Below are 57,671 nucleotides of genomic sequence, written 5' to 3' on the forward strand. Positions count from 1 at the left end.
GATCGGCCAACCCCCCGCCAGCCACACCGGCGCCGTGTATTCGGTGGCGTTCACGGCCGACGGACACATCCTCGCCACCGGCGGCGGGGACCGCACGGCGCTGCTCTGGCAGATGTACTGATCTGAAATCGAGCGCGCCGTCTCGCGAACATGTGACCTGGTCTAAACCCACGCCACCGCCAGCCACGACAAGACGGTACGGCCATGGCGGACGTACCGAGTAGTCATGGCATGCCTTCCTATATGCGAGACGTCCGGCGGTGTGCCGCTTCGCACTGCGCTGCCGCTCACCCATCGTGTCGGTCTCGACCTCGGCCAACAACGCCTTGATCCCAGAAAGCAGCTTCGCCCTGGCCGTTGCCGTGTTCAACTCCTTTGACGAATCCTGATGCGACACCAACATCACCCGCTGCGCCTGGCAATGCGCGATTCACTCGATAGACCGCGCCGTGATCCGGTTGGTTCGGTCCAGCCTCCAGAACCCGACCGCGGTGGCCTGGTCGGCGTCGATCGCCGTGTTCAGCGCGTGCCAGCCTTTGCGGTTGCGGGCGGCCGAGGCGCTGCCGGAGTCGTTGTCGACGTACTCACCGATGATCGTCCAACAGCCCGCGACGTCGAGCTTGCGCGTCAGGTCGATCCGCTGCCGCTCGATCGCATCCCGCCCATCACGGTGATACCGCGACAACCRCAGATACAGCCAGATAGGCCGAGTACCCGGCCGGTTCGGCGCCCGGCGATGAGCCACGGCGCCGTGGGCAGTCTGTTCTGTACGCCGGTCGAAGCATCGGGGCTTGAGAGGGGACTTCATGGTGATCGTCGCGGGACAGATCTTCGTCGACCCTGCCGAGCGAGAGCACTACCTCGCCGGCTGCGTCGACGCCATCGAGCAGGCACGACAGGCGCCGGGCTGTCTTGACTACGCCCTGAGCGCCGACCTGATCGACGCGACACGGATCAACATCTTCGAGCGTTGGGAGACTCTGGAAGCCGTCCAGGCCTTCCGCGGCAGCGGCCCGAGCGAGGAGYAGGGCGCCGCCATGCTCGCGGCATCTGTGGCCGAGTACGACGTTGCGAATGTTCGCTCACTGACCTGACAGGCGCACGCTACGACGTTCTGGTTGCGTAGGGGACGCAGGCCGCCGATGCCGAGGCTGTGGGCTTACCGAGAAGGTAGCCCTGGCCGTAGGGGATGCCGGCTGTGATCGCGGCTTTGCGTTCGGCGGTGGTTTCGATGCCTTSTGCGATGACCGTTCCGCCGATTTCCTCGGTCAGTCGGACCAGACCGACGGCGATCGTGCGGCGGGCCGGGTCGTGATCCATGCCGCGGATGATGACGTAGTCGACCTTGATGATGTCTGGCCGCAGTTGTAGGAGTTGATCCAGGCCGGAGTATCCGGCACCCGTGTCGTCGACGGCGATGCGCACTCCGTGATCACGTAGGCACCCGACCGCAGCTAGGAAGCCGGGGCAGGCGACGCAGTTCTCGTGTTCGGTGATTTCCACGACGAGGCGGCCGCGATCGGGCAGGGAGCAGACGACCCCAGGCAGCCCCTCGACAACCACGCTGGGAGAGGCGTTGACCGCGAGCGTCACCTCCGCGGGAAGCTCCGGCAGCACCCGTAGGGCTCGGTGGATCGCGGCCATCTCCAGGTTGGTGCCCAGGTCGACCACCTTGGCGGCGGCGAACCAGTCCTCGGTGTTGCAGGGCCGGTCATCGCACTGGACGGGAAAACGCGACAGCGCCTCTACCCCGACCACGGCGCCGGTCGCCAACCGGACGATCGGCTGGAATACGACCGTCGGACCGCCGGCATCGAGGACCGCGCAGACCGCCCGCGACACTCGGCTTCTCGCCTCCCACACGCGCTTCAGGTCGATGACCTCGTCGCGCAGGAACTCAACCGCGAGGACCATGAATGCGCGATCGCGTTCGTGTAGTCGAGGGCGCGGTTGGTGGGCGAGGCAGCTGAGCAGCCCATAAGGCTGACCATCGGCGTCAAGCGTGCGTATCGTGATGTAAGAGCCGATTCCAAGCTCCTCAGCGATCCGCGATATTGCGTCGCTGACATAACGGGTGTCTCCGGAAATGGTGTCCCCTGTTTGTGACTCGCTGCGAACCTCCTCGCCGAGATCGAGAGTCACGCCGGGTGCTAAGCCGAAACTGACACCATCTCCACTGACGACCTGGATCACGAGCAGATCGCCCTCCCACATGCCGAGCAGCACCACGTCCATGTGCATATGGCGGCGAACCACGTCAAGGAGGACTGACACACTTTTGTCCGGTTCCAGCACCGTCACAGGCGGCCCGAAGGCCGTTTTTGGCATCATTACCCCCAAAGGCGTACCTCGGAGCACGCCGCAGCTCTACCAAACGCGTGCCCCGAGCTGGCACCGCCAACCGAACGCGAGCCCATAAAAAAGGATGAAAGTCCCCTTCGGACGGGCATCGCCAGCCGAGCCGGTCCACCCGAACATCCACCCGACCCCGCCAGATCGGCCCACCTCGCGACCCGCGCGGATCTCGGCCCCGTGCAGACGCTTGGTCGTTCTCGCAGCTCACCTTGACCACGAACGGCCGGCGAGGCGGTGATCAGCCAGCCTCAGGCCCCGGGGCGTCCGTCAGCGGGGGCGAGGACGGAGGCGGGGGTGGCACCAGGGCCCACGCCTGGTGCTTCGCGTCCCGGCCGTCGCCGGAGGAGCGGCCGGTGAGGCGTCGCGCCACCCAGGGGCGGACGTGGCGCCAGTAGTAGCCGGCGTCGGCGAGACGGCCGGATCGGGTCAGTGCGCCGTCGGCCGGCAGCGACTCGGGCACCTCGACGCCGAGGGCGGCCAGGACGAGGCGCGCGGCCCGGTGGTGACCGAGCGAGTTGAGATGAAGCCGGTCCTCGGACCAGTAGCGCGCCTCGCGGATCTCCGTGTCGGCGAAGACGTTGACGAACAGCGCGCCGCGGGCGCGGGCGATCTCGGCGGCCGCGTCGGTCAGCTCGGCGGCGCGCCGGTGCAGCGTCCGGCCGAAGGGGAGCCGGTTGGACGGGTCGGCGCCGGCGAGCACGACCGGCGTGACGCCCGCCTCCAGGCACCGGTCGACGGCCTCGGCGGTCAGGGCGCTCAGGCGGGCGACGTCGGCGCCGGGGCGCATCATGTCGTTTCCGCCGCCGTTGAGCGTCAGGATCGTCGGAGCCGGGTCGAGGGCGAGGGCGGCGTCGAGCTGCCCGTGGACGATCGGTTCGAGCAGCCGGCCGCGGATGGCGAGGTTCGCGTACCAGACCTGCGCCGGGTGGTGGTGCGCGGCGAGCCCGGCCGCCACGAGATCGGCCCAGCCGCGAGGACCGCCGTCGTCCAGCTCGTCGCCGACGCCCTCGGTGAAGCTGTCCCCGATCGCGACGTAGCGCACAGTCGCCTCCTCCGTCCGGTGCGCCGACGGCGCGGCCGGACGCCCTCGGGGGACCGTCGCCCGACGGCTGTCTCCCGACACGCACCGTGGCCGATACGCCTGAATGCCCAGCTCATCCGTTCTCGTATGTCATGATGCCCCGGTGGCACTGACGGGCCGCAACGGGGGTAAAAAGAATATGATCTTTGGAAAATGCGTGGTCTGCGGGGAACGCCCGGAGCCCGCTCGCCGGCTGGCCGTCTCCTTGCCGGAGGGTCGGCCGGGAGTGGTGTGCGGTCATCACGACCCGGAGGCGTCGGGCTTCCGCGAGGACCTGTTCTACTGCTTGTTCCGCTTCCATGGCCTGGCGATCGGTGACGCGCAGAGCGCGGCGGCCGCGGAGACGATCGCCGGGCTGGTCGCCGAGGCACTCATCGAGGAGGGCCCCGCCACCGGGTCTCGATCCCGCTCGGGCCGCCTGCCTCGGGTGACGCCGCTGAAGGGCGCGGGCACGGCATCCTGCACAGCGCCGCCCCGCCGGCCCGGACGTCCACTTCACTCATTCTGTGGGCGCTCGTGAACGGCCGGGCAGCCAGCTCGGGTGAGCCGGGCGGCGGAGCTCGGGGCCGGGCGGCGGAGCTCGGCCCCGGACCGGTGGCTGTCACCCGAGAACGCGTCCGCGCAACCGCGGTCGACGGGTGGCCCATGAGATCGACATCGCCGGCCCAGACTTCGCGCGTCGTCCGCCTACTGGTGTAGCACTGGTTGGTGCAGCCTCTCTCGGTCGTCATCGTCCACCGCGACCAGCCGGAAAGACTCGTCGACACGATCGACGCGTTCCGCGCGCAGGACATTCCTGTCACGATCACGATCGTCGACAACGGGTCAGTCGTCGTCCCTCCGGTGGAGGCAGCCGACGTCGCGGTCGTGCTCGCCGGCGGCAACCTGGGGTTCGGCCCGGCGGCCAACGTGGGCTACCGCGCGTTCCTCGCCGACAAGGACGCGGGCGAGTGGGTGGTGCTCGCGCCGCACGACGCGCTTCCCGAGCCCACCTGCCTGAGCCACATGCTGGGCGTGCTCGCGCAGCGGCCACGAGCAGGGTTGGCGTGCGCCGACGTCGGCGACGGGATGACGCCGGTCATCGACCCCTACTTCGGCGGGATCCTCGTGCCCGCCAGCGTCGACGACGGCTGGGAGACGGTCGGCCACCCGCACGGCACGTTGATGCTCGCCCGGCGCGCCTGCCTCGACGAGGTCGGGATCTTCGACGAGCGCTACTTCGCCTACTGCGAGGAGGCCGACCTCGCGCTGCGGGCGAAGGCGGCCGGCTGGGAGTCCGGACTCGTGCGGGGCGCGATGGTCAAGAACCCGTACGTCGGCTCGGCCTCCGCGGCCATCGACTACCTGCAGCTTCGCAACACCCTGCTGCTCGTTCGGGAGCACTCCGGCCGCTACCACGCGTTCATTCGTTTCTGTGTCGCGTTGTGGCACCTCTCGTCGGGGGTGGTCGTGCCGGCCAGGCGCGGCCCGTACTGGAATCTCGAAGGACGCCTGCGCGGGCTTCTCGACTTTCTCCGTGGACGTCTCGGCCCGCCGCCGCCCCACCTGCTCGTCAAGCGCTGACGTCACCCCGTACCGACGTCGTCCTGCGCCGCCCTCCTCCGCGGGATATGCCACCGCCTCCTCGTGGAAATCCCGCGGATATGAGGAGACGTCAGAGGAATGGCCACTCCCCCAACGGTCCGTCTATCTCGACTGGACTCGCCCAACGGCGTGACTTGGCGGCGAAACCGGCGGCGGGCACGCCTGCCACCCGGACATGCTGGTCGTGGACCTTTGTCCTGATTTGACGGCGGGGAAGCGGGACCGGGATGGCGCGTTGGCGCAAGCGGCGGGGGCCCGGTGGGGACGGACCGACCCTGGGCGAGGAGTCGGCCGGCCGGGCCGGCAGGCATGCCGTCGCCAGCCGGCGGGCAGCCGAGCCACCGCCTGGCCGGGGGCGGCGGCGGGCCCGGATCCTGACCGGCGCCGGCGTGGCCGTCGTGCTGGTGGCCGCGGGAACGGTCACGCTCACCGCCACGCCGGCCGGCGACCGGGCACGCGGCTGGGCCTGCCACACCTTCCACCGGGGCTGCGCCACCCCGTACACCGTCACGATCCAGACCGACTCGGACCAGATGGTGCTGGGCGCGGCTCGCACCCCGCGCGTCGCGAGCTATGTGCTCGGCGACGACGCGGGTGTGCCGCCGGCGCCGCCGGGGGGCCGGGACGACTGCTACGGCCGGGCCGCCTGGGCCGCGTCGCTCGGCGCCGTGCCGGCCGACACCACGCCGGTCCAGCTGGGCCTCACGGCGGGCGCCGACGAGACCGTCCAGGTGGTCGGGTTCACCCCGCACATCGACGGCCTGTCCAAGGACCCCAGGCAGGGCCTCCTGCTCACCTGCTCCGGGCCGCCCGGCCTGGCGGGGCCGGTGACCAGCATCGACCTCGACCTGGTCCTGGCGGCCGCCGGAGCCCGCGTGGTCGTGCCCGCGCCCGCCGGGCCGGCGAGCGTGCTGGCCCCGGGCACGAGCGGCTCGTTCCTGCTCGCCGTGACGACCGCGACCTGCGACTGCCGCTGGCGCGTCGAGGTCGAGCTCCAGGTGGGCGACGAGCGGCGGGTGGTCACCGTCGGCCCGGACGGCGCCCGCGAGGGGACCGCCGCCGAGAACCCGAGCCAGCGCTCCTTCGAGACCAGTGCCTCGTCGCTGGCACGCCCCGCCCGCTACGTCCAGGGAAAATGGCAGTGAGCTGGTAAGGCAATGAGCGGACGACCGAGACCACCGGAGGCGGCGTGACGGCCAGGGACCACCGCGGCGAGGCAGGGACAGGCGGCGACCGGAACGATCCCGGGAGCCGGGACGCCGGCACCTTCGCCGGCGGGGTGGCCTCGGACGTGCGGCACGCCGGGGTCCGCGCCGGCGTGCGCCGCCTCGGCCAGCTGCTCGGCGAGTCGCTGACCCGGCACGAGGGCGCCGACCTGCTGGAGCTCGTCGAACGGGTCCGCGCGCTCGCCCGCGGCGACGACGACGATCGCGACGAGCTGCACCGGGTGCTCGCCGACGTCGACCACCCGACGGCGATCGTGCTGGCGCGGGCGTTCACCGCGTACTTCCAGCTCGCCAACATCACCGAGCAGCTGCACCGGGCCCGCGAGCTGGCCGACCGCCCTCGCGGCGCGCTCGAGGAGACGGGCGACCGGATCGCCGCCGCGGTGGCCGCGGGCCAGCTCGACCCGGAGCTGCCCGCCCAGGTGGTGGACCGGCTCGAGCTGCGCCCGGTGTTCACCGCGCACCCGACCGAGGCGAGCCGCCGGTCGGTGCTCGACGTGCTGCGCGGGATCGCCGAGCTGCTCGACGCCGCCGACGACCCCCGGGCGCACCCGTCCCGGCGCGCGGTGGTCGACCGCCGGCTCGCCGAGGCGGTCGACGTGCTCTGGCAGACCGACGAGATCCGGGTGGAGCGCCCGAAGCCCACCGATGAGGCCCGCTCCGCCGCCTACTACCTGACCTCGATCGCCACCGACGTGCTGCCCGACCTGCTGGAGGAGCTGGACGGGGCGCTGTCCCCCGTCGGGGCCGGGCTGCCCATCACCGCGCGGCCGCTGCGGTTCGGCTCGTGGGCCGGCGGCGACCGGGACGGCAACCCGAACGTCACCCCGGCCGTGACCCTCGACGTGCTCACGCTGCAGCACGAGTTCGGTATCCGGGTGCTGCTCGGCACGGTCGACGGTCTCATCAAGGATCTGACCGCCTCGACGCTGGTCGTCGGGGTCGGCGACGAGCTGCTGGCCAGCCTCGACGCCGACCGGGCCGCCCATCCCGAGGTGTACGACCGGTTCATCCGGCTCAACGCCGCGGAGCCGTACCGGTTGAAGTGCAGCTACATCCGCGCCCGGCTGACGGCGACCCGCGACCGGCTGGCCACCGGCGGGGCGCACACTCCCGGCCGCGACTACCTCAGCCCGCGCGAGCTGCTCGACGACCTGACCATGATGCACCGGTCGCTGGCGCAGAACCGGGGCGAGCTGGTCGCCGACGGGCCGCTGCGGCGCGCGATCCGGGTGGCGGCGGCGGTCGGGATGTCGCTCGCGACGCTCGACATCCGCGAGCACGCCGAGCGCCACCACGCCGCGCTGGGCGCGCTCTACGATCGGCTGGGCGAGCTGGAGCGCCCGTACGCCGAGCTCGACCGCGCCGAGCGGATCGCGCTGCTGTCGCGCGAGCTGGCGGGACGCCGGCCGCTGTCCGGCGCGGCGGCGTACGTCCTGGCGGCGCCCGTCCTGGCCGACCCGACGGGCGCGGGCGTGCTGGAGTTGTTCAGCACGATCCGCGTCGCGCTGGACCGGTTCGGCGGGGACGTCATCGAGAGCTACATCGTGTCGATGACCCGCGACGTCGACGACATCCTCGCCGTCGTCGTGCTCGCCCGGGAGGCCGGCCTCGTCGAGATCGGCCCGGGCACCGCCCCGGACGGCGTGAGCGCGCGGGCGCGGATCGGGTTCGTGCCGCTGTTCGAGACGGTCGCCGAGCTGCGCGCCGCCGGGCGCCTGCTCGACGGGATGCTCGCCGATCCGTCCTACCGGGCGGTGGTCGCCGCGCGCGGCAACCTCCAGGAGATCATGCTCGGCTACTCCGACTCGTCCAAGGACGCCGGCATCACCGCGTCCCAGTGGGAGATCCACCGGGCGCAGCGGGAGCTGCGCGACGTCGCCCGCCGGCACGGCGTCGTGCTGCGGCTGTTCCACGGCCGCGGCGGCTCCGTCGGCCGCGGCGGCGGGCCGACCGGCGAGGCGATCCTCGCCCAGCCGTTCGGCACCCTCGACGGCCCGATCAAGGTGACCGAGCAGGGCGAGGTGATCTCGGACAAGTACACGCTCCCCCAGCTGGCCCGGCACAATCTGGAGATCGCGCTGGCCGCCGTGCTGGAGGCGTCGATCCTGCACCGCGAGTCCCGGCAGCCCGCGAACGTGCTGGCCGAGTGGGACCGGACGATGGAGGCGGTCGCCGAGTCCGCGCGCGGCGCCTACCGGAGCCTGGTGGCCGACCCTTCCCTGGTGCCGTTCTTCCTGGCGGCGACGCCGGTCGACGAACTTGGCAACCTCAACATCGGCTCCCGGCCGTCGCGGCGGCCCGGCGGCGCCGGCGGCCTCGACGACCTGCGTGCGATCCCGTGGGTGTTCGGCTGGACCCAGTCGAGGATCATCCTGCCCGGCTGGTTCGGGGTCGGAACCGGGCTGGCCGCCGCCCGGGCGGCGGGCGCGGGCGAAACGCTCGCCGAGATGTACCGGTCGTGGCACTTCTTCCGCACGTTCCTGTCCAACGTCTCGATGACGCTCGCGAAGACCGACCTGCGCATCGCGGCCGACTACGTCGGCACGCTCGTCCCGCCCGAGCAGGCCGGCCTGTTCGAGGTGATCCGCGCCGAGCACGAGCGGACCGTCACCGAGGTGCTCGCCGTCACCGGCACGTCGACGCTGCTGGAGCACACGCCGGTGCTCCAGCAGACGCTGGAGGTGCGCGACCTGTACCTCGCCCCGCTGCACGCCCTGCAGGTATCCCTGCTCGCCCGCTCCCGCGCCGACGCGCAGGCCGATCCGGCCGGCGAGATCGACCCGCGCCTGCGCCGGGCACTGCTGCTGACCATCAACGGCATCGCCGCGGGCCTGCGCAACACGGGCTGACCCCGGACCTGGCCCACGCCGCCTTGGGAGTCAGCCCGCCAGGGCGGTGGCGAGGCGGTCGAGGGCGGCGGTGAAGTCCGGCGCGGCCAGGTGGCCGAAGCCGACGCGGAAGACCCGGTCCGGCTCACCGAACCACGAGCCGGGGGCGACCCGGGTGTCGAGCGCGGCGAGCCGGGCATGGAAGCCGGCGACCGCGTCGTCGGGGAACCGGTCGGCGGCCAGGCGAAGGCAGCACAGGGCGCCCCCGTCCGGCCGGACCAGCTCGACGGGCTGGTCCGCCGCCCAGGCGGCCAGCTCGGCAAGCGCCTGTTCCAGCCGCGCGGAGCGCGGCGCGAGGACCTCGGCGCGGTGCTGCAGCAGCTGGACGGCGAGGAGCTCGTCGACCGTCGGGCAGGCGATCGTGCTGACGAACCGCGCCGCCCGCAGCCGCGCGGCCAGCTCGACGTCGGTCGTCGTCAACCAGCCGATCCGCAGGCCGGGCGCGCCGTGCGCCTTCGACAGCGACGCGCAGGTGACGACCCGCGGCGAGCGGGCGGCGGCGGACGGCGGGACGGGCGCACCGCCGTAGGTGGACGCGTGGTAGGTCTCGTCGACGAGGACGACCGCGCCGGGCGCGCGGTCCCCGGTCAGGGCGAGCAGCGCCCGCAGCTCCTCGTCGGTGAGCCGGACGCCGGACGGGTTCTGCGGCGATGCCACCGACACCAGCCGGGTCGACGGGTCGAGCGCGGCGGCAAGCGCGTCGAGCGGGAGGCGGTAGCCGTCGTCGAAGGATGACTGGACGACGTCCACCCGGGCGCCCAGGCCTTCCGGCACGCTCCGCGCCGGCGGGAAGCAGGGGGTGACGACGACGGCCCGGTCGCCCGGCCCGCACACAGCCTGAGCGAGGAGGAACATCGCCTCGATCGCGCCGACGGTCACCAGCACCTCGTCGGCGTCGATCCCCGCGTCCTCGGCGATCAGCCGGCGCAGCTCGTCGTCGCCGCGGGAGGTGCCGTAGCCGAGGACCACGTCCTTCAACCCGGCCGGGTCGACGAGTTCGCCGACGGTCAGGGGCGGGCAGGTGCTCTCGCCGAGGTCGTACCGCACCGGGCGGTCGATCAGGGCGGCCATGGCGCTGGGCGCGAACGTCGTCATGGCATTCATCGTCCGAGCGGCGACGGCCGCCGGGCAGAGCCAATCCCGCTAGATTGGTTCGGCGATGGAGCCAATGGGGTGGGTGGACCGGCTCGGCCGGTGGTCGTCGGGTCGGGGTCCGCTGTACGTGCTGCTCGCGGCGCGGCTGCGGGTGCTGATCGACGACGGTGACCTTCCGCCAGGCTCGCCGCTCCCCGCGGACCGCGCGCTCGCGTCGGCGCTCGCCGTCGGCCGCGGCACGGTCGTCGCCGCCTACGACCAGCTCGTCGTCGAGGGCCGCATCACCCGCCGCCGGGGCAGCGGCACCCGCGTCGCCGGGGACCCGGGCGCCCTGCCCAGGGCGACCACGATGACACCGGGGTTCCTGCACCTGCTCGAACCGAAGGACGGCGTGCTGCTGCTGGCGTGCGCCGCGCCCGACGCACCGCCCGCCGAGCTGGTCGACGCGTACACCCGGGCCGTGCCGAGGCTCGCCGCCATCGCCGGCGACATCGGATACCACCCGATGGGCCACCCGGCGCTGCGCTACGCCGTCGCCGAGCGGTACCGACGGCGCGGCGTGCCGACCGCGACCGACCAGGTCCTCGTCACCACCGGCGGGCAGCAGGCGCTGTCGCTGCTGGCCCGGGCACTGCTACGGCCGGGCGACCGGGTCCTGGTCGAGACGCCGACCTACTACGGCGCGCTGGAGGCGTTCCGCGAGGAGGGCGCCGTGGCGCGCGGGCTGCCGGTCGGGCTGGACGGGTTCGCGGCGGCGGCCGCCGAGCACCGCCCCGCCGTCGCCTACGTGATCGCCTCCTTCCACAACCCCACCGGCGCCGTCCTGCCCGCGCTGCGGCGCGAGCGCCTCGTCCGGACCGCCACCGCGGCGGGTGTCGTCCTCATCGACGACGAGACCCTCGTCGACCTCGGCTTCCCCGCCGCGGGCGACCCGCCGCCGCCACTCGCCGCCCACGGCGACGCGGTGGTCACCGTCGGGTCGCTGAGCAAGGCCGTGTGGGGCGGTCTGCGGGTCGGCTGGGTGCGCGCCCCGGCGCCGCTCGTCGCCCGGCTCGGTCGGCTGCGCGCGGTGCACGACCTCGGTGGCAACGTCCTCGCCCAGCTCGCCGCCGCCGACCTGCTGGGCGGTCTCGACACCTTCGGACGCCGCGAGTCCGCCCGCCGCCAGGCCCGCCACGACCACCTGCGCGCCGAGCTGGCCCGCCACCTCCCCGACTGGCACGCGCCCGCGGTGCCCGGCGGGCAGACGCTGTGGGTCCGGCTCCCCCACGGCGACGGCACCTCGTTCGCCCAGACTGCGCTGCGGCACGGAGTCGCGGTGCTCCCCGGGACGGGCCTCGACGCGGGCGGAGGCAGCCACGACCACCTGCGCCTGCACTTCCTCGCGCCGCCGGACGACCTCGCCGAGGCCGTCCGGCGCCTGGCCGCCGCCTGGCGTGGCTACGGCCCGGCGCCGCACCGGACGGCCTCCACGCCGACGCTGGCGATCTGACGGCAAGGACCTCAGCCGGCTCATCCTGCCKGGCCCGACGGCGAGGCTTGACCACGCGAGGGCTCAAGCTCAATATCGACTTCGGAATCAATCTTGGGGCTGAACGCCGTGTCCAGGGTCCGGAGGGTACGCAGTGCCCGCCGTCTGAAGGAGATGGACGACGCATGCCGAAGGTAGAGATCCCGCCGAACCCAATGGCCYGCCGCCGACAGCCGTGGCGTGCGTCGGTCGGCGTCCGCTTAGGCACCGCGGCCCTGGCCGCGAGCCTGCTGGCCGTGCTGGCGGCGTGCGGGGACGACGGCGGTGGCTCGGGCGCGTCCTCGACGGGCTCGCCCGCCGCCGGGCTGCTGGGGCCGTCGAACCCCGCGAAGGGCGCCCCGGTCCGGATCKGGCTGGTCTCGGATGACAAGGGCCCCGTCTCGGACCTCGCCATCGAGACCGCCGTGGCGAAGGCCACCGTCGCCTACCTGAACGCCCACAAGGGCGGGATCTCCGGCCACCCGATCGAGCTGGTGACCTGCAAGGCCCTGGCCGACCCGGCGACGGGTACCGACTGCGGCAACCAGATGGTCGAGAAGGACGTGGCCGCCGTCCTCGTCGGCACGTCCTCGGTGGTCGACAGCATCTGGAAGCCCCTGCACGAGGCGCACGTTCCGATCTGGCTCAGCTACGGCGCCGGGGACACGCTGAAGGACACCGACTCGACGTTCGCCCTCACCGACCTCGCCTACACCGCGAAGGCCGCGCTGCAGCAGGCCAAGGACACCGGCGCGTCGAAGGTCACCGCGCTCGCGATCGACGTGCCCATCACGATGACGATCTGGCGGACCGTCGCGCCGCCGCTCTACCAGCGGGCTGGCATCGACCTCGACGTCGTCCCCGTTCCCCCCGGCACCGCGGACATGACGCCGCAGATCCAGAGCATGATCTCGCGCGGTGATCCCGGCGTCGTCCACGTCATCGGCAACGACGCGTTCTGCATCAGCGCCTTCAACGGCCTGCAGGCGGTCGGGTTCAAGGGAACGGTCTTTCCGCACCCGAACTGCATGTCGGACAAGACCCGCACGGCCATACCGGGTGGCTTCCTGAAGGGCCTGGTCGTTCCCGCGACGGCTCCGGTCGGCATCGACAGCCCCTCGACCCAGCTGTACGAGGCGGTCGTGGCCGAGTACGGCAGTAAGGACATCGACACCGACAGGGTGCCCGGTCTGTCGATGTTCACCCAGGTCACCGCCTTCCAGCTGGCGACCGACGGTATCTCCGGCGACATCACCCCCACCTCGATCGTCGCCGCGATCCGGGCGATGCCCGAGAAGGACCTTCCCGGTGCGGCCGGCCTGCGGTTCCGCTGCAACGGAAAGGCCATCACCGGCGAGCCGGCGGTCTGCGTCCGCGGCTGGCTGACCACGACCCTCGACGACAAGGGCCGCCCAGGCCCGTACAAGCCGGTCGGCGTCACGCCCATCGAAAGCTGAGCGCCCGGTTTCGCGCGCGATCCGGATCGGCTGAGAATCCACTCGGCGGTAAGCTTCGAACCGTGCCGGATCCACGGGGGCGGGCGCTGCCACGGCTATGCGTGGGCATGGCGACCTACGACGACTTCGACGGGGTCTGGTTCACTATCCAGGCTATCCGGCTGTACCAGTCCGACGTTCCCGCCGAGCTTTCCTTCGTCGTCGTCGACAACCACCCCGAGGGAACCGCCTCGGCCGCGCTGCGGGCGCTGGGGGAATGGATTCCGGGTTATCGGTACGTTCCGTTCACTGGATACCGCGGCACGGCTGTGCGTGACCTGGTCTTCCGCGAGACCGATGCGGACATCGTCTGCTGCGTTGACTCCCACGTGCTGCTTCGGCCCGGCGCGCTCGCCCAGCTCGTGACCTGGTTCGACGCTCATCCCGACAGCCGGGACCTGCTGCAGGGCCCGTTGTTCTACGACAGCCTGAGCGAGCCGGCCGCGACGCATCTGGAGCCGACCTGGGGCACCGGCATGTTCGGCCAGTGGGGCCGCGACGCGCGGGTCGACGACCCGGGCGGCGAGCCGTTCGAGATCTCGATGCAGGGCCTCGGTCTCTTCGCCTGCCGCCGGGCGGCCTGGCCCGGGCTCAACCCCAGGCTGCGTGGCTTCGGCGCGGAGGAGGGTTATCTGCACGAGAAGTTCCGCCAGCGGGGCGCGAGGGTGCTCTGCCATCCCGGGCTGGGCTGGTTGCACCGGTTTTCCCGGCCGGCCGGGACCGGATACGCGAACCGGTGGGAGGACCGGATCCGGAACTACCAGGTGGCCTGGTCGGAGGTCGGCTGGGATCACGCGCCGATCGAGGAGCACTTCCGGGAGCTGCTCGGCCCGGACATCGACACCGACGCCGTGTTCGCGCAGGCACGTGCCCAGGCCAGGCACCCGCTGGCCGTCTTCGACGCGATTTTCTGCGTGGCGGGCGACGAGGAGACCTGCGCCGCGCACGCACATCCGGACGACGTCGCCTGGCGCATGGAACGGGTCGCGGCGGACGCGGACGCCGAGCCCACGGCGGAGCTGGAGCGTCGGCGGGTGGCCCGCTGGCGGGCCGTCATCACCGCGGCGGCCCGGCGTGGATATGCGCACGTTCTCGTACTCGATGACCCGGCCGGCCCGGTCACGCCGACCCGCCAGGACAGCCTGGACCGGCTCGCGACGGCCAGCGACCTGGACTGGGATGTATGCCTGCTCCCGGCTTCCCCGCCGGTTGGTGAAGCCTCGGAACGGACCTCGAGCGCGGTTGTCGTCCGGGAACGGGCCTATGAGCGCGTCCTCACGGATCTCCCGCACGACGCGCCCACCTGGAAAGATTTCCACGCGGCCTGGGGCGACGTGGGCCGTTACCTCCGCGAACGCGTCGCCGACGGATTTCTCACCGCGGTCGACCTTTCGTGGGGCGGCCCGGGCGACGACCGGCCCGTGCTGGCGCCGGGGATCGAGCTGGTCCAGCTCGCGGACGGTTTCCTGGTCCGGCAGGATTCCCCTCCGCGCGAGCACCGCCTGAACAACACGGCCTCGGTGATTCTGGAACTTTGCGACGGCCGCCGCACCATCGCTCAGATCGCCGAGTCTCTCGCGGAGGCCTTTGCGCTGGCCACGCCTCCCTCCACCGAGGTGGCCAGTTGCGTCGGGCAGCTCCGCGAAATCGACGTTCTCGTGACGGCCGAGTTTCCATCCCGGCGATGCGATAACTTGGTCGCGTCCGCGGGTGACGTGTAGGGGGGAACATGGAAGACGGTTCACGGGACGATTCGGCGGACAGCGTGGGAGAAGAAGGCGGACCTCCCGAGGGCGCCGGGCGGCGGGCCTTTATCAAACAGATGATCACGCTTGGTTTTGGCGTTCCCGTCATCAGCACCTTTGGCAGGGGGTGCGGCCCGTGGTCCCCGCCACGGCACACCACCCATCCGCCACGGACGACGACCAAGCCACCGGTCACGTCGACGACGACCACGGTCCCGCCGTCAACCACGACGGTCTCCCCATCAACGACGACGGTCCCGCCGTCGACGACCACGGTCCCGCCCTCGGCGACGACGGTCCCGCCGTCAACGACCACGGTCCCGCCCTCGACCACCACGGTCCCGCCCTCGACCACCACGGTCCCCCCATCAACCACGACGGTCCCGCCCTCAACCACCACGACCCTCCCACCGGCGACCACCACGACCCTCGTGCGTCTCTGATCGACCTGGCGGAGCGGCCGTTCCCCGTATCGAGCACGAGCGCACGGTCAGGCCACCGCGGCCGCCTCCACTGCCCGGTCCGGCGCCGGCGCGAGTCGCGGCGAGCCGAGCGCCGTGATGACGCCGGCGGCCGCGAGGACGGCCGCCGCCGCCAGGCCCCGGTGGAACCCGTCGACCAGCGCGGCCTGGCCCGGCGCGCCGCCGGTCAGCGCCGCGGCGGTGCGGGAGTTGGCGAGCGTGCTCACGACGGCGAGGCCAAGCGCGCCGCCGATCTGATAGAAGGTGGTCACGACGCCGGACGCCGCGCCCGCGTCGCGTGGCTCGATGTCGACGACCGCGGCGATCTGCGCGGGCACACCGACGCCGATGATGCCGAAACCGAACAGCAGCAGCCCGGGCAGCAGCGCGGTCAGATAGCTCCCGTCCGCGTCCGCCTGCATCAGCGTCACCAGGCCGGCGACGCTGAGGACCGCGCCGCCGACCTGGACCGGCCGGGTACCGATCCGGGTGACGAGCTGCGAGGCGACGGCGGCGGCCGCGACGGCCGCGAAGCCCATCGGCAGGAAGTGCAGGCCGGCGGCGAGCGCCGAGTCGCCGCGCACCTGCTGCAGGAAGAGCGCGGTCAGGAAGAACATCGACAGGAACGCGCCGCCGTTCAGAGCGAGCGCCACGCTCGACGTGGTGAGCGCCCGCGACCGGAACAGCCTCGGGGGCACCAGCGGCGCGGCCGACCGGAGCTCCACCAGGACGAACGCCGCGAGCAGGGCCACGCCGCCAGCGAGCGCGCCCGCGACCTCGATCGACCCCCAACCGAGTGGCTCGGCGCGCACCACACCGTAGACGACCGCGAGCAACCCGGCGGTGCCGATGAAGGCCCCGGCCGCGTCGAACGAGCGCCGTCCCGCGGTGGGTGCCTGGCCCGCTGTGCCGGCCTGGCTCGCCTGGCCGGCCGGGCTGGCCACCTCGCGCGGTTCGGCGACGCTCTCGGCCACGAAGGTCCGGACCACCGCGAGCAGCGCCACCACGATGGGCACGTTCACGAAGAACACCCACCGCCAGCTCAGCGCGTCGACGAGCACGCCGCCGGCCACCACGCCGAGGGTACCGCCGAGGCCGGCGAGGCCGCCCCAGATCCCGAGCGCGATGTTGCGCTCCCGGCCACGCGGGAAGGTGACGGTGAGGATCGACAGCGCGGCCGGGGACATCAGCGCCCCACCCAGCCCCTGCGCGGCGCGGGTGGTGATCAGCACGCCGGACGTGGTCGCCAGGCCGGCGACCAACGACGCCGCGCCGAACAGGACCAGGCCGGCGACGAACATCCGGCGGCGACCGAGCAGGTCGGCCGCACGCCCGCCGAGCAGCAGGAACCCGCCGAACAGCAGGGTGTACGCGTTGATCACCCATTGCAGACCGGACGCGGAGAAGCCCAGGTCCGCCTGGATGTGTGGCAGCGCCACGTTGACGATCGTCACGTCGAGCACCACGGCGAACTGGGCGAGAGCCAGCACGACCAGCGTGGCCCAGGGGCTGCGTCGCATCGCTTCCTCGGCTTCCTCGGGCGGAGTAACGCCGTCCGCTTACGGCGGACGCATACGGCGTATGTCTACGTTGTAGACCTGGCGTCAGGCTAGATCTACGCCGTACACTTGTCAACGTGGCGGCAGCGAAGACCGGAGACGTGGCGGGGGCACCCCGGTCCGCGCGGACGGCTGCGCGAGACCGGGAGCCGCTGACGAGAGACCTGGTCGTCGCCCAGGCGATCGCCCTCGCGGACGTCGAGGGGCTCGACGCGGTGACCATCCGCCGGCTCGCGCAGGAGCACCACGTCACGCCGATGGCGCTCTACCGGCACTTCCGCGACAAGGACGAACTGCTCGACGGCATCGCCGAGCGGATGCTCGCCGACGTCGCGCTGCCGGCACCGTCGGACGCCCCCTGGGACGAACAGCTGCGCGGCCTGCTGGGAGCCCTCACCGAGGCGGTACGCGCGCATCCGGCCGTCGCCAGTCTGGTCCGGCCGAGAATCATGTCGTCGCCGCCGGGACTTGAGCTCGCCGAACGTGGACTGGCGCTGCTACGTTCGGCCGGCTTCTCCGTCGAGCAGGCGGCCGAGCTCGGGACGATGGCCGTCACCTCGGCGATCACACTGGTCACCGCCGAGCCCGGCGCCCCCCGTATCTGGGACCCCGAGGCCCGCGACGACGAGATCAGAGCGAAGCGAGCCCGCCTCGCCGCGCTCTCACCCCGGCGCTACCCGAACGTCGTCGCCGCGGCCGACGCCCTCACCAACTGCGCGAGCCCGCCCGACTACTACCGCCTGGGCCTCGACATCGTCGTCGCCGGCATCCGCGAGGCGCGCTCCCTCCGCTGACGCGGCACCGGACCGGCCCGATCATCGCCAGCCCCTCGCCACCCCTTCGCCGGCGCGGAGGAACCACATTCGCCTGCCGCCGCGCGCGGGCGCCTCGCCGACGCCGAGGGCGGTCGCGCCGCCGGCATGGGGCCACGTTCGGACGATGCCTATGACGCGAGCCACAGGTTGCGGGTCGCTAGGGCATGGGTACCTCAGGGGCGGGTAGACGGTTCTTCCCTGGATTTTGTTGACGGTTCTTGTTCTCGTAGCTTTCGGAGCCAACGTGATCGCGTCACGGCCGTACCGGGTGCTGCTCGTTGAGGATGACGAGGCGGATGCGCTTCTGATCGAGGAGGCGCTGGAGGAGCGCGGGATGGTGCGGGAGGTTCGTCGAGCCTGTGACGGCGCCGACGCTCTTGACCAGCTGAATCAGTCCAACAACAACGATCATCCCGATCTGATCGTGCTTGATCTGAACATGCCGCGGATGAACGGGCGGGAGTTCCTAGCGCAAATGAAGGCCGACCCGCGGCTGCAGGCGATCCCCGTCGTGGTGCTCACCACCTCGGCCTCCCCCGGCGATGTCACAAGCGCATACCAGAACCACGCCAACGCCTACGTGAAGAAGCCGGTGGACCTCGACGAGTTCAGCGCGGCGGTCCAGCGGATCGACACGTTCTTTCTCGACACGGCCCAGCCGTACCGGACCTGATCCGCGGAGTCAGCCGGGCTGCCGGGGCATGGTGAAGCGGCGCCGGTGTGCTTCAACCCGGGCCGGACCGAATGTCGTCGACGGGTGTGGACCGTCAGGCGGCGCCGAACAACAGCGGGGCGAGCCGTTCCAGTTGGTCGACCGCCGCGGCGAGGTCGCCGGCGAACGGGCTTATGAGCACGTGGTCCGCGCCGGCCTCGAGATGGGCGGTCAGCCGGGTGGCGACAGCGGCCTCGTCGCCCCAGGCGAGAACGTCGTCGATCAGCCGGTCGCTGCGGCGTCCGGCCACATCCGACTCGCTGTAGCCGAGCCTCCGGTAGTTCCTGGTGTAAGGGGACTCGGGAGCGCCGGCACCGAGGTCCAGGATTGCCCGCAGTCGCGCCCGGGCCGTCTCACCGTCGGTTTCGAGCAGGACCCCTTGGTGCGGGATGACCAGCAGGTCCGGCCCCACCGCCGCGCGAGCGGCCGCCGTGTGCGCCACGGGTTGCAGGAACGGATGAACACCGTCCGCGCGCTCGCGGGCCAGCTGGTGTGCGCGCGGGCCGAGCGCGGCGAGCACGCGGGGATATACCGGGGCCGGAAGTTGGGTCAGGCGCCGCGCGGTCTCGTCCATCGAGTCGAGATAGGCCCGCAGGTGGGTGAGCGGCCGTTCCCCGGACTGACCGCCCAGGCCAAGCGTGAATCGGCCGGGATAAGCCTCGGCCAGGGTCGCGGCACCGGTGTGCATCGCGGTGGCCGCTCGGACGCTGATGTTCGCGATGCCGGTGCCGACGACGATGCGTTCGGTCGCCGCGAGCATCAGCCCGTGTTGCGCGAAAGCCTCCCGCCCGCTGACGGGCGCGACCGGCGGCGTCTCCCCGCTCCACAGGGAGCCGTATCCCAGGCGCTCGATCCGAGCGAACTGCGTGCGCTGCACCGCCGCCGAAGTGCCAAGCAGGGTGAACGGGGCAACCCACACCCCGAACCTGCCCAGCCGCCGCCGGGTCTCTGACACCACCACCGCTGCTCCCTTCCCCGCCAGCTAATCGGAGGCCGCCTCCTCCTGGCGGGAAGCTTAGAGGAGGCCACCTCCGTTTGGGTGGGCGGGGTGGAAGGTAGCCTCGGCCTGTCTGCCAGGGCGGACCGGAGGACCGGGGAGGTAGATGCGTTGAGCGGCGCTACCGGAGCGCGGCCCAGGCGTGCCGATGCCCAGGCCAACTACGAACGGCTGCTGGCGCGGGCGCGCCTCGCGTTCGCCGAACACGGCACCGGGGCGTCCCTGGAGGAGATCGCCCGGCAGGCCGGCGTCGGGATCGGCACGTTCTACCGGCACTTCCCCTCGCGGGAGGCCCTCCTGGAGGCCGTGCTCCACGACCAGTTCGACCGCCTCACGGCACGGGCCGGTGAGCTGTCGGCCGCGGCGGAGCCCGGTGCCGCGCTCACCGCCTGGCTGCTGGAGTTCGTCGAGTTCACGGGCGCCTATCGGGGGCTCACCACCGCGCTCATGCAGACCCTGCGGGACACGTCGACCGAGCTCCACGCGGCCTGCGAGGCCATGCGGGAAAACGGCGCGACCCTCCTCGCCCGTGCGCAGCAGGCCGGAAGGGTCCGGCCCGATCTCGACGCCCTCGAGCTTTTCACCCTCGTCAGCGGCCTCGCCTGGGCACATGAACAAACGTCGGCGGCCGTCCCCGGCCGGATCACGATCGGCCGACTGCTGGCACTCGCGCTCGAGGGTCTCGTCCCGAGCACCGACGCCGTTCGCTGACGCGCGCCCGAACCCACCCCTCCACTCGACACGTGCGGCGCGTCGTTCGCCCGTCCAACACAGGCGGCCGACAGCGGGTCGCGTGCGGTCGAGGTGAATGAAAGGCGTTCAGGTGGATATGAGTCGTCCAGCGATCAGCGAGCGGCGGAGGGATGGAAGGCTATGCGTTGGGCGAGATTGCCGGGCTGGGGTTGGGCGAGGATGCCGGGCCGGCGCCAGGTACTCGACGACGCGGTGGTGGCGGCCAAGGCCGTCCGGTCTCCGCTGGTGGGGTTCCGGCAGTTCATCACCCGGGGCAACGTCGTCGACCTCGCCGTCGCCGTCGTCGTCGGCACCGCCTTCACGGCGCTGGTCCAGTCCCTGGTCAAGAACATCTTCACGCCGCTGATCGCCGCGATCTTCGGAAAGCCGGACTTCTCCAACCTGACCTTCCGCGTGCATCGGAGCGTCTTCCACTACGGCACGTTCATCAACGACCTGATCACCTTTCTGAGCGTCGCGGCGGTGATCTACTTCGTCGTCGTCTTCCCGTTGGCCAAGATCAATGAACTGCGCCGGCGGGGCGAGCTCGACGAGCCGGAGGCTCCCTCCATCAGCGACGAGGCACGCCTCCTGACCGAGATCCGCGATCTGCTGGCCGCGAATACCAACGGGGATCAGCTGCCCGTCCAGACCTCGGCCGACCGCGGGACCGCCAGCGCCGTCGCGCCGCCCTCGAGCGACCGGGCGCCGTCGAGCGACTGAGCCTCAGCGACCAGCGACTGAGCCTCAGCAACCTGAGCCTCGTCGAGGTAGCCAAGCGACGGAGTGGCCGACTCCAGCCGCTCGCTCCGTCGCCGTCATGGCGGGATGTCACCGTCATTGCAGGATGCTGACGCCGCGGGCGATGATCAGGACGGAGGTCAGGAGCGCGGAGATCGACTCGACGGCCATGAGGATCTTGGCCCGGCTCGACAGCGGCATGGTGTCGGTGGGGCTGAACGCGGTCGAGTTGGTGGTCGAGACATACAGGTAGTCGATGAAGCTCGGCACCCAGCCGGAGGCCCGACTGGAACCGCGCGCCACCTCGCCGACGGTGTCATGGTCCTCGTCCTGGGAGAAGCGGAAGTCCGCCGGCGGCAGCGCCGACCGGTCGGTCTGGGTCCGCGCCACCGGACCGCCCCGGTCGAGCTCCCAGAACGCGAGCCCGAAGACGATGATGTTGGTCAGCCAGATCTGCAGGGCGCCGAGCAGCAGCGGACGGCCGTCGCGGACGTCCGCGTCGACGAGGTCCCGGATGAGCATCCCGAGCGAGGTGAGGTTGGTCAGCGCGATCACGCCGACCAGGCCCAGCGAGACCACTCGTGACCAGCGGGTCTGCCTGGTCATCCGGCGCGGGTTGACGGCGACGAGGCTGGCCAGCAGGACCGCCTCCAGCACCGGGATGATCAGCCGCTGCCCGAGGACGAGCTGGCCCGGGAGCAGCGCGTAGATGGCGATCGCGACGGCGGTCGCCACCGCGGCCGGCAGGCGCGCCTCCCCGCGTCGGCTCGACTCGTTTCTTGTGGCTGCCATGGCTCCCTTTCCCGCCTTTCCCGCGCTGTCTTTCCACCGGTGAACCGCTGGGTTCGCCTGCCAGCCCGGAGTCACTGGCCAGCCCGGGACCCGCCAGCCCGGGAATTGGCCAACCCGGAAGCCAGCCGACCCAGGAACGTGCCAATCCGAGATCCCGGCCAACGATGCCATCCGGTGTGCGCCCATTGGTGCCTGGCCCCGACCAGGCGCGTTATCGCGGCGGTGCCGGGGTAGATGCCGCGGCATGGTGTCGATCAGGCGGAAGCGCCGCCAGCCTACGGAGCTCGCGGTGGGCACGGGGCCGGACGAGGCCGTCCGGGAGGCCGAGCCCGACCGGCTGCGCGACCTGCGGCCGCGGTCGTGGTGGGCGGTGCTGCGCAGGACGATCGCCGAGTTCAATGACGACGCGTTGTCCGACCGGGCGGCGGCCCTGACGTACTACTCCATCCAGGCGATCTTCCCCGCCCTGCTGGTGCTGGTCTCGCTGCTGGGCGTGATCGGCAGGTCCGCGACGGCGACGATCCTGGAGAACCTCCAGGACCTGACGCCGGGTTCCGCGCGGGACGTGGTGAGCAACGCGGTGAACGGCATCCGCGACAGCGGCGGCACGGGCAGTGTGCTGGCGATCGTGGGCCTGGCCGGGGCCCTCTGGTCGGCGTCCGGGTACGTGGCCGCGTTCATCCGCGCGGCCAACGCCGTGTACGACATGCCGGAGGGCCGGCCGGTCTGGAAGATCGCGCCGCTGCGGATCGCGGTGACCGTCGCGCTGATGGTGCTGCTCGCGCTGAGCGCCGTGATCGTGGTGTTCAGCGGCGGCGTCGCCCGTCAGGCCGGGACGGCGCTGGGCATCGGCCAAACCACGGTCGAGGTCTGGTCGTACGCGAAGTGGCCCGTTCTCGTCGTCCTCGTCATCCTGATGATCGCGATCCTGTACTGGGCGGCGCCGAACGTTCGGCACCAGGGTTTCCGCTGGCTGACGCCCGGCAGCGTGCTCGCGCTGGTGATCTGGATGGTTGCCTCCGGCGCCTTCGCGTTCTACGTGGCCAACTTCGGCTCGTACAACAAGACCTACGGCACCCTCGCCGGGATCATCATCTTCCTGGTCTGGCTGTGGCTGACCAATCTCGCGATCCTGCTCGGGCTCGAGTTCGACGCGGAACTGGCCCGCGAGCGGGCGATGGCCGGCGGTCTCCCGGCCGACACCGAGCCGTACGCCCCGCCCCGCGACACCCGCGGCTTCCCCCGCCGACCGCTGCGCCGGACGAAGCAACAGGAGGCCAGCGGCACCTGACGCCCGCGCCCGCGGCCCGATCGCGATTCGTGCCTTCCGCGGTCGCGAACCGGTCGGCGAATTTCGGTGACGACCGCCGGAGGCAGAAACCACGATCGGCATAGGTGGCGAGTCCCGCCGGGCGGAATGCGCGTCGCGGCGGCGCTCCTTCTACCGGGCATGACCACCACGTCGTTCGACCCACACGCGCTGCTCGCGGAAAGCCGGCTCGGCGTCCTCGCGACGATCAAGTCGGATGGCCGTCCGCAGCTTTCCCCGGTCCTGCCGTTCTACGACCAGGGGTCCGGCGTCATCCACGTGTCGATGACCGAGGGCCGTGCCAAGACGGCGAACCTGCGTCGGGATCCGCGCGCCACATTGGAAGTCACCAGTCCCGACGGCCGGGCGTGGGCGACCGCCGAAGGCACCGCAACGCTCATCGGGCCGGGAACCGACCCGGGCGGTCCCGAGGTCCAGGCCCTGGTCGACTACTACCGCCTCGCCGCCGGCGAGCACCCGGACTGGGACGAATACCGCTCGGTGATGGTGGCCGACCGCAGGGTGCTCATGACGATGACCGTCGACCACGTGTACGGCACCAGCCTCGGCTGACGGCGCCAGGGTTCCAAAGCCCGGACCCATGAGGCCCATCCCCTCGCGGGGGTGGGCCTCATCGCGCACGCCTGTTGACAGGTGTGGCGTGAGTCTCATAACGTAATGAACGAAAGATCTTTCGTTATAGCGAAAATCTGGCTGACGCTATCCGCCTCCCGATCTGGACCGCGGGCGAAGGAGTGTGCGAATGATCGACCTCGGGTTGACCGGAAGACGCGCCATCGTGTCGGGGGCCGGCTACATCCCGGAGCGCGCCGGGCACGGGCGTTTCACCGCGCTGAGGCTCGCCGAGGCCGGGGCGACGGTCGCGTGCGTCGACATCGACGAGGGCCGGGCGAACGGAATCGTCAAGGAGATCGCGGCGGCAGGTGGAAAGGCCTTTCCGGTCGTCGCCGACATGACGGTGCCCGCCGAGGTCGAGCGCGCGGTCGGCGAGGCGGTACGCGGGCTCGGCGGCGGAGTGGACGTCTGCGTCGACATCATCGGCCGGGCCACCTGGAACGGCGCGGAGCGGTTCACGCCGCAGGTCTGGGACGCCACCATCCGGGAGAACCTGTCGCAGGTGTTCTACCTGTTCCAGACCGTCGGCCGACAGATGATCGAACAGGGAACGGGCGGCTCGATCGTCGCGCTCGCGTCGGTCGACGGCATCACCGCCGCCGGCTACCACGCACCCTACGGCGCGGCCAAGGCCGGGGTGATCTCGCTGGCGAAGACCTTCGCCGACGAGTTGGGCCGATACGGCATCCGGGTCAATGCAGTCGCCCCCGGCAACGTGGGCAGCGGCAACGAGGACCAGCCGCCAGGCGAGTACGCGGTGAACGGGATCAACCCACTCGCCGCGCCCCGAGCGCACGACATCGCAAACGCGGTGCTGTTCCTGTCCTCCACCCTGGCCGAGCGCATCACCGGGCAGACGCTGGTCGTCGACGGAGGCGCCAGCATCCACTCGTTGTGGGGACTCAATCCCGACCAGTCCAGGCAGTTCTCCGAAGGGGACTACCTGGACGCCACCGGACAGTCCTCATGACCGGCGAGCCTCGGCTGGCGGCCCTGACCGATCTGACGGGCCGGTCCGCGATCGTGACCGGCGCCGGCAGCGGCATCGGGCGCGGGGTCGCGCGGGTGTTCGCGACGGCGGGCGCCGCCGTGGTGTGCGCGGACATCTCCGCCTCGGCGGCGGAGGACACGGCCGGGTTGATCCGGGACGCCGGCGGCGTCGCGAAGGCGGCGACCGTGGACGTCAGCCACCGCGAGGACGTCGCCGAGCTCGTCTCCGCCGCGGTGTCCGAGTACGGCCGCCTTGACGTGATCTGCAACAACGCCGGGATCATCATCGACGTCCCGGTGCTCGATCTCGACGAGGCCGAGTTCGACCACGTGCTGGCGGTCAACCTGAAGGGCGTGCTGTTCGGCTGCCAGGAGGCGGGCCGGGCGATGGCCTTGGCCGGCGGCGGCAGCATCATCAACATGGCCTCCGGCGCCGTCGACGCGGCCGCGCCGGGTCTGGCGGCCTATGGCATCTCCAAGGCCGGCATCGTGCAGCTCACCAAGACGCTGGCCGTCGAGCTCGGCCGCGACGGGGTGCGGGTGAACGCGATCGCGCCCGGCCTGATCGAGACGAGCATGACGCGGCGCCACTACACCCGCCCCGACGGCTCCGTCGACGAGGACAGACGCGCCGCGGTCCTCAAGCCGATGCGGGACATCTCGCCCCTGGGCCTGATCGGGACGCCGGAGGACATCGGGTGGGCGGCGCTGTATCTCGCGTCGGACGCCGCGCGGTTCGTCACCGGCCAGATCATGCGGCCCAACGGGGGCACCTCCATGCCCTGGTGACGGGCGAAACGGATTCGAAAGGAGCCCAGGTGAAGCTCGACCTGCTCTACGAGTTCCAGCCGAAGATCGGCCCGTACCCGGAGCCGTTCCCCTTAGGCCAGAAGCGCGCCGAGCAACAGACGTACCGCGAGGCGATCGAGGAGATCACCTTCGCCGACAGGCTCGGCTTCCAGACCGCGTGGGTGGTGGAGCACCACTTCCGGCAGGGACGGTCGGCGTCCCCGTGCAACGAGACGATCCTCGGCGCGCTGTCCCAGGTCACCGAGAACATCCGGCTGGGTTTCGGGGTCGTGCTGCTGCCATCGGGGTTCCAGCATCCGGTGCGGGTGGCCGAGAAGGTCGCCACCGTCGACGTGCTCAGCGGCGGCCGGGTGGAATGGGGTTCCGGCCGCTCGACGCCCAACGAGCAGCTCGCCTTCGGCGTCCCGGCCGACGACCGTTCCCGCCAGATGTGGCGGGAGGCGTTCGAGTTCGTCATCGCCGCCTGGACGAACGAGCGGCTGGCGTGGAAGTCGCCGTCCATCGACTTCCCGGAGCGCTTCATCACGCCTCGCCCATATCAGGACCCGCACCCGCCCGCCTGGCTCGCCGCGGCCAGCGAGCAGTCCGCCTACAACGCTGGAAAGCTCGGCCTCGGGCTGCTCTCGTTCGCGCTCATGCAGCCGGTCGAGAAGATGGCCGAGCACATCGCCACCTACCACCGGGGCCAGGCCGACGGCGACACGCCGCTGCCGAAGTTCAGGAACGACCGGGTGGGCGCCTACACCCTCGTCCACTGCACCGACGACCTGGACGACGCCGAGCGTTACGGCCTCTGGGACTCCGTGCGGTGGTGGTACCAGAACCTCGCCGAGTTCACCCTCGAATGGGAGCTCGCGCACCTGCCCGAGCCGGAGAAGGCCAAGGTCTTTCCGCTGCTCGAGCCCACCATCCGGGGCGACGTCGACATCAGGAAGTACACCGAGCAGGACATGATCATCGTGGGGACTCCCGAGGAATGCCTCGAGAAGATCCTCCGGTACGAGGAGGCGGGCGTCGACCAGCTGCTGTGCTACACGCAGTTCGGCACGCTGCCGCACGAGAAGGTGATGCGCGGCCTGGAGCTTCTCGGCACGAAGGTCATCCCGGAGCTGGAGAGGCGCGGGCACCGCGTCGACTACGAGGCCCTCTTCAAGGGTGCCTGACACGCTCTTGGAGGAAGCCTGACCCGAACCTCAGTGGACCTTCAGAGGGGAAGCCGCCCGCGCGTCTGCTTCGTGACGACGGTGGCGCAGGCCCGGACGCGCTCCCCGATGTCGAGGACCTCCCGCCCGGCCAGGCCGGGCGAGAAGCCTGACGCGGTGATCGCGACGAGCACCCGGCCGTCGGCGTCGAACACCGGCGCCGACGCCATGCCCAGGTCGTAGCTCCGGGTGGCCTCGACGGTCGGGAGGTCGTAGTCGTCCCGCAGAGAGGCCGACTCCTGCGCTCGGTCGCGGCCACCCCCCAGCGCCAGCCCCAGCGCGTATCCCCGCTCGCGCACGGCGGCCAGCGCGAGCCTGACCCGGTCCGGTTCGGGCGCGACCCGGGCACGCCCCAGCCAGGCCTCCACCTCGAGAGGATGCGCCCACGCCATGAACACCAGGCCGAGCGGCGGGACGAGCGGCACCCGCTCACCCTCCCTGAAGCCGGGGCCGTACCGGGAGCCCGGACCGCCCACGGCGACGAACACGATCTCCGCCGGCGTCGCGGCCGTCACGACCACGTCGGCGTTGAGCTCCGCGGCGAGCTTGGGGATCTGGTCGGCCGCGGCCCGGATCGCCGGGTGCTGCTCCAACGCCGCCATGCCCGCACTCACCAGGGCCGGGCCGAGCCCGTAGGTCTTCCGAGTCGGATGCCGGCTCAGGTAGCCGGTCTGCTCGAGAACGGCGAGGACCGCGTGGGCGGAGCCGAGGCTGCTGCCCGTGCGCCGGGCGAGGTCGGAGATCGTGAACTGCTCACCCCGGTGCGTCACGAGCAGATCGATGATCTTCAACGCCTTCTCGACGGCGGGTGCCGGTCTCGCCATCGCATCCTCCCCGGACCCCCGAAGCGCGGGCCGCGTCGCCGGACACGTTATCCCAACGACGATGCACGTTTCACGTGAGCGAAAGATGTTTCGCGATGGGCCTCACCTTTCCGACGGCCACACAGATAACGCAGAAGGCGTAGGAACACAGAAGGCGTAGGAAGGCTGACCTCCATGACGGCCACCGATTCCAACCACGGCCCCACAGCGGCAGAACGCACCGCCTCCGCCGCCGGCTGGCCGCTCCCACCGCTACGCCCGTCGACCATACGGACGCCGGCCGACCTCGCCGCCCGCCGCGCGGCCGTCGGCGCGCTGGCCCTGCCGGCCCCGGCGCCCGACGTCGTCGTCCGGGACGCCCGATACGCCGGCGTGCCATGCGTGGTGTGCACGCCGCCGGAGCCCCGCGACGTCCTCGTGTACCTCCATGGAGGCGGCTACCGGCTGGGCTCGGCGGCCCAGTTCACGCCCTTCGCCGCCCGCCTGGCCCGGGCCGCCCGCGCCCGCGTGGTCGTCGTCGACTACCGGCTCGCGCCGGAACACCCCTATCCGGCGGCGGCGCACGACACGGCGATGGTCTATGAGCAGGTCCTCGCCGAGTCGGGCGTGCCACCGATCGTCGTGGGCGACTCCGCCGGCGGCGGGCTGGCGGCCGCGCTCGTCGTCGCCTGTGCCCGGGCCGAGGTCCCCGTCCCGCGCGGGCTCGTCCTCCTGTCCGCCTGGCTGGACCTGCGGTGCTCCGCGGCCAGCTACCACTCACGGTCGGCGACCGACCGGCTGTTCTCCCTCGCGTCCGCCAGGCAGGCCGCCGAGCAGTACCTCCAGGGGCATGGCCCGGACGACCCGCTGGCGTCCCCGCTCCTCGCCGACGTCGTCTCGTTCCCGCCGACGTTGCTGTTCGCGAGCACTGACGAGGTCCTGCTCGACGACACGGTCGCGATGACGGCGGCGCTCGCGCGGGCCGGGGTGCCGACGGAGACCGTCGTCCTCCCGGGCGTGCCACACACCTGGCCGAGCGTCGCGCCCGACCTCCCCGAGTCGGCGACCGCGCTGGACATCCTTGGCCGCTTCGTCGACCGGCTGTCCGCGGGGCGGTGACGGGTCTTCGGCGACTCCCGGCCCGGCGGTCAGCTTGCGAGCGGCTTCCCGCACCACCGCAGCGGGTTGGAGCCCGGGGCTTCGTTCTGGACGATCTCGTAGCCGGTACCGGCGGAGTTCACCCGGACGAACGTGAAGCAGCTGTCCTGCTGGTCCAGGCTGCGGCTGAAGTCGACCGGCCCGGCGAGCAGACCGTCCGCGTCGTAGTCCTTGACCGCCCGCAGCCCCTTGACGAACGCCTCCCGGGTGGGACATGGCCCGGCGGCGGCCAGCCCGCGCAGAAACAGGTCGGTGACGATGTAGCTGGAGTAGGCGACGGCGTCGTTGGGCGGCTGGAACTCCGGCGAGTACTGGGCCATCGCGCCCAGATACGTCTTCTGCGCTGGGATGTCGGCCTCGAACGGCGTGATGGCGGCGAAKATCGCGAGCCCGGCGACAGTGCGGCCATACCGTTCGATCGTATCCGGGCCGTATCCACTGACCGCGATGACGGTCTTGATGGCGCTGCTGGCGGAATGAGCCGCGGCGGTGACCCGCTCGATGTCATCCCCGCCCATGGCGATGAGGACGGCGTCGGCGCCGTCGGCGCGGATCTGGGCCGCGAGCTGCTCGGGACTCGAGATGACGGAGCTGAACGAGATCACGCGGGCCGGGATGCCCACCGAGGTAACGCTGCGTTCGAGCAACGAGCCATAGCCCCGGGACGACTCCTCGGTGTCGTTCCTGACGATGATCGCCCTGGTCCCGCCCTGCGCTTTGACATAACGTCCGATGATGTCGGTCGCGTGCTCACTCGTCAGGTCGGACGGAAAGGTGAACATGTTGGGGTAGGCCGGATCGGCCCAGACCCGCTCGCTCGGCAGGCCCGCCGCCGGGATACCCTGCGATCGCAGCAGCTCCGCACCGCCGGAGCCGGCCGTCGTCATCTCCAGGAACCCGAAGACGCCCTGACTGACCAGCTTGGCGGTGGCCACCTTGTTGGCACTCACGCTGGCCTCGTCGTTCTGCCAGTCGTAGCTGACGCGTCGGCCGTTCACGCCACCCTCGGCGTTCGCCAGTTTTAATCGGGCATCGACGCCACTGCGCGCGGCCCGCAGGACGTCACCGATGAGCCCGGAATCCGGGTAGATGAGCCCCAGACGCACCTCCCCGGCCGAAACTCCGGGTGTGTCGCATGTTTCTGCTTGGCGCGCCGCGTCGGACGAGCCCGAGCAGCCCGCGGCCACACAGATGGTGGCCATCGCCGCGGCCGTGACTCGGCCCCATCGTCGGGCCGTGGGCCGGCGAAGCTGGGATAAGGACAATAACAGTCGCCGATGCATGTGAACTCCAGGTCGGCGARCAGACCAACAGCTGTTGGTCTGCTCGCCGACCTCCTGGTAGGCGAAGGACCTGTTCCGGTCCTAGGGTCAACGCCGTCCGGCGTCAGGTGCCGGGCAGAAGAAGTTGGTTCGTCGCGAGTTCTTGGTATATGGGGTCGGAGTAAAGCAGATCGGCGTGGGTGCCAACGGCACGCACCTGTCCCGCCTCCAGAACGACGATCTGGCGGGCGTTGACCACGGTCGACAGCCGATGGGCGACGACCAGCACCGTCGTCGTCTCGGCCGCGGCCGCGAGCGCGTCGCGCAGCGCGGCCTCGTTGACCGCGTCCAGCGCCGACGTCGCCTCGTCGAGCAGCAGCAGACGCGGCCTGCGCAGCAGGGCTCGCCCGATCGCGACTCGCTGCCGCTGACCGCCGGACAGGGTGCCGCCGCGATGGCCGATCCAGCCGTCCAGGCCGCCCGGCAGGGTCTGGACGACGTCGCCGAGCCGCGCGAGGCCGACCACGTTCCACAGGTGTTCCTCGTCGACGCCGGAAAGCCCGAGCGTCAGGTTCTCCCGCAGGGTGCCGGCGAGGACCGGGGCTTCCTGCTCCACGTAGCCGATCGACCGGCGCAGGTCGGTCAGCGGCCAGTCACGGACGTCCCGGCCGTCGACGAGAACCCGGCCGGCCGTCACGTCGTAGAACCGCTCCAACAGGGCGAACAGACTGGACTTGCCGGCTCCGGACGGCCCGACGACGGCGGTCATGCCGCCGGCGGGGACGGTGAACGTCACGCCCTGGTGGACGAACGGCAGACCGGTCCGGTAGCTGAACACGACCTGCTGGAACGCCACGGTGGCGCAGGCAGCCACCTGGCTGGGGGCAGGATCCTCCGGGCCAGGACGCGCGAACTCGTGCGTGCCGTTCGCACCAGGCCCGTCGTTCCCCTCGGTGCTCGCTCCGACGCCGTTCGCCGACAGGGAGACGGCATGAGCGGGCACCGTGACGAGGGTGCCGGGCGGTCGCGCACGGACGGCGGGCACGGGGACGGGTTCGACGGAGAGCCTGAGCACGGCCTCGATGCGCTCGGCGGCGCCACCACCGACCTTGACCTGGCCCCAGGCGCTGACCAGGGCCGTCACGGGCTGCGTCAGGAAGAACATGTACAGCAGGTAGGCGATCAGGTCGGCGAGCGACAGTCGTCCCGACGCCACCCGGGCACCGCCGACACCGAGCACGGCGAGGAACGACGTCTGCATCAGCAGGCTCGCGGACGCCCCGCTGCCCGCCTGCCAGGCCGCCACCCGCAGGCCGCGACGCCAGGCGGTGTCCGCCGCGCCGGTCAGCAGGCCGATCTCCCTGGCCTCCGCGCCGGCCGCCTTCACCGTTCGGAAGGCGCCCAGGTCGCGGTCGAGCAGCATCGCCAGGTAGGCGACGGACTCCTGCGTCCTGCCGGTGGCCTGTCCGATCCGGGCCGCGGCCCAGCGCACCGAGACGCTCATCGTCACGACCGCGGTGAGCGTGACCGCCAGCAGCACAGGGTCGATCAGGCCCATGAGGACGAGAGACCCCAGCAGGGCGACCACGGCCGTGACGGAGGCGACCATCGACTGGGTCGTAACCTGCCGCAGCAACGTCGTGTCGGCGACCAGCCGGGACATCAGGTCAGCGGGGTTGACCTCGTCGAGCACCCCCGGTCGCAGCCGCAGGATGCGGGTCACCAGCTGCCGCCGCACGCTTCGGACGACGGACTCGCCGACCGTCTCGACGACGTAGTAGCCCACGGCGCCGACGGCCGTCCCGAGGACGACGGCGCCGCCCAGAACCAGAAGCAGACCGGTGACCGGCTGATGGCGGGCGATGCGGTCCAGGATGCGCTGCGCGATGAGTGGCTGCGCCAGCGACAGCGCCGTACCCGAGAGCGTCAGCACGCCGCCGAGGGCGAGGCGGCTCCGGAAACCGGCGGTGTAACGGAGGACCATGTCCAGGCGACCGCTCGGCCGGTGCCGTGGGGCGGAGTCACCGAGCTCGCCCGCCCTCGTTTCGCTCATCCCGCTCATCCGGGCCGGCCGTGCTTCGCGGCGAGCCCCACCAGGTGGTCCGCCGCCGCGACGGCCCCGCCCGCGGCCCTGAACGAGGCGCCGACCCGTCGGGCGTCGTCGCGGTACCGCGGGTCACCCAGGACGTCGGTGACCGCGGCCCCGATGAGGTCCGCCGTGGCGTGGCCGAAGTGCAGCCGGACGCCCGCTCCCGCGTCGACCACCTGCTGCGCGACGACCGGCTGGTCGTCGCGGATCGGCGCGACGACCAGCGGCAGACCGTGCGCGAGCGCCTCGCACACCGTGTTGTGCCCGCCGTGGCAGACGACGGCGGCCGCGTGGGGCAGCAGCGTCCGGATCGGCAGGTACGGCCTGGGCAGGACGTTGTCGGGCGCCGCCGCGATCGCGCCCGCCGGGTCGGCCACCACGGCCTGCACCCCGCCACCGAGCTGGCCCAGCGCGTCGGCGCAGGCCCGCAGGAAGCGGCCGCCGACGGGACCGTTGACGGTGCCCAGGCTGACGACGACCAGCGGTCTCCTCGGGTCGAGCCAGTCCCACGGGAACGGCACCTCGGGCGTCAGGGCGACGTCCGGCGACACCGCCGCCGCGGTCACCGCCGCCGCGATCGCCGCCGCCCCTGCGGCGGCCCGCCGGCGCAGCGCCGGGCCGACCCAGGCGGTCGGCGGACCCGTCGCGTCGGCCGGGCCGGCGAGCGCCTCGGTGGTGAAGGCGAGCACGAGCAACGGGGAGCGTTCGAGCGTCGCGGGCGTCAGTGGCACGGGCGCCAGCGACACGGCCGCGTCCGGGCACAGCCGCGCGATCAGGTCCGCGAACAGGCCGTCGAGCCAGTCGCGGATCTTGGGCGTGGCGGCGAAGGGATCCCGCAACGAGCCGGATGTGCTGGCGGAGGTGACCCACGGGATGCCCAGCCGCGCCGCGGCGAGCGGGCCGGCCAGGGCCTGCATGTCGGCGACGACGAGGTCGGCGCCGGACCGTTTGGCCGCGTCGGCGACCGCCTCGTGGGTCGATTCGGCGAGCGGGATGAGGAGCTCCTCCCAGAGGAACCTGACCGCGGCGTAGCCGCGCAGGCCGAGACCGCTCCCGGCGTCCACGGGGCCGCCAAGGGCCGGGTGCACCACCGCGTCCGGGCCGGCGAGGCGCCTGACCAGCGACGGCTCGCCACACCAGTCGACGCGGTGACCGAGGGCGTGCAGCCGGTCGGCCACGGCGACAAGCGGGGTGATGTGTCCCGTGAGCGGCGGGACGACGAGCAGGAAAGTGCTCACGCCTGCCCTCCCGGCGTCACCGCGGCGGGGTGGTGGGCGAAGACCCAGTCCAGGAGCAGCGCGCGCACCTGCCGGTGGGCCTCCACGAGCACGGAGTGGTCCTGGTCCTGGATGACCACGGTCTGACAGTTGGGCAGCAGGCTCTCGAGCTGGTATGGGTCGTCGGCCTGGAACCCGTCGCTGCCGATGATGCTCAGAACGGGGACGGTGATCCGACTCAGCTCGGTCAGGTCGAGCATCGGCCCGGTCGGGATCTCGTCGGTCATCGAGGTCTCGGACAGGCGCCGGTAGGCCTGCCGCGACAGCCGGGCGTGGTGGTCGCCGAACTGCAGCGAGATCAGCTGATAGGTCTCTTCGCGCGACAGCTCCCGCCTGGAGTTCTCCAGCACCTCGCCCACCCGCCGCGCCCACTGGTCGGTCGGCGGCTCGGACTCGATCGAGACCAGGCTGGCGACCTTGTCCGGGTGGGCCGCCGCGAACGCGAACGCGACGGTGCCGCCGAAGCTGTTGCCGATCAGGTGCACCGGCGGCCGCACGTCGAGTGCGCCGAGCAGCCCGTCGAGGTCCGCCACGAAGTCGTTCACCTGATAGCCGCTGGCCGGCCGTTCGCTGTTGCCGTGGCCACGCAGGTCGTAGAACAGCATGTCGACGCCGGCGGCGGCCAGCGGCGCGGCCAGCGTCAGGTAGAAGCTGGCGAGGCTGTCGGTGCCGAGGCCATGGATGCAGACGAGGGTCGGCGCCGGGTTCCGCGACGGCCTGCCCGGCGTGTGCAGGTAGTGGATGTCGGTGTCGTTGACGTGGATGGTCGGCATGCTCAGTCGACGGCCGTCGGGACGTCCAGGCAGGACACGACGTAGTCGACCACCTCGCCGACGCGCAGCGCGATGACGTCGCCGAGATCCTTGTCGGCCAGGAACTCGGCCATACTGACCTCGTCGCCATACCGCTCCGCGAGCATCACGCCGAGCGTGACCAGGTCGATGCTCTCCAGCTCGAGCTCGCTGTGGAAAAGCGTGTCCATGGTCACCTGGACGGGCGGCGACCCGTACTTCCGGGTGATCGTGTTGATCATGTCGTTGGCCTCGGCAAGGACCGCACTGGTCCGACCGTCGTCCATGGTCATGCGTCGACTCCCCTCCATTCCACGTGTCTCTGGTCGTTCTTGTCGTCGTTACGGTCGTCGTTCGCCGGCTGGGCGCCGGTCGTCCAGGCCACGACGTATCCGCGGGCGGGCAGCCCTGGCGGGCTGGTGGCCACCTCGACGCAGTTCACCGCGTACCGGGTGCCGTCCACGGTCACCGCGGCGGTTACCGGTTCCCGGTCGTCGGCGGCCCGCGCCGCCGACGTGACCCGCGGCCGGGACCCGTCGACCCCGGCCGCCCGCGCGGCGGCGTCCGTCACGGCCGCCAGGCGGCAACGCCACCACGGGTCGTCGGGATCGACGCCCACCGGCGGCCGCCGGGCTGGGCCGGGGAGCGGGTTCGACCGGTCCGCCATGACCGGCTCGATGGCGAGGCCGACGGCTGCCCGCGGGCCCGGCCCGGCGTGCTCGGCCCGGGTCGGCACGGCCACCGGCACGGCGAGCGCGACCGCGAGATCCTGGACGCTCGCGACGCGGACCTCGAAGGGCGCCAGCGGGTAGCCGGGGGCGCCGGACACGGTCACCGGCGGGCCGGCACCGGTGCCCGTGCCGGCCCGGCAGCCGTTGCCGTCCCACCCGGCGGCCGCGGTGCCGAACGGGTCCGACACCTGGATCTCAGCGGGAAAGATCTCCGGGCGCTGTGGCCCCCAGAGCCGGGCGCGGACGGCGTCCTTGATCGCGATCCGCCGCAGCAGCCACTCCCGGCGCAGGCCGGGCGGCAGCACGTCATACCGCGCGCGTTCGGCCGAACCGACATAGCGGCTGAGCACCATCTCGCGGACGGCCAGGTCGGACCAGCGCTCGGTGGCCATCACCCAGCCGCCAGGGCGGAGGCCGGCGAACGGCCGCCGCTCCGGCCAGCGGAATGCCTCGTCGAGCTCCGCGGGCAGATCGAACCTGCGGTTCACCCAGCCATAGACGTTCGCCCAGACCTCGTTGCCGTCGACGAGCTGCATGTACGCCTCGGCCCACTCGTTGTCGAACTCCCTGACCCAGGCGTGGCAGGAGACCGGCGTACCCGGCGCGGGCTCGGGGCCGAAGAATTCGACGCCTCCGATCCTGACCGGGAACATCAGAAAACGGTCCGACTCCCGCATGCGCACCCAGTAGCCGAGGAGCTGACCGGCCGTGTCCAGGAGCGCACCTGGCGTACGGGAGCCAGTGAGGACGCCGCGGACATGCGAGGGCCCATGCCCGAGCAAGGTGGTCACGCCCTGGAAGGCGGGGCCGTGGAACATCCACCGTTCGCGGTACAGGTCCCGGCCGGTCATCGTCGGCGGCTGCTCGGCGTCGGCGTCAACCGGCCAGCGCGGCGGCCGCGGCGTGGGGAAGGTGTCGGCCAGCCGGACCAGACCGCTCGCGAACCCGGCGAAGGTGACCCGATACCGATCCGGCCCCTCCGGCCGCAGGCTGACGGCCACGTCGGTAGCCGGTTCCGCCGGGAGCCAGTTGTCGAAGCGCAGGTCGTAGGCGCCGACGGCGGTCCGGCCCGACGCCCGCTGCGCGTAGTCGGCCATCAGCCGGACGGTGGTGGTCGCGGCCAGCACCGGACGCCGGTCGGCGAGGTCCGGCCAACCCGGCGGCTGCGGGGTCAGCGCATGGTCGAGCAGGTACGGCATGGTCGCGGTGGACACCCGCATCGTCGCCGTCCAGCCCGCTCCCCCGGGCTCCTCGCGCAGGTCGTCCGGGCCGGTTGGGGCCGGCGCCGTAGCCGGTCCGACGGATACCGGCCCGGCGGATGCTGCTCGGCTCGGCGCGGCGTCGCCGGCCGGATAGGTCAGGACGGCCGCGGCCGTGTCGGCGGTCTCGGCCAGCAGCGCCATGAGCTCCCTGGCCAGCGGGTCCCGGTCCGCCCGGACGGCCAGCGGGTGATCGGCGGGCAGGGACCACCCCGGCAGTTCGGCAGCCAGCCCGCCGCCGGTCTGGGCATCGCCTGGTCGCGGCGGGCCGGCACCGACGAGGCCGAGACGCGGGAGCCTGGCGGGGTCGACGGCGATCGTCGACGCGCCGAGGTCGAGCCGAACCGGATGCTCGCGAGGACCGTCCGGCGCTGGGACCGTCGCGTGGGCCGTGACGTCGGCGCCGGGCTGGCCGCCGGGACCGGCGTGGTCGGTGCCGGGCTCGTCGAGCACGGCGAAGTCGGGGTCGCCGTTCTCCACCCACAGCGCGACCGCGAGCCGGCGAAGCTGGCCAAGCCCGTCGCGGTGGGCCGAGTTCGCGGCGATGGTCAGGTGGGGCGCCTCCTCGAGCACGCCGTCGACGAGCCCGCCCAACCGCCCCGGCCCGACCTGGACGAACACCCGCACACCGGCCGCGTACATCGCCTCGACGGTCTGGCGGAACAGGACCGGCTCGACCAGGTGACGGACGAACAGCTCCCGGACCGCCGCCAGGTCGGCCGGATACGGCGACGCCGTCGTCGCCGACCACAGCTCGACCTGCGCCGGCCGGCGCAGCCGAAGCCGGTCCGTGCGGGCCCGCAGCGCCGGCAGATGGGGCCGCAGCATCGGGGTGTGGAAGCCGGACCGGAACGGCAGGACCTGCACGACCACGTTCTTGCGCCGCAGCCGGCCGGCCAGGTCCGCGATCGCGGCCGGGGGCCCGCAGACGACCGAGCTCTGGGGCGCGTTGTCGTGGGAAAGGACGATGTCCGGGTAGTCGGCGAGGGCCTGTCTGGCCTGGTCGCTCGAACAGGCCAGCGACGCGTAGTCGACCTCGGGGACGTCGCCCTCGTAGGGATCGGCGGCGAAGATGTCGGCGTCGACCGCGTCGTCGTCGAACATCCCGGCGGCGAACATCGCGCTCCACTCGCCGATGCTGTGCCCGGCCAGCGCGTCCGGCGCGATCCGCATCCGCCGCAGCACCCGGTCCAGCAGCCGGCTCACCAGCAGGACACCGGTGCCGTGCCGGCCCAGGTCGGCGCTGGACAGCTCCGCCGGGAGGGCGAACCMGAAGCGGCGGGCGACGTCGTCGAGCTGTGGGGCGAACTCCGCCTCCAGCCCGGGGAACACGAACGCGGTCCGGCCGGCGTCCGGGCCGGCCAGCAGTGGTTCGGCGCTGGCCCACACCTCGCTCCGGCCGCGCCAGGCCTTCCACGCCCCCTGGCGAATCCCGCCGACCGCGTAGCGCGCGGACGCCAGCCGCCGCGCGGTCGGGTTCACCAGGCCGAGCCGCGCCCCTGTCCCGGTGTACGCGGGCGTGGTCTCGGCCTGGGCCCGCAGCACCACGTCCTCGACCTCGAGCAGGACGCCCAGCTCGTCCGGGGTCGCCGCCGCCAGCCGCAGCACCAGCTCGGGTTCGACGACCGTGGCCACCGCCGAGCCGGCGCCCGGGGCGGCCGCCGGAGCCACGACCGCCGGGCCCGCGGCGGCCGCGGCGGCCGCGGCGGCCGGAGCCTCCTCCAGCAGCACGTGCGCGTTGGTGCCGCCGAAGCCGAACGCGTTGACACCGGCCCGGCGAGGACCGACGGACTCCCACGGCACGGCGGCCGGCAGCGGACGGAACCGGGTCGTGGCGACCGCGGGATGCGGATCGTCGCAGTTCACCGCCGGCAGCAGGACCCGGTGGTGCAGCGCCAGGGCCGCCTTCACCAGGCTGGCGATGCCGGCGGCCGCCATGGCGTGCCCGATCATCGCCTTCACCGAGCCGAGCGCGCCGAGCCCGCCCGGTCCCGCCCGGTCGCCGCCGCCGGGCCCGAACACGCGAGCCAGGGTCGTCAGCTCGGCCTGGTCGCCGGCCGGCGTGGCGGTGCCGTGCGCCTCGATCATGCCGACCGCGCCGGGCTCGCGCGGGTCGAGACCGGCCGCGCGCCAGGCCCGCTCGACGGCCACCTGCTGCCCCGCCGGGTCAGGACTGACCAGCCCGCCGCCCCGGCCGTCGCTGGACACACCGGTTCCACGGACCACCGCGTAGACCCGGTCCCCGTCGCGTTCCGCGTCGGCGAGCCGCTTGAGGACGACGACGCCCGTTCCCTCGCCGATCAGGGTGCCGTCCGCGCCGCGGTCGAACGGCCGGATCCGCTGCGCCTTCGACAGAGCCCGCAGCTGCGTGAACACACTCCACAGGGTGATGTCGTGGCAGTGGTGGACCCCGCCGGCCAGCACCGTGTCGCAGCGGCCCGAGGCCAGCTCGGCCACGGCGCAGTCCACGGCGACCAGTGACGACGCGCAGGCGGCGTCCACGGTGAACGCCGGCCCGCCCAGGTCGAGGCGGTTCGCGATCCGGGCCGCGGCCAGGTTCGGCACGATGCCCATCGCCGCGTCCGGCGCCTCCGGCCCGAGCTGCTCGGTGAACGCGGCCCGGACCTGGTCGAGGTCGTCGGGGCCGAGCGTCGGCAGCAACGTCCCGAGGGTGTGGACCAGCTGGTGGGCCGTGCGCAGCCGCTGGTCGAGGCGGGCCATGCCCGGGCCGATGTAGCCGCCCCGGCCGAGGATGACTCCGACCCGGCCGGGATCTCCCAACCGGGACGGGCCGCCGGCGTCGTCGATCGCGGCGGCCGCGACGCGCAACGCGAGGAGCTGGTCGGGCTCGATGCTGCGCACGTCGCTCGGCGGGATACCGAAGCGGAGCGGGTCGGCGTAGGCGAACTCGTCCACGAACCCGCCGCGCCGGCAGTAGATCCGGTCGGCGCGGGCCGGCCCCGACGCGGCGCGCGGGTCGTAGAACGCCGGGTCCCAGCGACCGGGCGGCACCTCGGCGATGGCGTCGTTGCCGTCCACGAGGTTCCGCCAGTACGTCTCCAGGTCGGGCGCGCCCGGCAGGAGCACCGCCATGCCGACGATGGCGACCGGCGGCGACCGCCAGTCCGAGGAGGAGGAATCCGCGGAGGAAGTGGTCATCGTCTACCAGCCGGACGCGGTGTAGACGACACCGCGAAGGTCTCGCGGGCCCCAGGCCAGCTCGCGCAGCAGGCACCGGTGCCCTTCCTCCGGGTCGATCAGGTCGACCCCGCGGCGGGCGAAGTCCCGCTCCAGGTCGGCGCTGACCATGCCGGGATGACTCTCGTCCGGCGCCCAGGGACCCCAGTGGACGGTGAGCGCCCGCGCCCCGGTCCGCCCCGCCCAGGCAGCGCCGAGGGATTCCAGCGCGTCGTTCGCCGCGGCGTAGTCGCTCTGGCCCCGGCTGCCCAGGACGCCGGCGATGCTGCCGAAGAACGCCAGGGTGCGTGGCGGGACCGGTAACTCGTCGAACGCCGCCAGCAGCGCCAGCGCCCCGGCCACCTTCGTGTCGAACACCCGGCGGAACGACTCCGGCTCCTTGTCCGCGACCAGCCGGTCCTCGATCACTCCGGCGGAGTACACGACGGCGTCGATCCGACCGTGGTGGGCGAACAGCTCCTTGACGAACCGGTGGACCGCCTCGGTGTCCAGGACGTCGAGCTGGTGGTAGCGGGCGTCAGCGCCACGGGCCGCGACGGTGGCGAGCGTCGCCCGGATCTCCCGCTGCGCCAGGACCCGCGCGACCTCGCGGCTCGCCTCTCGCGGCGACCGGTGCCCGAGCTCCCGGACGGCGTCGAGCAGGGCGGTCCGGTCGAGCGCGGCCGCGAGCCGCGGGTCCTCGTCGCCCGCCGGCTCGGGGGTGCGCCCGGCCAGTTCCAGATGACAACCGGCGGCACCCGCGAGCAGGGCGGTGAACCCCGCCGTGATCCCACGGGCCCCCCCGACCAGGACGACGACGGCGTCACGGTCCAGGCCGAGCGCCGTGGCCTCGGCGGTGCCGTCGTCGGCCGGCCCCGCCCCGGCCGTCGCGAGCGGCCCGGCGGCCACCGCCGTCAGCTCCTCGGTCAGGCGCGCGCCGTCGCGGTGGACGACGACCACCGGGCCGCCGGGAGGCTCGCCCAGCTCGGCGGTGACGATGGCGGCGAGAGCGGGGCCCGCGGCCGCGTCGGTCTCGACCAGCCTGACCGTGGTTGTCGGGTACTCGCGGCCAAGCGTGCGGAACAGGCCGCGCAGGCCGATGGCGGGCATGGCATCGGGCGGGGTCACGGCCAGCAGCCAGCGAGGGCCGCCGTGCAGCACGGCGCGCAGCGCGCCGAAGGCGTCTGGCAGCTCCGGCTCCCCGGCGTCGTCCCCCCAGCCGGCCAGGTATACCGCGCCGTCCACGGCCGGTCGGTCGCCGTCAGCCGGCCTGTCGGCCAGCTCGTCGACCAGCCTGAAGCGCGCCTCGGCGCCGAGCTCCGTCAGCCGGCGCATGACCGTCTCCTGGCCGGGAACGTCGGCGGCGCGGCCGAACACCATCCAGGTGGTACCCGTCAGGTCCACCTGGCCGGGGCCGGGAGACGTCGGCCGCCTGGTGAGGACGAACCGCGTCGGACCACGGCCGCGCGCCTCACCCGCTTGTCGGGCCTCCCCCGCCGGGGCGGAGACGGACAGGTCGGCGGACACGTCACGACCTGGTCCCCGTTCGGTGAGCCAGCCCACGATGGCGCGCACGGTGCGCAGCCGGCTGAGCTCGTCGACGCCGCCGGTGCCAGTGCCGGCGAACGCGAAGCGGTCGGCGAGCTGGCCGGCGAGCTCGGTGCGCTTCAGCGAGTTGACGGACAGGTCGGTCTCGAGGTCGAGGTCGAGGTCGATCATGTCGGTCGGGTAGCCGGTGCTCTCGGCGATCAGGTCGAGCACGGTGGTCGTCACGTCCTGCGGCGTGCCGGCCGGTGATGGGGCCAGCGCGGCGACCGCCGCCGGGGTGGTGATGGGAACGTCGGCCGCGGGTGCGGGCGCCGCCGGGAGGAGCGCCGCCGTCGGAAGCGCCGTGATGACGTCCCGGCCCGAGCCCAGATAGGACATCAGCACGTCGCGCTGCGCGGCCAGGTTGTCCCGGGAGGTCCGCAGGAACTGGCTGACCAGCGTCTCCCGGGTCGCGGTGTCGACCGGGCCGTTCGCCGCCGCGCCGGTCGGCATCGTGTGGTCAGCCGGGGCCGAGGCGCCGGCCAGCGCGGGCACGGGCGACGGCGGGCCTGTCCGGCGTACCTGGTGGGCCGGCAGCAGGCCGCCGGGCAGCGGCGTACCGTCCGCGCGGCAGATGCTGCGGCCGTCCACGCTCCACCGCGGCGGGGTCGGCGCCGTCGCGCCGTCCCGGTCCACGGCGTCGCGGCCGTCGACAAGCCAGTCGACGGACAGCGGCACGCCGGCGACCAGCAGCGCCGCGACCGCGTCCAGGAAGCCGGTCAGCCCACGGCGCCGGCCGTCGCAGGCGACTGCCAGGTGCGGCCGGCCATCGAGGATGGAGTCGACCAGGCCGGTAAGCACCCGGCCGGGACCCGCTTCGACGAACACCCGCGCTCCGGCGGCGTACATCGCCTCGATCTGCTCGACGAACCGCACCGGCGCCGCCACCTGCGCGGCGAGCTCGGCCCGGACGGCGTCGCCCACCGTGGCGTCGCCGTCGGTGGCCGGGTAGGGCGCCGCCGTGCGGTTCGCCCACACCGGCAGCCGCGGGTCGGTCAGGGGGGCGCCCGCCAGCCGCTGCGCGAACTCCGCGCCGGCCTCGGCGATCAGCGGGCTGTGGAACGCGCAGGCGACGGGCAGCCGGACGGCGCTGTGCCCGGCGGCGCGAAACAGCCGGATCGCCGCCTCGACCGCCGAGGTCGCCCCGGAGATCACGACCTGGTCGGGCGCGTTGTGGTTGGCGACGACCACCTGCCCGTCGAGGCGCGCCTCGGCCAGCGTCGTGGCCACGACCGTCACGGGCGCCCGCACGGCCGCCATCGCGCCCTGGTCCGGCCACTCGGCGCCGCCGGCGGACTCCCGGGATCCGGCGCCGGTGACCGCGCGGACGATCGCCTCGCCCCGGGCGGCCGAGAGGTCGAGGAGCGTCTCGGGGGCGCAGGCGCCCGCGGCGCACAGCGCGACCAGCTCGCCGTAGCTGTGACCGCCGATCATGTCGGGCACGAGGCCCAGCCGGGACAGCAGGTGGTAGGCGCCGAGGCCCGCGATCCCGAGCGCCGGCTGCGCGACCCGGGTGTCCCGCAGCCGCTCCTCGGCGCTCCCAGCGCTCCCAGCGCCGCCCGACGGCGAACCCGGCGGCCCGTCGAACGTCGACGGCGGGAAGATCGCCTCCAGCCACGGCTCGCCGAGCCGCAGATAGTCCCGCAGCTCCGGGAAGGCGACGAACAGCTCGGCCAGCATGCCCGGCCGTTGGCTGCCCTGCCCCGGGAACAGCACGGCCACCGCGCCGGCGCCCCCCAGGTCACCCGCGCCGCTCCCGCCGCCCGGGGCGGCCGAGGCGACCGGCGAGGGGTCCCCGACGGCGAACAGCCCCACCCGCGCGTCCGACTCGCCGTGGGCCGCCCGTTCCAGCAGGTGGGCGAGGTCGTCCAGGTCCCGCGCGACCACCGCGATCCGGACGGGCCCTCGCCGCGGTCGCGCCCGGCGGGTGGCCGTCGCGGCCAGGTCGCGCAGCGGCCACGGCCGGCCACCGGCGTCGTTCGCGACCAGCAGCCGCCGCAGCTCTGTCACCCCGGCGAGGGCCGACGCCTGGTCCGCGCCGCGGAACACGAACAGCTCCGCCGGCCACTGGTCGAGGGCGTGCCGGGCGTCGACCGCGCCGGCATGACCGGTGAGGACCGCGTGGTAGTTCGCTCCGCCGAAACCGAAGGCGCTGACCCCGGCCACCCGACCGGCGACGGGCCGGGTCCACGGCCGCGCCGTGCCGGCGAAGACGAACGGGCTGGCGTCGGGCTCCCAGGCCGGGTTCGGCGTCTGGACATGCAGCGTCGGCGGCAGGACGCCGTGGTGCAAAGCCAGCGACACCTTGACCAGGGCGGCGAGGCCGGCGGCGGTCTTCGTGTGGCCGATCTGCGACTTGACCGACCCGAGAGCGCAGGTACCCGGCCGGGCGCCGGCGTCGGTGAACACCTTGGTGAGCGTCGTGAGCTCGGTGCGGTCACCGACGACCGTGCCGGTGCCGTGCGCCTCGACGAGTCCCACGTCGGCCGGCGAGACGCCGGCGTTGTGGTAGGCGCGTTCGAGCGCGAGCTGCTGGCCTTCCGGCCGGGGCGCGGTCAGGCCGAGGGACCGGCCGTCGCTGGCCGCGCCMAGCCCCTTGATCACCGAATAGACGCGGTCACCGTCGCGTTCGGCGTCGGCGAGCCGCTTGAGGACGACGCAGGCGACGCCCTCGCCGAGCGTGGTCCCGTCCGCATCGGCGGCGAAGGGCCGGGCCCGGCCGCTCGGTGACAGCGCACCGACGGAGGAGAACAGCAGGTAGTCGAGCACGCTGTTGTGCAGGTCGGCGCCGCCGCAGATCATCACGTCCGCGCCGCCGAACCGCAGCTCCTTGCAGGCCATGTCCAGCGCGGCCAGCGACGAGGCGCAGGCGGCGTCCACGACATAGGCCGGGCCGCCCAGGTCGAGCCGGTTGGAGATCCGGCTCGCGACGATGTTGCCGAGGATGCCGGTGAACGTCTCCGCCGTGATGTGCGGGAGGATGTCCCGCAGCTCCGGCGGCACCTCGCCGTAGTACGCCGGCAGCAGCGCGCGCAGGGTGATCGCGGCGGACAGGTCGCTGTTGGGCTCGGTGCCGAACACCACGCCGGTGCGGATGTGGTCGACGCGGTCGGGATCGAGCCCGGCGTCGTCGAGCGCTCGCCGGGCGGTCTCCAGGGCCAGCGCCTGGACCGGCTCGATGCTCACCAGCGACGCCGGCGGGATGCCGTAGCGCAACGGGTCGAAGGGAATCCGGGGCAGGAAGCCGCCCCACTTCGAACGGGTCTTCTCCCCGCTCGGGCCGCCGTCGGGGCCACCGTCGGCGTCGAGGTAGATCTCGGGATCCCACCGCTCGGGTGGCACGAGCGAGACCGCGTCCTTGCCGGACACGACGTTCGCCCAGTAGGTGGCCAGGTCGGCGGCGCCCGGCAGCACACAGGCCATGCCGACGACGGCGATGTCCAGGGGAGCCGCGTCGGCCGTCCGCCCAGCGGTCGCCGGGCCGGGCCCGTCCCGCAGCCGCTCGGCCTGGTCGCGCAGGTACTGGCGGGCGCCCGCCGTGACGTTGTCGTGCAGCTCGTGGATCGTGGTGGTGGCCGACCGCAGCACGGCGACCTGCCCCGCCATGAACAGGCCCTCGGCACGCTGTCGCTCACCGTCGACCGCGGCGAGGTCGTCGCCGCTGCGCTCCAGGCCCTTGCTGGCCACCCTGAGCCGGCCGACGTTGAGCTGCTCCAGCTCCTCCCACGCCCGCTGATCCGGCACGCCCCGTGCGCGCAACTCGTCGCGGGCGGCGTGGAACCGGTCGACGAACGGGCTCGACACGCAGCGGGTCGCGTGACCCGGCCCGGTCCGCAGCAGGGCCGTGCCCTCCGCGGCCAGCACCTGCCGCTGGAACTCGTCCTGGATGGCGCCCGCCTCGACGGCCTCCCGGGTGAAGAGGTAGGCGGTGCCCATCAGCACGCCGACGCCGACGCCACGGGCGGCGAGCGGGTTCGCCATCGCGGCCACCATGGACGCGGAGCGGGCATCGTGCACTCCGCCCGCGAACAGGACCTGCAGGCCGTGGCCGGTCCGGTCCCGCGGGCCGGCTCCCGCGGTCCGCGCGCCTGGCGAGGTCCTGTCGAGGTGGTCGAGCAGGACGTCGAGCTGCGCCTCCCAGAGTGGGAAGCTCGCGCGCGGGCCGACGTGGCCGCCGCACTCGGAGCCCTCGAAGACGAAGCGCCGGGCGCCCGCGTCGAGGAACTGCCGCAGCAGCGTCGGCGACGGCACGTGCAGGAAGGTCGGGATGCCGATCGCCTCGAGGTCGGCGGCCTGGGAGGGCCGGCCGCCGGCGACGATCACGCAGGACGGCCGGATCTCGCGCACCACGCCGAGCTGGGTGGCCCGCAGCTGTTCGGGGGCGAAGCCGAGCAGTCCGACCCCCCAGGGCCGGTCGCCCAGCAGGTCTCGGGTCTCCAGCAGCAGCCGGCGGGACTGCCGCTCGTCCGCGAGCGCCAGCGCGAGGAACGGCAGCGCGCCGTCGTCGGCGACGCGGCGCGCGAACCCGGCCTGGTCGCTGACCCGGGTCATCGGCCCCTGCGCGACGGGCCGGGTGGTTCCCCAGGAGGCGCACAGCGGCGAGTCCGACGCCAGGACGGACTCGGCGGCCGCGAGCTCGGCCGGGTCCGCCGCGGCGCTCAGGGCCCCGCGGATCGCCTGGACGACCCGCGCGGTGGTGCCGAACCGGTTGGCGAACAGCTGGGCGAGGAAGGCATCCTGCCCGACCGGCAACAGCTGGCGACCGGGGTCGTGCCCACCGAGCCGGGCGACGACCGCCTCGGCCGACCAGTCCTCGGCGCTCCCACTCGCCTGGCGGGCGGCGGGTAACTGGTAGACCCGGTACCCGGCCGCGACGACCGTCTCGGTGCCGTCCATCCGGCGCAGCGCGGCGCCGACCGATTCGGTCACGGTGGCCTCGCGCAGCAGGCTGAGCTGGGTGTCCAGGACGATTCCGGCCGCGCCCCCGACCACCGCCGCGACCGCCGTGCGCACACCCACCCCGCCCCAGCACCAGACGCGCGGGGACGCCCCCTCGTCCCCGAACAGGTCCCGCTGCACGAGCACCTGTTGCAACAGGACGAAGGAGCTGAGCTCACCGACGCGGCCGCCGGCCTCGTTGCCCCGGGCCAGCAGGCCGTCGGCTCCGGCGGCCACCGCCGCCACCGCCTCGCGAACGCTCGTGACCTCGGCCAGGACGCGGGCGCCGGGCAGCGCGTCCAGCAGCCGCTGGCTGCCGGCATCGGCGAGCGTGTCACCCGCCACCAGCAGCGTGTCGATCCGGCCGCGGTGCCGCGCCAGCTCGTCCGCGTCCACCGCCTCCGGCCGGGAGATTCGCACGCCGAACGACGACTCCGTCAGCCGGGCGGTCAATCGCAGTGCCCTGGCCGCGCCGGCTGGATCGGGCCCGAGGTCCAGCACGCCCAGGGCTCCGGCGCCGCTGACCGCCGCGACCAGCCTCGGGTCTGGTTCTCCCAACGGGCTCACCCCGATGACGTGGTCCCGGCTCCCGACGGCGCGGCGTCCCGCGTCGGTCACCCCGAGGCCGCCGACGACCGGCCTGGGCGCAGCACTGTGTTTCACAGATCACTTCCAGAGGTGTCCATGCGGCCGGCGATGCCGGCCGGGAGTGGGCGATGCGTCGCCGGTGCCCCCAGCGAGGGGCTTTCGGCCGGCGGCACCGGCGACGAGAGGGCGCCGGCTGGGGACGAACGGCCGTGACGTGCGGCCGACGTCGGGCGGCGAGTCCGGCGCGGTGCTCGCCGCCCACGTGTCCAGCGAATGAGCCTGGTGCTGCTTTTTTGGCGAACGCCATTCTTGGCGAACGCCCTCTCAGGAAGCGCCTTTGGCGAACGCCATCTCGGAGGTGGCGTTCCAGACCGTGCGGACCGCCGATGGACTCCAGTTTCCGATTAGGAAGAACGACCTTCTACCCAGCCCGCCGCGCCGCGCCGGTCGGCGTCGACAACACGTCCGACTGGTGGGCGAGCGGGCCTGGCGGCGGCGCCTGGGCGACGCGACCGAGGACCAGGAAGTTCGTCAGGGAACAGGCGCCAACCAGCGAGGCCGCACATCGGCGCGGGCGACCTCGTAACACCGGCGTGGACACGAGGCGAATCGAGGGGACCGAAGAAGTTCGCGGTCGAACGAATGAGGCCGTCAATATCCATCGCGCAGGAAGGCCTTGCGCTCCACACCTGGAGGTGAGAAAGGGCGTCAGTCTCACCACAGGCGACCAGGCATGCACGGCCACCCCCAGCCGGCGCGCTCGACGTCACCCCGAACGGTCGGGGCGACGTCGGGGCCGCGTCCCCGCCTCGGTTCCGCCGCCTTGCCCACCGGCGACACCCGGCCCCCCGACGAGAACCTGCCGGAGCGGCGAGGCAAGAAGGGCCGAACTATGCAGATGTTTAGCGTTCGACAAAACGACGAATCACTGAGGAACCGTGGCCCGCGGCCATGTTGGCCATACTCCGTGGAAGCGCCTCGTTACCCCCATTCGCCGTCAACGAGGACAGACAGTAAACGAAGGACCAAATCCGCGCAAGTGAGCACTCACTGATGTAGCGCGGTGATGAAGGCCAGCTACACACACGGTCACCACCACGACTGATTACGCTCAGAGAGCAGATGACCACAAGAAATCGTCACTGCGAGTTGCCGTCTCGCGCCGAGGCTCCGCGCGACCCGCGCCAGGCGGTCACACCACCCGCCGCCTCCGCACGCCCGAGGCGTACCCGACCGACCACCCCCGACGGGCGTCACGAGCGCACAACGGGCACACCGCCGGCATTCGGTCTCCGGGGAGGATCGGTTGCCAACTGGTCCTACGGCGACCGGGACCTGCGGCGCTCCGCGCGGGCTGGCGGCGTGGCCACGGCGGGCCCGGTCGACGCGGCGCGAGGGAATGCCGCCGGCGCCTGCGCGGCGGCTTGCCCGCCGCCCACCCACCGACGCGACGCGCTCGACTCGGACAGCCAGGATCCCGGACGGGCACCGCTGGCAAGGCCCAGCGCGAGTCAGCCCTGGGGGCTGCGCCAGGAACCCCCACACCTCGACAAACTGAACTCGCTACGTCGCTAGCTATCTACTACACGTGACTAACAAGTGTCACACCGCCCGCAAGATGAGTGAACACTCACAAATTTATGACCCCACCATACGAGCGCCGGGCATTACGAAGTCTGGCCGGTCATGCAGGCGACATTCCCGAAGGCGCGAATTCCTCGACCGGCTCACGACCACTTCCACCACGATTCCCCAGCCCGGTCTGCCGCGCGGCCGGCAGGAGCCGGCTGCAGATATCGAGGCGAACCGACGTGCGACCAGACGCGGGACCAAAAGAGGACGAAACCGCGACGAGCGGGCATACCCGGCCCTACCCGGTCGGACCTGGACGACGGAGGTGAACCGCCTCCCTCGCCAGCACGGCGCCCGCCGATCCGCACTGCCCCCTCCAGAAGCTCCCACCATCCCGTCCCCGTCGCGGAGCCGTCACGCCTCCAGCCGTGGTGCCGCCCGGGGGGGGGCGGCACCACCCCCCTTGATGGCACCAAAGTGCCATCGGCGCGCGGCGGCGTTTTCCGGGGTCAGAGCCTTTCTGGTCTCCCGGCACCGCGCGAAAAAGTTGCTCCCGCGACGCGTCGCATCGATGCTCCTGAACGCGAAGATCACAAAGGCGGCGGCGATCGTCGCGCCGGTTGTCTTCGGGGTTCCTCAGGTCGACGAACGGCACGGATGTGCCACCGAAGACCGGGTCAGAGAGGGGAGTTGCCTTCTAGAAGAATCCAAAACACAAACACAGAAATCGAAGCCGGGGCGAATTCATTGGTCAATCTCGTCCTACCGACCGGTACCCCTAGAGTCACCGCGTCCGGTGACCGGACCGCAATCGGGCACGAGAAGACCCACGCCGGCGACGCCTGACGGCAACGACCCCGCCTGCCGATGCGCCAGGCCAACGGTGAGATCACCATTGGCTGCCATCACCGGGTAGGCGGCGCGTCCACGATGTCGAATGGCATCTCTTCCTTCGCCGACCCAGATTCAGCAGGCCGCCGCGATCCTGGCCAGCCRGTTCGGCAGGCCGCGACCGGCCATTTTCGCGTGTCCATGGAAGCGCGCGGTGATGCCGTTGCGAAGGGACCACCCGCACGGTCCGCGCCGTCCGCGCGCCTCATCGCTCCAGGGAGGTCGATGAGCGAATATCTTATACAATAGCGACGACAATCTTCTTGACGGTGCGACAGCAGGGTGCTATTCATATTTCCGGTGTCGCACGGGCCCCCGGCTCGACATCGTTTTCATCCGGTGGGGACGCGCCAGCCCGGCAAGGCAGGCCGGGCTGTCCTCCCGTCGTGCTCACCGGACTTCTTGAGATGGTGTGGAAAGTAGCCAGCCATCTTCTTCGTGCCATCGTCCGCTTCCTCCGGCCCACCCGAGCCGGCCATCGCCCCGATGCATGGCCAGCACCGCAATGGTGGCGTCGGCACACGGTGTTGGCGTTCGCCATGGCCGGGCAGGGAGGCGGATACCGCAATGCGCCGAATTTGGAGGGCAAGATGTCCGACGAGGTAACCCCCGCATTATCCGAGCCAGCCCGTCCGGAACCTTCCACCCGCTTCAGCCGCCGGGGATTCATGGGTGCCGCCGCGGCGGGCGCGGGCGCGGTCGCGTTCGGCGGGCTGGTGGCCGGCGCCACGCCGGCACGGGCGGTGACGACGACCGAGGTGAGCGCACGGGCCGTCATCGTCGGCACCGGCTTCGGCGGCGGTGTCACGGCGCTTCGGCTGGGCAAGGCCGGGGTGTCCACGCTTGTCCTGGAACGCGGCCTGCGGTGGCCGACGGGCCCGAACTCGAACACCTTCGCGACGCTCGCGAACCTCGACAACCGGTCGGCCTGGCTGTCCCCCTACGCTCCGGTGCCGGGAGCCCCGCCCTTCCCGCTCTGGTCGCCCTACACCGGTGTCCTCGAGGTCATCAACGGCAACGGGATAACGGTCAACTGCGGCGCCTGCGTCGGCGGCGGCTCCATCATGTACCACGGGATGACGCTGCAGCCAAGCATCACCGAGTTCGCCCGGTCCATGCCGCTGGCGACCGGCCTGTATCCCGAGCTCAACTCGACGTGGTATCCCACCGTCGCCTCGATGCTGGGAATTTCCACCATTCCCAACGACGTCCTCAACTCGAGCCCGTACGCCTCCTCCCGGATCTTCCTGAACGTCGCCCCCAAGGCGGGCCTCCAGACGTTCCGCGTGCCGCTGCCGGTCGACTGGAACTTCGTACGCGGGGAGCTCAACGGCCAGTACAACGCCGCCTACACCAACAGCGACATCGCCTTCGGCGTCAACAACGGCGGGAAGCACTCGATCGATGTCACCTACCTTGCCGCCGCGGAGGCGACGGGCAAGGTGCAGGTGCAGACGCTCCACGTCGTCCGCGACATCAAACTGGGCGCCGACAAGAAATGGGTGCTGTCGGTCGACCGCATCGACACCGGCGGAGCCGTCCTGGAGCACAAGAACATCACCGCGAACGCGGTGTTCCTCAACGCCGGTTCGCCGGGAACGACGCGGCTGCTGGTCAAGGCGAAGGGCAAGAACCTCATCCCGAACCTGCCGGACGCGGTCGGCACCCAGTGGGGAAACAACGGCGACCGCATCTACTCGTGGACCGGCATGAACGACGACCCGGGCACGAAGGAGGGTGGCCCGGCGGCCGTCGGCGGCATCGACCCGCTCAGCGCGATCCCGCTGCGGATCATCCACGCCGGCGCGCCTCCGGCGGCCCTCACCGGCGGGCGTTTCATGACCGTGGTCGGCTTCGGCATCGTCCCCGCTCCTGGGACCTGGGCCTACGACTCAAGCACGGATGACGCCAAGCTGACCTGGCCCACCAACGCCGACGCCGCGCTCCAGACGTTGATCCGCAACAAGATGAACGCCATCGCCCAGGCGGGCGGTGGCACCATGACCGACACCAACGCGACCCAGGCGTCGACGTGGCACGCTCTCGGGGGTGTTCCCATGGGGTCGGCTGTCGACCTCTATGGCCGCGTCCTCGGGCAGAGCGGCCTCTATGTCCTCGACGGCGCCCGGATTCCGGGCTCCACCGGCGCCTGCAACCCGTCCATGACCATCGCGGCGCTCGCCGAGCACAGCATGGCGAGGATCGTCAGCCAGGACATCGGAAGGGTCTTCTAGCAGGTGCCTCGGGACCGCGGCCAGTCAGGAGTTCGACTGGCCGCGGTCCCGAGGCCGGGCCGTGGCGTCGTCGCGCTCGCGAGCTCGATCAGCCGGCGCGAACGTGGGGTGTCAGCGCCGGTGCGCCTTTGACCGGGTGTCCTCGTCGTCGTGGTCCGGCCCGTCCCAGGCCTCGTTGCGCTGGTCGACGCGTTCCCGCCAGGCCGCCGCGTCGGCCGCGCTCGAATACGGACCAAGCCGGCGGTGGCCGGGAACGTCCGGCGGGTTCTCCGGGCGCTGGTGGTCCATACACCACCACCAGCCGGTCGGGTTCCACGCCCGGCTGTCCGCGCCACCCGATCCGCCCTGCCCTGCCCGCCCAGCCCGGCCACCCAGTCCCACGGCCGCCGCGGCCCGGCGCAGTATGTTCGCCATGATCGGACCAGTACCCCGACCGGAGCATGATCGATCTTTTTCGGCGGCTACCAGATGCGCACCCGGTCGGGCGGCTCGAGCCACAGCCCGTCGCCGGGCGCGGTGTCGAAGACCTCGTGGAACTCGTCCAGGTTGCGCACGATGTTGGCGCGGAACTCCGGCGGGCTGTGCGGGTCGGTGGTGAGGTACTGCCGCTCGAGCTCCAGCCGGCGCTTCGTGCGCCACACGTAGGCCCAGTTCGTGAACAGCCGCCGCCGGTCATCGCGCGCCGCCGTTCCGTCCTGGGAGATGACGTAGGCCCGGTGCGCGATGGTCAGACCGCCGAGATCGCCGATGTTCTCACCGACGGTGAGCGCGCCGTTCACCTTCTCCCCCGGCAGGTTGCGCGGCTCGAAGGCGTTGTACTGCTCTACCAGCGTCTTCGACCTCACCTCGAAGGCGGCCTTGTCGGCCGGTGACCACCAGTCGTTGAGGTTGCCGGCGCCGTCGTACTGCGCCCCCTGGTCGTCGAAGCCGTGTCCCACCTCGTGACCGATGACGGCGCCGATGCCGCCGTAGTTCTCCGCCGGGTGAGCCTCCGGGCTGAAGAACGGCTTCTGCAGGATGCCGGCCGGGAAGCAGATCTCGTTGGTGCCGGGGTTGTAGTAGGCGTTGACGGTCTGCGGGAGCATGAACCACTCGTCACGGTCGACCGGCGAACCGATCTTGGCCAGCTCCCGGTCGGTCTCGAACGCGGCGGCGGCCAGGGCGTTGCCCATCAGGTCGTCGCGGCGGACCCGCAGCTGCGAGTAGTCCCGGAACTGGTCGGGATAGCCGATCTTCGACCGGAACGTCGCGAGCTTCTCGTACGCCCGCCCCTTGGTCTCTTCGGTCATCCAGTCCAGCCGGGAGATCGACTCGCGGTAGGCCGCGAGCAGGTTCGCGACCAGCTCGTCCATCTGCGCCTTGGCGCGCGGCGGGAAGTGACGGGTGACGTACTCCTTCCCGACCGCCTCACCGATCGCGCCCTCGACGAACGACACCGCGCGCTTCCACCGGGCCCGCAGCTCGGGCGTACCACTGAGCGTACGGCCGTAGAAGTCGAAATGAGTCTCGGCGAACTCGTCGGACAGATAGGGCGCCGCCGAGCGCAGCACCTGGCCCACCAACCAGTCACGCCACACCTCGATCGGCGTGTCGACCAACACCGTCGAGAGGTGCTCGAGATACGACGGCTGCCGCACGCACACCTCCGCCAGCGTCGCGTGCGGACCGGTCAGCTGACCGCCGAGACCGGTCACGTAGACGTCCCAGGCGAACGCCGGGCAGAGCGCCGCCAGCTCCTCGGCCGTCATCAGGTTGTAGGTCCGCTGGACGTCGCGGGTCTCCGCCCGTTCCCAGTGCCCCTTCGCGAGCTGGGTGTCCAGGGCAAGGATCCGCTCCGCGGCGCCCTCCGGATCGGGGTGCTCGCCCAGCCCGAGCATGCGGGTCAGGTAGGCGACGTACTTCTGCCGGATCTCGGCGAACCTGTCATCCCGGTAGTACGACTCGTCCGGCAGGCCGAGGCCTCCCTGGAGAAGGTGGAACAGGTAGCGGTCGGAGTTGCGGTCGTCGGTGTCGACGTAGGTGCCGAACAGCCCACGTCCGCCGGACCGCTCGAACTCGCCGAGGAACGCGGCCAGGTCGCGCACGTCGCGCACGCCGCGCGCGGCGTCCAGCAGCGGCCGCGCCGGGTCCAGCCCGAGTGCCTGGATCGCCTCGGTGTCCAGGAAGGAGTTGTAGAGGTCGGCGATCTTCCGCGCGTCCTCGCTCTGGGCCGCCGGGTCCTGCGCGGCGACGTCGGTGATGATGTCGCGGACCTGCTGCTCGGCGGCATCGGCCAGCTGCACGAACGGGCCCCAGCTCGAACGGTCGGCCGGGATCTCCGACTCGGCGAGCCAGCGGCCGTTCACATGGCCGAACAGGTCGTCCTGGGGTCGTACGTCGAGGTCCATGCCCTCGCGGGCGTCGTCGAGGATGCTCACAGAACGGAAGTCTCCAGTCCATCGGGCGTTCAGGGAAGCATCCCGCCGGGAGTCCTCCGACCGCCAGCCCGTTCCCCGGCTCTCCCCAGGACTATCCCAGGATCAGCTCTTGATCGACTTCTTGGGCTGGGGATACCCGCGGTCGGCGGCGCTTGGAGCATCCTCCGCCGCCCCCGCCCCGAGGCGAGCACAAGATCGGGAGCGTTAGTCGGCGAGCGGCGGGGAAGGGACCGCGCAGATCACCGGAGAGCGGAGACAGAATCTGATGAGTGTGCTGCGCAGCCTCCTGCACGGGCTCGACGACCGGACCCGCACCGAGACGACCGAGATCATCGCACGCAACATCGCCGAGGAACGCGCACAGGCACCGGAGGCGTCCCGCCGCCGGGCCGCGGACGTCGGGACCCGTTCTCGCCGATCCAGCGGCCCTCGCCGCCGCGGCCGCGACGTGCCCGCTCCGGAAACGCCCGAGTAACCGCACATCAACCGGCACCTCGCGCAGGATCGCGCGATCGCGAGGTTTTCGCATGTCAAAGCCCGCGGGTGGCCGTGGTGTCGGTCAGACACGGCCTATGGCGGAGTCTGCTTACAGTAGCTCGATTCAGACAATCCGTTGTGACTGGTACCGCGTCACTCGTCTAGGGTAACCAGAAAGGACGCGCCGAGGAGACAACAGTGACCACGAACGCTGTGCCCGACCCCGACAGCGCCCACCTTCCCATGATCGATATTTCTGTTCCGCACTCGGCCCGGGTGTGGAACTACTGGCTCGGCGGGAAGGACAACTACCCCGTCGACCGGGCGATCGGGGACCAGGTTCGCGACCTCTACCCGGAGATCATCGACATCGCCCGCGAGTCGAGGGCCTTCCTGGGCCGGGTGGTGCGCTTCCTGGCCGGCGAGGCGGGCATCCGCCAGTTCCTCGACATCGGCACCGGCCTGCCGACCGCCGACAACACCCATGAGGTCGCCCAGCGCGTCGCCCCGGACTCGCGCGTCGTCTACGTGGACCGGGACCCGCTCGTCCTCATCCACGCCCGGGACTCGCTGACCAGCACGCTCGAAGGCGCGACGGCCTACGTCGACGCCGACGTGCGCGACCCCGAGACCATCCTCACCGCCGCCGCCCGCACTCTCGACCTCACCAGACCGGTCGCGCTGATAATGCTCGGCATTCTTGGCAACGTCGCCGACACCGACGAGGCCCACAGCATCCTCAAGCGGCTCCTCGACGCCGTGCCCGCGGGCAGTTACCTCGTCGTCAACGACGGCACGAACCGCACCGACGAAGCGGCCCCGGCCGCGGACGAAGCCGCCCGCCGCCGCGCGGAGGCCGGCGACCCGTACTACCCACGCACCCCCGAGCAGATCGCCCGGTTCCTCGATGGGCTGGAACTCATCGAGCCAGGCGTGGTCTCCACGTCCCTGTGGCGACCGGAGCCCGGCACGAACCCAGCCCCTGTCGGCAGCCACTGCGGAGTCGCCMGCCGGTAACCCCGGTCCTGTTCGGTAGCTCGCCTGGATCTCCTGGCGCGTCGCCGACAGGAACGAGCTGCCCACGGCCGCCCCGGCTCGCGGTGCCTGGACGACGGTGGTGACTGGAGTCCCTCGAGTCCATCGAGTCCTAGGCGCGCGCCGAGGTATGCTTGATTACATGATTACAGAGGAAGTGCGAGGCTGGTTCACGGGCCGGCTGCCGGCGGCCCTGTTCCAGGAGCTGGTGGAGGTGACGGTCGATCGCGAGGAGATCACCGTGATCGGCCGGATCGAGGAGCCCGAGCTCGCCAAGGGCGTCTCCGACACGGAGCGGAACGCCGCCATCGAGGGCCGCGTCGCCCAGTTCCGGGAGCGCACCCGCGAGGACCGGATGGAGGTCGCCCGTCAGGCCGAGGCGAAGTTCGGGCGAAAGGTGTCCTGGGGCGTGGAGTGCGCCGGCACCCGCGGGCTGTACAGCAACGTCTCCGCGCCGGTGATGACCAGGTTGCGCCAGCCCGAGCGGCAGGTGCTCGACCTGCTCGTCGAGGGCGGCGTGGCACGCAGCCGCAGTGACGCCCTGCTCTGGTGCGTCCGCCTGGTGCAACGCCACACCGGGGACTGGCTGGACGAGCTGAAGGAGTCGCTCGTGCACGTCCAACGAGTGCGCGGCCGCGGCCCCGACGCCGGAACCGACGAGCAGGAATAGGCGCCGGTATCGCCCCAGCGACGGACTGGCGCCACCGAGCAGACACGGAGTCGCCCAGAGCGCGCAGGCGACTCCGCCGACGGACCGCCTGTCGATATTGTCGACATGCCCCACTTGACCACCGCGGTCACCGGGACCGTCCGGGGCTTGGCTCTCGACAGGCGGAACGATGACAAGCTGGGATTTCACGTCCGCGGCACCCGACAGCACGCCGGGTGGTCAGGTTGCGGACCTGCGGACTGACCAGCCGACACCGGCGCGCATGTACGACTACTTCCTCGGCGGCAAGGACAACTTCGAGGTCGACCGGGAGGCCGCCGCCAAGGTCGACGCCGCGCTCGGCCGGACGGTGACCCACGACGTCGTCTGGGAGAACCGCCGGTTCCTGCAGCGGGCGACCCGGTGGCTCGCCCGCGCGGGCATCGACCAGTTCCTCGACATCGGCACCGGCCTGCCCACCCAGGGCAACGTCCACGAGATCGCCAAGCAGGTCATTCCCGCCCCACACGTCGTCTACGTCGACAACGACCCCATCGTGCTGGCCCACGGGCGCGCGTTGCTGGCAGACGACCACACCACCGCGATCATCACCGCGGACGCCCGGAACCCGGCGGGAATCCTCGCCCATCCGGAAACCACCGCGCTGCTGGACTTCTCGCGGCCCGTCGCCGTGCTCCTGGTGGCCCTGTTCCACTTCATCCAGGACGCCGAGGACCCGGGCGGTCTGCTTGCCCAGTTCCTGGAGGCGGTCCCCTCGGGCTCCTACCTGGTCCTGTCCCACCTGACGACCGACGGGCCACCGGCCGAGGGCGTGGCCCGCACCGAGGCCGCGTACCGCAACGCCACCTCACCCATGACGTTCCGGCCACGCGCCACGATCCAGAGCTACTTCGACGGCCTGGACCTCATCGAGCCCGGCCTCGTCCGACCCTGGCAGTGGCACCCGGGCGACGACGAGAGCCCGCGCACCGAGTGGCTGTACGGCGCGGTCGCGCTCAAGCCCTGATGGTCACCGCGCCCTGATGGTCACCGCGCGAAGTGTCGCCGTAGCCGGCGATGGCGGTGCCCGAAGAAGGCGCGGAGCAGGATCCGGAGCAATGGGCCCGCCGGCCACAGGACGACACGCGGTTGCAGGATGACCCGGTCGGTGACGAGGGCCGCGCCGCCGGTCGTGGCCTCGACGGTGCGGTCGTGGACCCATCGCCGCATGCTGAGCATGGTGGATTCCTCGTGGAACCGGCGGCCCGGCTCGAGCTCGGTGAGCATCAGCCGGTCGTAGTCGAACGGCAGGACGCCGAAGAGCCGCAGCCACGCTCGGCCGACCGGCACCCCGAGGCGGATCATTTCGATGGAGACTTCACCCACGCCGTGGGGCAGCGTCATCGTCATCCAGGGACGCATCTCGTCGTTGATGCCCTCGGGCGTCACGACCCGATGCCAGACCGTTTCCGCGGACGCGGGAACGACGCTGGTCAGCTCGAAGGACCACTGGTTTCTCATGCGCCTCATGTTGACCGGTTTCACGCGTGGGTCAGGACGAGCCGCTCCCCGCGATTGCCGCCGTGCTGGCGCCGATGGCCGCGCTGGCTGCCGCCTGGGCCTCCCGCAGGACGCGCACCACGACCGGGGCGACCGGCGTCGCCGACGTGGCGGTGGCTATCCGCTCCTTGGCGTGCTCGCGGTCGGCGCGGTCCGGTGCCACGACCTCGAGGAGCCGCGACGGTCCGGTGAGCGCGAGCAGTGCGGCGGTACGGGCGTCGAGTGGGCCACTGCCACGAGCCGCCTGCCGCGAGCGGCGCACGATGTCGTCGCGCAGATCGGTCCGCAGCACCGGGAACCGGGTGACCGGGAACAGCAGAATCCGTCGCCGTTCCCGCCCGACCACCTTCTCCTCGACGAGGCGATCGAGCACCACGCTCCACACCCCGCCCAGCGCCTTGTCGAGCCGGCGCACCTGGTCGACGGCGCGACGGCCC

At 72.1% G+C, this 57,671-nt stretch carries 43 protein-coding genes (1 of these 43 running past the window's edge); 24 read left to right on the forward strand and 19 right to left on the reverse strand.

The features are described from left to right. Position 1: 1 nt before the first annotated feature. Positions 2-121, forward strand: coding sequence for a WD40 repeat domain-containing protein (locus tag BCD49_RS46225; protein ID WP_335341729.1), 120 nt, complete (start codon positions 2-4; stop codon positions 119-121). 309 nt (positions 122-430) lie between these two features. Here the strand turns inward: BCD49_RS46225 and BCD49_RS44400 are convergent, their stop codons facing one another. Next, positions 431-685, reverse strand: coding sequence for a recombinase family protein (locus tag BCD49_RS44400; RefSeq protein WP_027140633.1), 255 nt, complete (start codon positions 683-685; stop codon positions 431-433). Between the two features lie 121 nt (positions 686-806). Here BCD49_RS44400 and BCD49_RS32430 point away from each other — a divergent pair, with 121 nt between their 5' ends. Further along, positions 807-1,094, forward strand: coding sequence for a putative quinol monooxygenase (locus tag BCD49_RS32430; RefSeq protein ID WP_071042270.1), 288 nt, complete (start codon positions 807-809; stop codon positions 1,092-1,094). A 10-nt stretch (positions 1,095-1,104) separates the two neighbouring features. Here the strand turns inward: BCD49_RS32430 and BCD49_RS32435 are convergent, their stop codons facing one another. Together BCD49_RS32435 and BCD49_RS32440 are read right to left on the reverse strand one after the other, a co-directional pair. After that, positions 1,105-2,301, reverse strand: a complete 1,197-nt coding sequence (locus BCD49_RS32435) for an EAL domain-containing protein (protein ID WP_335341728.1) — start codon at positions 2,299-2,301, stop codon at positions 1,105-1,107. Positions 2,302-2,593: 292 nt separating this feature from the next. Continuing rightward, on the reverse strand, positions 2,594-3,397 hold the full coding sequence (locus BCD49_RS32440) for an SGNH/GDSL hydrolase family protein (protein WP_007517416.1): 804 nt from the start codon (positions 3,395-3,397) through the stop codon (positions 2,594-2,596). A gap of 196 nt (positions 3,398-3,593) precedes the next feature. Between BCD49_RS32440 and BCD49_RS32445 the strand changes: the two genes are divergently transcribed. The 4 genes from BCD49_RS32445 to ppc all read left to right on the forward strand — a co-directional run bounded on the left by BCD49_RS32445 (position 3,594) and on the right by ppc (position 9,098). Beyond that, positions 3,594-3,956, forward strand: a complete 363-nt coding sequence (locus BCD49_RS32445) for a hypothetical protein (protein ID WP_131803603.1) — start codon at positions 3,594-3,596, stop codon at positions 3,954-3,956. Positions 3,957-4,144: 188 nt separating this feature from the next. Continuing rightward, positions 4,145-4,999, forward strand: a complete 855-nt coding sequence (locus BCD49_RS32450) for a glycosyltransferase (protein ID WP_007517418.1) — start codon at positions 4,145-4,147, stop codon at positions 4,997-4,999. A gap of 248 nt (positions 5,000-5,247) precedes the next feature. Continuing rightward, positions 5,248-6,165 (forward strand): hypothetical protein, encoded by a 918-nt coding sequence (locus tag BCD49_RS32455; protein ID WP_007517419.1) that lies wholly within the window; start codon positions 5,248-5,250, stop codon positions 6,163-6,165. A 44-nt stretch (positions 6,166-6,209) separates the two neighbouring features. Beyond that, positions 6,210-9,098 (forward strand): phosphoenolpyruvate carboxylase, encoded by a 2,889-nt coding sequence (ppc, locus tag BCD49_RS32460; RefSeq protein WP_007517420.1) that lies wholly within the window; start codon positions 6,210-6,212, stop codon positions 9,096-9,098. 30 nt (positions 9,099-9,128) lie between these two features. On the opposite strand, the gene BCD49_RS32465 is transcribed toward ppc, so the two are convergent. Continuing rightward, positions 9,129-10,232 carry a pyridoxal phosphate-dependent aminotransferase gene (locus BCD49_RS32465; protein ID WP_007517421.1) on the reverse strand — a complete coding sequence of 368 codons (1,104 nt, stop codon included), beginning with the start codon at positions 10,230-10,232 and terminating at the stop codon, positions 9,129-9,131. 64 nt (positions 10,233-10,296) lie between these two features. On the opposite strand from BCD49_RS32465, the gene yczR reads away from it, so the two are divergent. From yczR to BCD49_RS32480, 3 genes are all read left to right on the forward strand, one after another. After that, positions 10,297-11,724, forward strand: coding sequence for an aminotransferase-like domain-containing protein (gene yczR, locus BCD49_RS32470; protein WP_007517422.1), 1,428 nt, complete (start codon positions 10,297-10,299; stop codon positions 11,722-11,724). A gap of 164 nt (positions 11,725-11,888) precedes the next feature. Continuing rightward, positions 11,889-13,199: an ABC transporter substrate-binding protein gene (locus tag BCD49_RS32475; protein WP_071042272.1), complete on the forward strand. Its 1,311-nt coding sequence runs from the start codon at positions 11,889-11,891 to the stop codon at positions 13,197-13,199. 62 nt (positions 13,200-13,261) lie between these two features. Continuing rightward, positions 13,262-14,959 (forward strand): PqqD family peptide modification chaperone, encoded by a 1,698-nt coding sequence (locus BCD49_RS32480; protein ID WP_106410209.1) that lies wholly within the window; start codon positions 13,262-13,264, stop codon positions 14,957-14,959. A gap of 514 nt (positions 14,960-15,473) precedes the next feature. Here BCD49_RS32480 and BCD49_RS32485 read toward each other — a convergent pair. Beyond that, complete coding sequence (locus tag BCD49_RS32485; RefSeq protein ID WP_007517427.1) at positions 15,474-16,964, reverse strand: MFS transporter; 1,491 nt, start codon at positions 16,962-16,964, stop codon at positions 15,474-15,476. A 140-nt stretch (positions 16,965-17,104) separates the two neighbouring features. Between BCD49_RS32485 and BCD49_RS32490 the strand changes: the two genes are divergently transcribed. Both BCD49_RS32490 and BCD49_RS32495 read left to right on the forward strand, forming a co-directional pair. Further along, on the forward strand, positions 17,105-17,797 hold the full coding sequence (locus tag BCD49_RS32490) for a TetR/AcrR family transcriptional regulator (RefSeq protein WP_027140630.1): 693 nt from the start codon (positions 17,105-17,107) through the stop codon (positions 17,795-17,797). Positions 17,798-18,062: 265 nt separating this feature from the next. After that, positions 18,063-18,491 (forward strand): response regulator, encoded by a 429-nt coding sequence (locus BCD49_RS32495; protein WP_007517432.1) that lies wholly within the window; start codon positions 18,063-18,065, stop codon positions 18,489-18,491. 94 nt (positions 18,492-18,585) lie between these two features. Here the strand turns inward: BCD49_RS32495 and BCD49_RS32500 are convergent, their stop codons facing one another. Further along, entirely contained in the window at positions 18,586-19,491 is a 906-nt protein-coding gene (locus BCD49_RS32500) for a TIGR03620 family F420-dependent LLM class oxidoreductase (protein ID WP_007517434.1), read from the reverse strand. Positions 19,492-19,638: 147 nt separating this feature from the next. Here BCD49_RS32500 and BCD49_RS32505 point away from each other — a divergent pair, with 147 nt between their 5' ends. Next, on the forward strand, positions 19,639-20,238 hold the full coding sequence (locus tag BCD49_RS32505; protein WP_007517436.1) for a TetR/AcrR family transcriptional regulator: 600 nt from the start codon (positions 19,639-19,641) through the stop codon (positions 20,236-20,238). Between the two features lie 201 nt (positions 20,239-20,439). Beyond that, positions 20,440-20,982 (forward strand): large conductance mechanosensitive channel protein MscL, encoded by a 543-nt coding sequence (gene mscL / locus BCD49_RS32510; protein ID WP_051466272.1) that lies wholly within the window; start codon positions 20,440-20,442, stop codon positions 20,980-20,982. Between the two features lie 114 nt (positions 20,983-21,096). On the opposite strand, the gene BCD49_RS32515 is transcribed toward mscL, so the two are convergent. Beyond that, positions 21,097-21,792 (reverse strand): hypothetical protein, encoded by a 696-nt coding sequence (locus tag BCD49_RS32515; protein WP_007517440.1) that lies wholly within the window; start codon positions 21,790-21,792, stop codon positions 21,097-21,099. Between the two features lie 244 nt (positions 21,793-22,036). Between BCD49_RS32515 and BCD49_RS32520 the strand changes: the two genes are divergently transcribed. From BCD49_RS32520 to BCD49_RS32540, 5 genes are all read left to right on the forward strand, one after another. After that, positions 22,037-23,083, forward strand: a complete 1,047-nt coding sequence (locus BCD49_RS32520) for a YihY/virulence factor BrkB family protein (RefSeq protein WP_035924813.1) — start codon at positions 22,037-22,039, stop codon at positions 23,081-23,083. A gap of 159 nt (positions 23,084-23,242) precedes the next feature. Continuing rightward, positions 23,243-23,674 (forward strand): PPOX class F420-dependent oxidoreductase, encoded by a 432-nt coding sequence (locus BCD49_RS32525; protein WP_027140629.1) that lies wholly within the window; start codon positions 23,243-23,245, stop codon positions 23,672-23,674. A 190-nt stretch (positions 23,675-23,864) separates the two neighbouring features. After that, the gene (locus tag BCD49_RS32530; protein ID WP_007517445.1) at positions 23,865-24,707 is read left to right on the forward strand and encodes an SDR family NAD(P)-dependent oxidoreductase; all 843 of its coding nucleotides are present in this window, start codon (positions 23,865-23,867) and stop codon (positions 24,705-24,707) included. Beyond that, positions 24,704-25,516 carry an SDR family NAD(P)-dependent oxidoreductase gene (locus BCD49_RS32535; protein ID WP_007517447.1) on the forward strand — a complete coding sequence of 271 codons (813 nt, stop codon included), beginning with the start codon at positions 24,704-24,706 and terminating at the stop codon, positions 25,514-25,516. Before BCD49_RS32530 ends, BCD49_RS32535 begins: the two co-directional genes overlap by 4 nt. A 29-nt stretch (positions 25,517-25,545) precedes the next feature. Continuing rightward, complete coding sequence (locus BCD49_RS32540) at positions 25,546-26,700, forward strand: LLM class flavin-dependent oxidoreductase (RefSeq protein ID WP_007517450.1); 1,155 nt, start codon at positions 25,546-25,548, stop codon at positions 26,698-26,700. Positions 26,701-26,741: 41 nt separating this feature from the next. On the opposite strand, the gene BCD49_RS32545 is transcribed toward BCD49_RS32540, so the two are convergent. Continuing rightward, positions 26,742-27,563 (reverse strand): IclR family transcriptional regulator, encoded by an 822-nt coding sequence (locus BCD49_RS32545; protein WP_007517452.1) that lies wholly within the window; start codon positions 27,561-27,563, stop codon positions 26,742-26,744. Positions 27,564-27,737: 174 nt separating this feature from the next. Between BCD49_RS32545 and BCD49_RS32550 the strand changes: the two genes are divergently transcribed. Next, positions 27,738-28,661 (forward strand): alpha/beta hydrolase fold domain-containing protein, encoded by a 924-nt coding sequence (locus BCD49_RS32550; RefSeq protein WP_007517453.1) that lies wholly within the window; start codon positions 27,738-27,740, stop codon positions 28,659-28,661. Between the two features lie 29 nt (positions 28,662-28,690). Here the strand turns inward: BCD49_RS32550 and BCD49_RS32555 are convergent, their stop codons facing one another. The 7 genes from BCD49_RS32555 to BCD49_RS32585 all read right to left on the reverse strand — a co-directional run bounded on the left by BCD49_RS32555 (position 28,691) and on the right by BCD49_RS32585 (position 46,474). Beyond that, positions 28,691-29,806 (reverse strand): ABC transporter substrate-binding protein, encoded by a 1,116-nt coding sequence (locus BCD49_RS32555; protein ID WP_051466271.1) that lies wholly within the window; start codon positions 29,804-29,806, stop codon positions 28,691-28,693. 280 nt (positions 29,807-30,086) lie between these two features. Beyond that, positions 30,087-32,024 (reverse strand): ABC transporter ATP-binding protein, encoded by a 1,938-nt coding sequence (locus tag BCD49_RS32560; protein WP_007515690.1) that lies wholly within the window; start codon positions 32,022-32,024, stop codon positions 30,087-30,089. Then, a complete protein-coding gene (locus BCD49_RS32565; protein WP_007515691.1) occupies positions 32,021-33,289 on the reverse strand; it encodes a glycosyltransferase in 1,269 nt (422 codons plus the stop codon). Before BCD49_RS32565 ends, BCD49_RS32560 begins: the two co-directional genes overlap by 4 nt. After that, positions 33,286-34,101, reverse strand: a complete 816-nt coding sequence (locus BCD49_RS32570) for an alpha/beta fold hydrolase (RefSeq protein ID WP_007515692.1) — start codon at positions 34,099-34,101, stop codon at positions 33,286-33,288. The genes BCD49_RS32565 and BCD49_RS32570 overlap by 4 nt, the downstream gene beginning before the upstream one ends. A gap of 2 nt (positions 34,102-34,103) precedes the next feature. Next, a complete protein-coding gene (locus BCD49_RS32575) occupies positions 34,104-34,412 on the reverse strand; it encodes an acyl carrier protein (protein WP_007515693.1) in 309 nt (102 codons plus the stop codon). Then, complete coding sequence (locus BCD49_RS32580; RefSeq protein WP_071042273.1) at positions 34,409-39,268, reverse strand: type I polyketide synthase; 4,860 nt, start codon at positions 39,266-39,268, stop codon at positions 34,409-34,411. The genes BCD49_RS32575 and BCD49_RS32580 overlap by 4 nt, the downstream gene beginning before the upstream one ends. Before the next feature lie 3 nt (positions 39,269-39,271). After that, a complete protein-coding gene (locus BCD49_RS32585; RefSeq protein WP_007515695.1) occupies positions 39,272-46,474 on the reverse strand; it encodes a type I polyketide synthase in 7,203 nt (2,400 codons plus the stop codon). Between the two features lie 2,978 nt (positions 46,475-49,452). Between BCD49_RS32585 and BCD49_RS32590 the strand changes: the two genes are divergently transcribed. After that, entirely contained in the window at positions 49,453-51,096 is a 1,644-nt protein-coding gene (locus tag BCD49_RS32590; RefSeq protein WP_007515698.1) for a GMC oxidoreductase, read from the forward strand. A gap of 111 nt (positions 51,097-51,207) precedes the next feature. Here the strand turns inward: BCD49_RS32590 and BCD49_RS41330 are convergent, their stop codons facing one another. Together BCD49_RS41330 and BCD49_RS32595 are read right to left on the reverse strand one after the other, a co-directional pair. After that, positions 51,208-51,510 carry a hypothetical protein gene (locus BCD49_RS41330; RefSeq protein WP_007515699.1) on the reverse strand — a complete coding sequence of 101 codons (303 nt, stop codon included), beginning with the start codon at positions 51,508-51,510 and terminating at the stop codon, positions 51,208-51,210. Positions 51,511-51,557: 47 nt separating this feature from the next. Continuing rightward, entirely contained in the window at positions 51,558-53,513 is a 1,956-nt protein-coding gene (locus tag BCD49_RS32595; RefSeq protein WP_007515700.1) for a M13 family metallopeptidase, read from the reverse strand. A gap of 265 nt (positions 53,514-53,778) precedes the next feature. On the opposite strand from BCD49_RS32595, the gene BCD49_RS32600 reads away from it, so the two are divergent. The 4 genes from BCD49_RS32600 to BCD49_RS32615 all read left to right on the forward strand — a co-directional run bounded on the left by BCD49_RS32600 (position 53,779) and on the right by BCD49_RS32615 (position 56,701). Further along, positions 53,779-53,988: a hypothetical protein gene (locus tag BCD49_RS32600; RefSeq protein ID WP_007515701.1), complete on the forward strand. Its 210-nt coding sequence runs from the start codon at positions 53,779-53,781 to the stop codon at positions 53,986-53,988. A gap of 200 nt (positions 53,989-54,188) precedes the next feature. Next, a complete protein-coding gene (locus tag BCD49_RS32605) occupies positions 54,189-55,007 on the forward strand; it encodes an SAM-dependent methyltransferase (protein WP_083401838.1) in 819 nt (272 codons plus the stop codon). A gap of 160 nt (positions 55,008-55,167) precedes the next feature. Further along, a complete protein-coding gene (locus BCD49_RS32610) occupies positions 55,168-55,695 on the forward strand; it encodes a hypothetical protein (protein WP_007515703.1) in 528 nt (175 codons plus the stop codon). A gap of 169 nt (positions 55,696-55,864) precedes the next feature. Then, positions 55,865-56,701 (forward strand): SAM-dependent methyltransferase, encoded by an 837-nt coding sequence (locus tag BCD49_RS32615; RefSeq protein WP_007515704.1) that lies wholly within the window; start codon positions 55,865-55,867, stop codon positions 56,699-56,701. A gap of 20 nt (positions 56,702-56,721) precedes the next feature. Here the strand turns inward: BCD49_RS32615 and BCD49_RS32620 are convergent, their stop codons facing one another. Beyond that, the gene (locus BCD49_RS32620; RefSeq protein ID WP_007515705.1) at positions 56,722-57,195 is read right to left on the reverse strand and encodes a hypothetical protein; all 474 of its coding nucleotides are present in this window, start codon (positions 57,193-57,195) and stop codon (positions 56,722-56,724) included. 31 nt (positions 57,196-57,226) lie between these two features. Continuing rightward, positions 57,227-57,671, reverse strand: partial view of a GOLPH3/VPS74 family protein gene (locus tag BCD49_RS32625; RefSeq protein WP_007515706.1) — the 3' portion only. The gene runs 224 nt beyond the window's last position; 445 of the gene's 669 nt are visible here — the last part of the coding sequence; its start codon lies off the right edge, out of view; its stop codon occupies positions 57,227-57,229.

The organism is Pseudofrankia sp. EUN1h (assembly GCF_001854645.1).
In the GTDB taxonomy this organism is placed as follows: Bacteria; Actinomycetota; Actinomycetes; order Frankiales; family Frankiaceae; genus Pseudofrankia; species Pseudofrankia saprophytica.

What these genes read in the sequence shown, in the direction of transcription:
- BCD49_RS32455 (WP_007517419.1), top strand. Translation starts at nt 5,248, where the DNA reads ATGGCGCGTTGGCGCAAGCGGCGGGGGCCCGGTGGGGACGGACCGACC.
- BCD49_RS32465 (WP_007517421.1), bottom strand. Translation starts at nt 10,232, where the DNA reads ATGACGACGTTCGCGCCCAGCGCCATGGCCGCCCTGATCGACCGCCCG.
- yczR (WP_007517422.1), top strand. Translation starts at nt 10,297, where the DNA reads ATGGAGCCAATGGGGTGGGTGGACCGGCTCGGCCGGTGGTCGTCGGGT.
- BCD49_RS32485 (WP_007517427.1), bottom strand. Translation starts at nt 16,964, where the DNA reads ATGCGACGCAGCCCCTGGGCCACGCTGGTCGTGCTGGCTCTCGCCCAG.
- mscL (WP_051466272.1), top strand. Translation starts at nt 20,440, where the DNA reads ATGCCGGGCCGGCGCCAGGTACTCGACGACGCGGTGGTGGCGGCCAAG.
- BCD49_RS32515 (WP_007517440.1), bottom strand. Translation starts at nt 21,792, where the DNA reads ATGGCAGCCACAAGAAACGAGTCGAGCCGACGCGGGGAGGCGCGCCTG.
- BCD49_RS32520 (WP_035924813.1), top strand. Translation starts at nt 22,037, where the DNA reads ATGGTGTCGATCAGGCGGAAGCGCCGCCAGCCTACGGAGCTCGCGGTG.
- BCD49_RS32525 (WP_027140629.1), top strand. Translation starts at nt 23,243, where the DNA reads ATGACCACCACGTCGTTCGACCCACACGCGCTGCTCGCGGAAAGCCGG.
- BCD49_RS32530 (WP_007517445.1), top strand. Translation starts at nt 23,865, where the DNA reads ATGATCGACCTCGGGTTGACCGGAAGACGCGCCATCGTGTCGGGGGCC.
- BCD49_RS32535 (WP_007517447.1), top strand. Translation starts at nt 24,704, where the DNA reads ATGACCGGCGAGCCTCGGCTGGCGGCCCTGACCGATCTGACGGGCCGG.
- BCD49_RS32545 (WP_007517452.1), bottom strand. Translation starts at nt 27,563, where the DNA reads ATGGCGAGACCGGCACCCGCCGTCGAGAAGGCGTTGAAGATCATCGAT.
- BCD49_RS32550 (WP_007517453.1), top strand. Translation starts at nt 27,738, where the DNA reads ATGACGGCCACCGATTCCAACCACGGCCCCACAGCGGCAGAACGCACC.
- BCD49_RS32560 (WP_007515690.1), bottom strand. Translation starts at nt 32,024, where the DNA reads ATGAGCGGGATGAGCGAAACGAGGGCGGGCGAGCTCGGTGACTCCGCC.
- BCD49_RS32570 (WP_007515692.1), bottom strand. Translation starts at nt 34,101, where the DNA reads ATGCCGACCATCCACGTCAACGACACCGACATCCACTACCTGCACACG.
- BCD49_RS32575 (WP_007515693.1), bottom strand. Translation starts at nt 34,412, where the DNA reads ATGACCATGGACGACGGTCGGACCAGTGCGGTCCTTGCCGAGGCCAAC.
- BCD49_RS32590 (WP_007515698.1), top strand. Translation starts at nt 49,453, where the DNA reads ATGTCCGACGAGGTAACCCCCGCATTATCCGAGCCAGCCCGTCCGGAA.
- BCD49_RS41330 (WP_007515699.1), bottom strand. Translation starts at nt 51,510, where the DNA reads ATGGCGAACATACTGCGCCGGGCCGCGGCGGCCGTGGGACTGGGTGGC.
- BCD49_RS32600 (WP_007515701.1), top strand. Translation starts at nt 53,779, where the DNA reads ATGAGTGTGCTGCGCAGCCTCCTGCACGGGCTCGACGACCGGACCCGC.
- BCD49_RS32610 (WP_007515703.1), top strand. Translation starts at nt 55,168, where the DNA reads ATGATTACAGAGGAAGTGCGAGGCTGGTTCACGGGCCGGCTGCCGGCG.
- BCD49_RS32615 (WP_007515704.1), top strand. Translation starts at nt 55,865, where the DNA reads ATGACAAGCTGGGATTTCACGTCCGCGGCACCCGACAGCACGCCGGGT.
- BCD49_RS32620 (WP_007515705.1), bottom strand. Translation starts at nt 57,195, where the DNA reads ATGAGAAACCAGTGGTCCTTCGAGCTGACCAGCGTCGTTCCCGCGTCC.